The sequence below is a fragment of the Clostridium ganghwense genome, assembly GCF_026735165.1.
Lineage (GTDB): Bacteria > Bacillota > Clostridia > Clostridiales > Clostridiaceae > Clostridium_H > Clostridium_H ganghwense.
This window is the reverse complement of the sequence record NZ_JAPQES010000001.1, coordinates 173,014-230,684: the sequence shown is the minus strand read 5'-3', so window position 1 is coordinate 230,684 and position 57,671 is coordinate 173,014. Positions and strand designations below refer to the sequence as shown.

Genomic DNA, 57,671 nt, shown 5'->3' with positions numbered 1-57,671 from the left:
AATTGATAACAGCCATTAATCCCATGAATAAATCAGCCATATCCCAAACAATTTGAACTTTAGCAACTGCGCCAAACATAACCATTCCTAGTACTAATATTCTATAAATTATTAACCAAGTTTTATTTGCATTAAGAAATCCTATATTTGATTCTCCATAATAATAATTTCCGATTATAGAACTAAAAGCAAAAAGTAAAATACATAAAGCTATAAAGGTATTTCCCCAAGAACCGACTTGAGAACTTAGTGCCGATTGAGTAAGTTGTATTCCTGTTAGCCCTTTACTAATATGTGCTCCAGAAAGTAAAATGATGAATGCAGTAGCACTACAGATTAAAATAGTATCAGTAAATACACCTAGAGTTTGAATGAAACCTTGTTTTACAGGATGGCTTACTTCAGCTGTTGCAGCAGCATTAGGCGCACTTCCCATTCCTGCTTCGTTTGAGAAAAGACCTCTTTTAATTCCATTCATAATAGTTGTTTTTAGAGCTATTCCCACTCCACCTCCAACAACTTGTTCTAATCCAAATGCATTCTTAATGATAAGAGAAAATAGTGATGGAATAGCAGAAATATTCTTAACTATAACAAATAAAGCAACTAGGACATAAGCTACAGCCATAATAGGTACAATTAATTCAACAACTTTTGCTATTCTTTTTACTCCTCCAAAAATAACCACTACTGTAAATGCTGTTATACATAATCCCATTACAACTCTATTGATACCGAAAGCTTGTTCAAATGCAAATGTGATTGTATTTGTTTGTACAGCATTAAATACAAACCCATAAGATAAAGTTATTAAAATAGAGAAAACAATCCCCATCCATTTTTTATTTAGACCCTTTTCCATATAGTATGCAGGGCCACCTCTATAACCATGTTTATCTTTAATCTTATAAATTTGAGCTAAAGTACTTTCAACAAAGCTTGATGCAGCACCAATTAAAGCAATTAACCACATCCAAAATACTGCGCCAGGTCCTCCAAGAGAGATAGCTATTGCCACACCTGCTAGGTTACCAGTTCCAACTCTTGAAGCAGTACTGATACAGAAAGCTTGAAAAGAAGAAACCCCATGTTTCTTTTCTTTTTTGGAAGAAACAGAATTGCTTGCCCCATCTCCCAATAATCTGAACATTTCTCCAAAAAATCTAAATTGAACAAATTTAGATTTAAAAGTAAAATAAAGTCCAAGTAAAATAAGTAATGCAATGAGTACATAGGACCAAAGTAAGGTATTACCCTTAGAAACTATGTTTTGTAAAAAACTTAGCATTAAAATAGCACTCCTTTTTAATAATTATTTATATTCGTTTTTAAACTCAATTGATACAATTGTAACAAAAATTAGTATATATATCAAATTTTTATATATTTCGACTTTTCTGAAAATTAGTCGTGGCTTTCGTTTTGATTATATATAGCTTTTTTTTACGCTATTTCTATGTATTTTAAATTTCCATTGATGGGATTTTTTGAAATTATACAAAAGAGAGTATTCATGTGGGAAAATAAGAAGTGAATTTTAAAAAAATATATACCAAAATGATAAAGAGTAATTTTAAGCAAAATTTTTTCTTTGTGAACTAAACAATAAGAAGGTTATGAAACTGAAAAGGTTGAGAAGTTTAGCATTAAACTGAAAAATTCCTATGTATGGTATGAGACCCAAGGTAAGATAGATAGAACCGTTATTGTTAATAATGTTGATAAATTTGATAAGATAAAAGCTTTAGATACAGAAAAAGGAAACAAAATAAAATCTACTATTAGTGCACCAATTTTTATAGAGAGACAATTATATGGTTTTGTAAACGTTGATAGTATATACAATTATGCTTTTGATCAAACTGATTTAGAAGTAATGGAATATATGAGAAATCAAATTGAAATTGCTATTAGCAAACATAAGCTTTATGAAGAAATTGTTTACTTATCTCGATTTGATAAATTGACTAATGTATATAATAGAAGGTATTTCGAAGAACTATTTGATACATGTGTAAATAAAACTAATGAATTAGAGAAAAAAATTTTATTGGTAGTATTTGATTTAAATGAATTGAAGGTTATCAATGATACTTATGGACATTTAGCAGGAGACGAGTTGATTAAAACGTTTGCTAGTGCTTTAGGTAAATGTGTTCGTTCTTCAGATATTTTAGCAAGAATTGGTGGGGATGAATTTGTAGGAATTTTTTTTGATGTAGATTCACAAACATTGGTTAAAAGATTTGATAAGCTAATTAAGAAATTTGAAAATAATCCAATAACTTTTGAAGAAAACAATATTATTTGTAGCTTTAGCTATGATATTGCTAATTTTCCTCAAGATGGTAATGATGTTAATAAACTAATAAAAATTGCTGATAAATGCATGTATGAATATAAATATATGATAAAAAATATGCATAAGTTATCATAAATTTTACAACAATTGATACTGATTCTATTATGAATAGAAAGCCAATGGATAGTGCAATTGCAATATTCAATTGGCTTTTTTTATATATTAAATATATTTCAAAAAGAAGGGAAATGACTTAAAATGTGGAATACATATAAGTTGGTATAAATAACATTAACAGTTAAAAAGAGGGGGAGAATTATGAGTTTACCTTTAGAAGGAATTAAGATATTAGATCTATCTAGATATCTTCCAGGGCCACTGTGTACACAAATATTAGCTGATTTTGGAGCTGAAGTTATTAAAATAGAGCAGCCCAAAAGTGGAGAACTTGGAAGAAATTTAGCTCCACTAATTAATGGTGAAAGTGCTCGTTTTTATACTGTGAACCGAAATAAAAAGAGTGTAACATTAGATTTAAAAAAAAAGGAAGGTAAAGATATATTTAAAAGATTAGCAGCTAATTGTGATGTGGTATTAGATCAGTTTAGACCAGGTGTTATGGATAAAATGGGAGTAGGTTATGAGGTGTTGAAAGAGATAAATGAGAGGTTGATTTACTGCTGTCTAACTGGTTATGGACTTAATGGTCCTTTGAGGGATACTGCTGGTCACGATCTTAACTATTTAAGTTTAGCTGGAGTTACAGAACAAACAGGAAATAATCAAGGTAAACCATCGATGAGTGGAGTACAGATTGCTGATACTGCTGCAGGATCTTTATATTCTGTTATTGCTATTCTTTTGGCACTAGCTAGTAGAGAAAAAACTGGTAAAGGGCAACTATGTGATGTAGCCATGTTGGATGGATCTATTACTCTTTTAGCTTATACAATAGGAGAATGGTTTGGTTCAGGAAAACTCCCACAGAGAGGTGATGAGGGGTTAACTGGCGGATATGCTTGCTATCATATTTATGAAACTAAAGATAATAAATATGTGAGTCTAGGAGCTGTAGAAGGAAAATTTTGGGTTGAATTTTGTGAGAAAATAGATAGGAAAGAGTATACTACAGTTCAATGGGATAAGGAAAAGCAGGAGGATATTATTAAAGATATTAGTAATATAATACTGCAAAAAACTAGAGATGAATGGGTAACGTTTTTCTCAACCAGTAATATCTGTTTTACACCAGTTTTAAATATGGGAGAGATGTGTCAGCATCCTCAAATTATAGCTAGAAACATGATTACAAAGCTTACTAATTTTAAAGAATCTGGTAAGGACGTTGTTTTAACGGGAGTACCCATAAAATTATCTCAAACTCCAGGAGAAGCAAAATATATTTTTCCAGAGTTAGGTGAGCATACTGATGATATACTTATGAATATTGGATATTCAAAGGAAGAAATAGATACATTACGTAAAAATTCAGTTATATAAATAAAGAACCAATGGATAAATTCATCAAAATCCTATCCATTGGTTCTTTATTTGAAATTACTTGACTATATGATATTTACTAGTTACAATAAGTGCAAATATATTCAATGTGATGAAACAGGAGTGAGAATATGCCTAAAATTATAAAAAATATAGAACAAAACATTTTTAATGCAGCCTTTGATCTTTTTGGAGAGCATGGCTATAGAGAAGTTGATATGAAGATGATTGCTAAAAAAGTAGGGATTGCTGTTGGAACATTATATAATTATTATCCTAATAAAAAACAGCTTTTCATAGATGTTTTTAAAAAGAGTTGGGAAAGCACTTTTTATAGGATTAATAATATTATGGAAGAAGAAGTCAATGCTAAGGAAAAAATAAGAAATTTTATATATGTATTATATGAAGAGATATCAGGAAGAAAAGGTTTGGGCAAAGAATTAATAAAAGATAATGTATTTGGAGAAAATGCTATAGAAATGTTCTCAAATGTTAAAAAGAATTTATTAATAGAAATAGAGCAGTTATTAAAAAAAATAAGAGAAGAAGAGGGACTTAGGATAGAAAATGAAATGGAAAATAGGTTGGGTGAGACAATCTTTATTCTTATAATTGAAATGATAACAGAACATCCTAAGGAAAAAGAAAAGAATATTAAATTTATTACTCAGGTTATAGAGTGTACTTATGGAAACAACAAATAAAGAGAACTAACTCTTAAAGGATGACTTTAGAGTTAGTTCTTTCTTTATTTAGTATATTCTGACTATTCCATAACCAGCTTCATTTAAGCCTACCATTATTTGATTGATATGTTCGTGTCCATTAGTTTCAACTGTTACTTCTAATTGCACTTGCATAAATCTGTCAAAGGTTTTGAATTGATTATGATCAAGTTTTATTACGTTAGCATTTAATTTAGCAAGGATTTTTGAAATTTTTAAAAGTTCTCCTGGTTTATCAGGAAGGTCTACTGTAAAGCAGAATAATCTTCCTTTTGAAACAAGACCTCTATTTATCATAGAAGAAACTGTTACTACATCGATATTTCCACCACTTACAACACAAACTATTTTCTTATTCTTATCATTTAATTTTTTTAATGCAGCTAAAGACAATGCACCAGAAGTTTCGGCAATTAATTTTTGCTTTTCAAGTACAACTAAAAAAGCTTCCATTATATCAAAATCTGATACAGTTATAATTTCATCTACATAATTTTTGATGATTTGAAAGGTAATATCTCCAGGCTTTTTTACAGCTACACCTTCAGCAATTGTTTTTACTGTATCCAAGTTAACAACTGAATTTTTCTCCAAAGATTTTTTCATAGCTTTGGCCCCTTCAGGTTCTACGCCTATAATTTTCACCTTTGGATTTATGGATTTAGCAGCAATAGCAATACCGCTTATAAGTCCACCACCACCTATAGGAACAATGATACAATCAGTATCTTTTAAGTCTTTTAATATTTCTATCGCTATTGTTCCTTGTCCAGCAATAACATCTAAATCATCAAAAGGATGTACAAAAACATAATTATTTTCTTCTTGAAGCTCTTTAGCTTTAGTATATGCCTCATCGTAGCAATCGCCATGTAAAACTACATTTGCCCTATAATTTTTAGTAGCGGCTACTTTAATAAGTGGAGTTGTTCGTGGCATTACTATTGTAGCTTTAATACCAAGCTTTTGAGCGGCATAGGCAACCCCTTGAGCGTGGTTTCCGGCAGAAGAAGCTATAACCCCTCTTTTCATTTCTTCCTCTGATAATTTGCTGATTTTGTTGTAAGCGCCGCGTATTTTAAATGCCCCGGTAACCTGTAAATTTTCAGGTTTTAAATAAATTTCATTTCCTGATTCAATACTAAAAACAGGACTGTACATAAGTTCTGTTTTGGTGGATATTCCTTTAAGATTTTCTGCGGCTCTTTCAACATCTGTAAGGTTTAATAAAGAATTTAAATTTTGCATTAATGTTGCCCCCTTTTAAATTTAAGTAATAAAAAAAAGTCCTTGAAAAAATTTTTCCAAGGGCGAATTAATATCCGCGGTACCACCTTAATTGCATATTAATAATATAAAAAATATGCCGCTATTTTCAGTTCAATAAAACCTAAGCCTTTTATCGGGGCTAGACGGTGTACCTTACTATTGTTCAGATACACAGCTTAGGAGTGATACCTATTTTACCACCCAATATCGATTCTCAGCAAATATCGATTCTCTGTAACTGAGTTTGATAAAATAGCTGTCTCCGTCAAAGCTATTTAAACTATGTAATTTTATTTAATTGATTATATATTCTATAGGGTTTTCTTATAGTTGTCAATATTTTATGAAAATTATCTATTGGTATTTTGTAATAAGCTATGAATTAATTTGGAATACTAGTGATATGTAATAGGAGGTATATGTATATGAATGAATCGCTTACAAATAAGCAGATTGCTTTTATGCTTTTCGGATTAATTGTAGGATATGGTGTAATAGGACTTCCTAAAGGTATTGTTGAAAAGGTAGGTACTGAAGCATGGTTTGCTATATTAATTGGTACTGTTATATCTGTTTTTGGTGTATACATAATTGCATATCTAGGGTATGTTCATAAAAATAAAACACTATATGAATATAGTCAAGACCTAGTAGGAAAAACTATGACAACTATGTTTATCATACCATATTTAATCTTATTCTTTGTACATCTTACATATGTTGTGAGAATGGCTAGTGAATTAATTAAGCTTACTATACTTATAAAAACACCTACATGGATAATAAGTTTACTTTTCTTTTTGATTGTATATTATGCTGTAGTAAAAGGGCTGAGAGTTGTTGCAAGACTTTGCGAATTCTATGGAATTATAGTTATTGTATCTTATTTATTTATACATATGCTTATGTTTACACAAGGAAAATTAGTCAATATAAGACCGTTTTGGGGAACAGCAGATATAAAATCACTTTTACAAACATTACCAACTATGGCTACTCCATTTATAGGAATAGAGATAATATCTTTTATTCCTATAAGTGAAAAAAATGGTAAAAGAGTAATTAGAGATTCAGCTTTAGCTGTAGGTTTAATAGGGCTTTTATATGTTTTGGTAGTAGAAAGTTGTATGTTTGTTATAGGACCAGATGATATTGTTCATTATAAGGATGCAGTAATAGCTACAATAAGAAGAATAGAAATACCTTATCTTGAGTTTTTTAGAAGACTTGATGGTATATTTATAAACACATGGGTTATGAGTGTATTTTGCACAGTCGTTATATATGCTTATGGAACTATTTTTTTTATAAGTAAGTATTTAAAAAAAACTAGCTTTAATACTCTTTCTATTATTGTAATGGTGATTGCTTTTATTGCTTCTCAAATTCCTAAAACTGTTTTTGAAGTGGAACGAATACTTAAATATAATGGTTATTTTTCTATTATTCCCATAATAGTAATACCCCTTATATTATTTGTTATAACGAAGGTGAAAAAATATGATAAAAAAGCGTAATAAATTATGTATAATATGGACAATAATATTACCTATATTATTAACCGGATGTTGGGATTACGCAGATATTGATAAAAGAAGTATAGTGATTACACTTGGAGTAGATCGTATTAATGATAAGATCGAATTTTCAGGAGAAGTGGCTAAACTTGCACCTGAATTCGGAGGTGCCAAAGAAAAAACTACAATAACACATGTATACAAAGATTTATCCTATGGTGCAACTTTTGAAGAGGCTAGGGTAGATTTTAATGTTAGGCGTCCACATCCAACATTTTTAGGGGCAACAAGGGTAGTTGTGCTTGGGGCAAATTATGCCAAAGAAGGTATAGAACCATATCTTAATAGAATTAATCAAATGTATGATTACAGAAAAACACTTCTTGCTGTAGTAAGTCGTGAACCTGCTGCTGAATTGTTTAAGGTAAAAATAGAAAATGATATATCTGTGGGTTTTTTGATAGAACATAGTTTAAATTACTTATCCCAAAAAGGAAGTGCTCTATATACAGATATAGGAGAGATGCTTTCTGATATTGCTTTGGGAGAGGTAGGATATCTTCTGCCTTATGTAGGAATAGAACAGGGGCAAATAAAATATTTAGGTCTTGCTGTTATGAAAGATTCAAAACTAATAGGCGTTATTGATACAATGGATACAGATGGACTATTGTATGTGATGGGGAAAAATCCTAGATTAGTAGAGGTTATGCCTAGTCCTAGAAAAGGTGAAAAAAATTTAGTTTCTTTCAGAACTATTATTAATAAAAGAAAGATTAAGACAGATTATATAGATAATAAGGTTATTATTAATATAGATTTAGAGTTAGATGCAGCAATGCAGTATCAGTATCATATAGAACCGATAACCGATGTGAACAGAAATCAGCTGCAATCTATGATAGAGCAAAAGGTGAAAAATGATATTAAAAACATTATAAAGAGAACACAAGAAGATTATAAATGTGATGTTTTGGAATTTGGAAAATATTTCAGAGCTGATAATTATAAGGTTTACCAAGAAATAAAATGGTCAGAAGAGTATCCTAAAGCAGAGATTAATGTTGATGTTAAAGTAAAAATTATAAATGAAAATATGGCTGAATACAAACCTAAAACAGAAAAAACTAATGGAATAAAAATAATGGAAGAATGATGTGGTGTAAGTGATGGAAGAAAATAAATTTATAGATAAAATAAAAGAAATGAGTAATCAGAATTCAGGAATATCAATAAGAAAAATATATAATATGGATACGGAGATATTTATACTATATATATTGCAACTTACAGACAGAGAATGTATTTCTAATAGTATCATAAAGCCTATATTGGAGTATGATAAAGAAAGAATTAGCATAGATATTATTGCTAGATCAATTATTTATATGGATGATATTTCTATGAATGATGATGAAGAAAAAATATTAGATTACATTCTAAAAGGAAAATCTATTATTCTTATACCCAATGAAGAAAAATATATTGTAGCAAATACTTATGAAGTTGAAAAGAGAAATGTTGAATCACCACGTATACAAAGTGCACTAAAGGGACCTAGAGATTCATTTACAGAAAATTTTGAGACAAATTTATCCTTAATACGTTATAGAATAAAAGATGCTGCTCTTAGAATTGATAATTTTACTATTGGGGAAAGAACAAAGACTAATGTTGCTGTAGTATATATTGAAGATGTTGCAAATCCTGAGTATGTGGATGATGTTAAGAAAAGATTAAAAGATATAAAGGTAGATGGTGTTGTTGAATCAGGATATGTTCAAAAATTTATTAGAAATAATACATTTGATTTATTTCCCCAAATTGGTATTGCTGAGAGGTCAGATACAACTTGTTCAGAGTTGCTGAATGGAAAAATTGCTATTATTGTTGAAGGTAGCAACTTAGCATTATTATTACCCAAAACCTTTATTGAATTTTTAGATGCTGGTGAAGATCATTATGAAAATATATATTTAGGAGTATTTACAAAATTTTTGAGAATACTAGCTTTTCTCATAACGTTAACACTATCTTCCTTATATATTGCAGTGGTGAGTTTTCATCCTGATATTCTTCCACCACAGTACATTTTGGTTTTAGCAACCGCAAGAATAACTGTTCCAGTTAATTCGTTAATAGAAGTTACACTTATGGAATTGGTAGGAGAAATACTTAAAGAAGCCAGCGTAAGACTTCCTCAGGAGATTGGAACTGCTATTGGTATTGTAGGTACAATTGTCATTGGTCAGGCAGCAGTTGTTGCTGGGCTTGTTAGTCCTCTTACGGTAATTATAATATCTTTAGCTACAATGACTTCATTTGCGTTTCGCGATCATACCATTATGGCACCTATTCGTATTTTAAAATTTATGCTGATTTTTATAACAGGTATTTTAGGGATGTTTGGATTTACTATGGGAATTACTTTTATAGTTATCAATTTAATTTCACATTCAAGTTTTGGTGTTCCGTATACTGCGCCTGTGGCTCCTTTAAATGTTAAGGAGTTAAAAAAGTTTATTTTTAGTGATATTACACTAAATAAAAAAAGACCTAGATTTTTAAAACCTAGAGATAAAAAAAGACAATAAGGTTATTGAGGATTAATTTTAATAATTATCATATTTAAAGAATAAATAACAATAAAAGTAATTAGAAAATTATTAAAATGATAATTCAATTATAATTAAAATGCTGTTAAACTAAGTCAATGCAAGGCATAAAGAAGTATTATCAAAATGATAAGCTTTTATCGTTTTGATAATACTTCTTTATGATTATAAATGTTAAAAATTGTATAAAACCAAGGAGAAAGCGGTTTGGCACAAATTATGCTTAATAAATATTCTCAATATAATAAATATTCTTACAAAACAAACTGATATTATATTTTACATTAAATAGTTGATTTAAAACAAGCAAAATTCGATTTGATTTTCATCTTAATTGTTAGCTTAATTGTCATAAATTTTTTGCAAACATATTACAAACTATCCAGTTAAATAAGTTAGCACTGTTTTTTTCAAATTCATCCTAAAACTAAGTAAGATATAGATTGTAAATCATACAATCTATTATATAAATTATATAAAAGGGGTGATTTTAGTGAATAAAAACACTGAAACTATCAAGGTTAATGACAGTTGGCTAGAAAGGACATTCAAACTGAAACAGAGCAATACTACAGTTAAAACTGAAATTATCGCAGGTATTACCACGTTTTTAACAATGGCATATATCATTGCGGTAAATCCAGACTTCTTATCAACTACAGGTATGGATAAAGGAGCACTTTTAACATCAACATGTATAGCAGCAGGTATTACTACAATTTTAATGGGATTTTATGCAAATTTACCATTTGTTTTAGCATCAGGCATGGGACTTAATGCGTTTTTTGCTTTTTCAGTATGTGGTGGAATGAACGTTCCATGGCAGGTTGCATTAGTAGCTGTATTCTGTGAAGGTATTATATTTATTATTCTTTCATTAACAAACGTAAGAGAAATAGTTGTAAATTCAATACCAGTGTGTTTAAAGATAGCTGTAAGTGCAGGGATTGGATTGTTTATAGCTTTTATAGGATTCCAAAATGCTAAAATTGTTGTAAATGATGATGCAACACTAGTTGTTTTAGGAAAATTTAGTGACCCTAGAGCGGTTATTGCTGTTATAGGAATTGCAATTATTGGTATATTAGTGCACAAAAAAGTAAAAGGTGCAATGCTTTGGGGAATTTTAGCTTGTACAGTTATAGCTTGGGGTTATGCTCTTGCAATTGGACCTGAACAAGCTGCAAAATTATATCAAATTTATTTACCAACAGGACTTTTTGGAATACATAGTATGGCACCTATAGCTGGGAAATTAGATTTTTCTATATTTGGAAGTAAAGAAGGTATTATTACACTTGCATCAGTATTACTAACATTTTTATTTGTTGATTTCTTTGATACTGTAGGAACTTTAGTTGGAGTTGCATCAAAAGCTAACATGGTAGATGAGAAGGGAAATGTGTTAAGAGCAAAACAAGCATTATTAGTTGATGCTATTGGAACTACTATGGGATCTTTTATGGGTGTGTCAACTGTTACAACTTATGTTGAAAGTTCAGCAGGTGTTGCAGAAGGAGGAAGAACAGGACTTACAGCTGTAGCGGCAGGTGTTTTATTTTTAATATCAGCATTTTTCGCACCTGTATTTATGGCGATTCCTAGCTGTGCAACTGCACCAGCACTTATCATAGTTGGATTATTTATGATGCAAAATATAACTCAAATTGACTTTTATGATTATACTGAGGCTATACCAGCTTTCTTAACAATAATATTGATGCCTCTAACTTATAGCATAGCTACTGGATTAATGTTTGGTGTTATTGCTTACACATTATTTAATTTCCTTGGAGGAAAGAAAGAGAAAGTTTCTATAACCATATTGATATTAGCAGTAATTTTTGTAATAAGACTTGCTACTCTATAAGAATAAAAAAAGTTTGTATAATATTAATAAAAGTAAAAGAGAGGATATAGGAAATATGATGGAGAAATTAAAAAATAATATTGATACTGCACTAGGTAATAAAAAAGCAGATGTTGTATTGAAGAATGCTTTTATTGTAAACGTATTTAGTCAAAGTATAGAAAAAGATGATATAGCTATTAACGGAGATACAATTGTTGGGATAGGCCAATATAGCGGTAAAAAAGAAATAGATTGTACAGGACATTTTGTATCACCTGGTTTTATAGACTCTCATGTTCATATAGAATCTTCAAAAGTCACTCCAGAAATATTTTCTCATATTTTGATAAAAAAAGGAGTAACTACTTGTGTAGCTGATCCTCATGAAATAGCTAATGTTATGGGCGAAGCTGGTATAAAATTTATGACTGACAATGGTAAGAAAAGTGTAATTGATATATTTTATATGCTTCCATCTTGTGTACCAGCAGTAGAATTTGAAGATAATGGAGCAATATTAAATTCAGAAGAATTAGCTCACTTTATCAATAATGATAGAGTTTTAGGTCTTGGAGAAGTAATGGACGTGCAAGCCGTTGTACGTAGAGATAAGGATATGTTAAGTAAAATATGTTTATTTAAAGACAAGATTATAGATGGACATTGTCCTCAAATCAGCAATTCATGGTTAAATGCATATATGAATTGCGGTATAAGTACAGATCATGAATGTACAACTCCTGATCAAGCACTTGAAAAGATTAAAAAAGGTATGTATGTAATGCTAAGACAAGGATCAGCAGCTAGAAATCTAAAAGATTTGCTTCCAGCGGTAAACAATGATAACTTCCATAGATTTTTATTCTGTACTGATGATAAAGATATAGTTGAGTTAGAAGAGAAAGGTTCTATAGATGATTGTATACGAATTGCAGTTGAACAAGGGCTAGATCCGATAAAAGCAATTACTATAGCAACCTTAAATGCAGCTCAATGTTATGGACTAAAAAGAAAAGGTGCAATTGCTCCGGGATATAAAGCAGATTTAGTTATTTTAGAAAATTTAAAAAATATTAAATCAAAACATGTAATAAAGAGTGGAAAATTATATATAAAAGAAGTTAATAATTATTGTAATGTAACTATTACACCATCAATGAATATAGAATGCATTAAAGAAGATGTTTTTAAAATAAAAGCTAAGTTTAATAAAGTAAATGTAATAAAAGTTATTCCAGATTCTATTGAAACAAAAAAAGAAATAAGGAAAGCATCTATAAAAAATGATTATGTAGAAAAAGTAGCTTCATCAGATGTACTTAAGATCGCTGTTTTTGAAAGACATAAAAGAACGGGAAAATACTCTGTTGGTTTTATTGAGGGCTTAGGAATAAAGGATTGTGCCATAGCTCAAACTATAGCTCATGATTCTCACAATATTATAGTAGTAGGTAGTAATGATAAGGATATGGAGGTAGCAGTTAATAGTATAATAACTATGGGTGGTGGAGTAGCTATAGTTTCAGGTGGTAAACTCATAGAACAATTGAGCTTACCAATAGGAGGTCTTATGACTTTCAAAGAAACGCAGTATGTAATAGATAAAATGAAGAGATTAAATGTCATATGTAAACAGTATGGTATGGAAAAAGATAAGGATATATTTTTAACTTTAGGTTTTATGGCTCTTCCTGTTATACCAGAAATAAGAATTACAGCTAGAGGATTATTTGATTTTAATGAAAATAAAGTTATAGAGTTATTTTGTTAATAAAATCGTTTGATAAAACTCAAAATGTGGTTAAAACTACATTTTGAGTTTTATTTTTACTGCATAACAAGTTTAGTGTATAATATACACATAGTATTAATTATGTAAGAATTTTACTGATATTTTCCGTGTGATTTTTTCAATATTCGCTATTAATATTAATTTCTATTAAGGCTTTGCAGAAGTAAAAAGTAAAAATAAACGTAAGGAGATGAAAAAATGAAGTCAATTTTAGGGGATATTCAACAGGTGGTAATGAAATATGCAAACATAATATCTAAGGTTTTAAAAGTTGAGGTGGAAATAGCAGATGTAAATTTAGTAAGAGTTGCAGGAACTGGAATATATAAAAATGGAATTAATAGGAATATGTCGGGAGAAGGATATGTCTATAAGACTGTATTAAAAATAGGAACTCCTCAAATTATACATAATCCTGGTGAAAATAAGCTATGTAAGCCTTGTCCAAAACTTCATAAATGTAAAGAAAAATTTGAAATGTGTACACCTATAAAACTTGGTAATGAAATTATAGGTGTTATAGGACTGGTTTGTTTTAGTGATGAGCAAAAAGAACATCTTATGAAAGATTTTGATACATACATGGAATTTTTGCAGCAGATATCAGAATTTATAAGCGTAACAGCATATGAAAAGAAAGAAAAATCCCGAAAAAAAACTTTATTAGAATCTCTTAACTTAGTAATAGATAAAATGGATAGAGGAGTTATTATTTTAAATAAATCCAATAGAATTACACACATAAACAAAAGAGCTATAGAGATATTAAATTTTGTAGATAATCATTTTATATATGAAATAGATGTTGAAGAGATTGCAGAAAGTGTTGTAGGAATGCATGAATACAAATTAACAATAGATAATCAGAATTTCCATATAGTTGGGAATCTTTATCCTATGAGCTTAAATGAGAATCAATTTGATAGAATGATTATTTTTCAAGATGATAAAAGGTTAAAGGATATAGTTACTGGGGTTAGTAATACAAGTAAAAATATATGTTGTGATGATATATTAGGTGAATGTGATAGAATGCTTATGCTAAAAAAGAATTTGAAAAAAATAGCATTATCAAGTTCTACTGTATTAATAACGGGAGAAAGTGGTACTGGTAAAGAAATGTTTGCAAGAGCAATACATAATGAAGGAAATAGAAAAAAAGAGCCTTTTATAGCAATTAACTGTGCTGCTATACCAGATGCATTACTAGAAAGTGAATTATTTGGATATGTAAAAGGAGCTTTTACAGGGGCCTCATCTTCAGGTAAAATGGGTAAATTTGAACTAGCAAACAAGGGTACGATTTTTTTAGATGAAATAGGGGACATGCCATTATATTTGCAAACTAAGATTTTAAGAGTTCTTCAAGATAGAAGAATAATAAAAATCGGTTCTAATAAGCTTATTGACATAGATGTTAGAGTAATTGCAGCTACAAATAAAAATCTAATAAAACTTATAGAAGAAAATAAATTTAGGGAAGATTTATATTATAGACTTAATGTTATTCCTTTTACTATTCCTCCTTTGAGAGAAAGAATACTGGATACAAAAGTTTTAGTTGGAAATTTCGTAGATAAATATACTAAATTATTGGATAAACAGTTCTCATCTATACTCATAGATAATGAGGTTTGGGATATTTTTTATAATTACTCTTGGCCAGGGAATATACGTGAGTTAGAGAATACAATAGAATTTATGATAAACATGTTAGGGACAGATGGAAGATTAACATTGGATACTGTACCTAATAGCATTATACATAATGAAAGAAAAATTAGAGAAAGAGATAAAGAAATATGTACATTGAAGGAAATGGAGAAAAATGCAATTGGTAAAGCTTTAGAAATTTATGGAGCTTCCACTCAAGGAAAAAAAGCTGCAGCAAAAAAACTAGGAATTGGAATAGCAACACTTTATAGGAAAATAGAGGAATATAATTTATCAAAATGATAAAAAATAGTATGGACAATCTTATAAAAACTGTTTATAAAAGGAAATAAAAACATAGTTATCAATCTGATAATTTTTATCAGATTGATAAGAGGAATTAAACCTAGCATGTTAAAAAATGTCTAAAATAAAGGAATGAAGAAATTGGCATAAATAATGCTAAATAAATTTATACAGTGGAAAGAAGGAGAGGTGAAAAAATGAAAGCATTGACTAATGCATGTATATTTGATTTTCAGAGTTTTAAGGAAAATTGTTATGTATTATTTGATTCTGAAATCAAAGAAGTTGGAAATATGAGTGAATTTCCAGGAGCTGATGAAATATATGACTGTAGTGAAACAATTGTAATGCCTGGACTAATAAATTGTCATACACATATTTATTCTACTTTTTCAAGAGGAATGAATGTGTCTTTTGATCCTAAAGATTTTCAAGATATATTAGATCAACTTTGGTGGAAATTAGATGGACAACTTGATAAAAAATCAGTTTATTATAGTGGATTAGTATATGGGTGTGAATGTATAAAGACTGGAGTTACGTCTATAATAGATCATCATGCAAGCGGAATAGATATTAAGGGGTCTTTAGAGGAACTAAAAAAGAGTATTTGTGATGATTTAGGAATGAGAGGAATATTCTGTTTCGAAACTAGTGATAGATTTAATATAGAAGAATGCATAGATGAAAATCTTGAGTTTGCTAAAAATAAAAGCGAAAAATATGCAGGGTTATTCGGAATGCATGCATCAATGAGTTTAAGTGATGCTACTTTAAAAAATATATCTTCAGTTATAGGAGATACTCCTATTCATATTCATGTAGCAGAAAGCAAAGATGACGTAAAAGATTGTCATGAAAAATATGATAAGAGTATTGTAAGAAGATTAAATGATTTTGGATTATTAAATAACAACTCAATTATAGCTCATTGTGTCCACATAAATGAAGAAGAAGCAGAGCTTATTGCACAAAATGGATGTAGAATTGCTATGAATCCAACTTCTAATATGAATAATGCAGTTGGACTAGCTGACTACGAAATGTTCAGAAAATTCAAGATTCCTTGTATGGTAGGAAATGATGGACTTGGAGTTAATATAACTAGAGATTTCTTAAATATAGTTTTTGCAATGAAAAATAGATTAAATGGTCCAACAAAATTTAATTTGGATGATTTAATTCATATGATAAATAATGGATATGAATATATTAGCAATATTTTAGGTGTTAATATAGGCAGAATAGAAAAAGGTTATAAAGCAGATATGATAACGATTCCATATAATCCACCAACACCGATGAATAGTGACAATGCATTTGGACATGTATTTTTCGGAGTCTTTGATAACTTTAAGCCAAGAGATACTTGGTGTTCAGGAAAATGCATGATGAAGGATTATAAATTGACTGTAGATGTAGACTCAATGTATTCACAGGCAAGCAAGGAAGCAGAAAAAGTTTGGAAAAGGATTAATGAGGATTAAATAAAATTATGTTAGGGGTGTAGAGAATGAATTTAAGTACTAAAATTGCAGGGATTGAATTAAAAAATCCACTACTACCTGCGTCAGGTCCTTTAGTAGGAGATTATGAAAAAATGATGACACTTGCTGGTTTTGGATTAGGAGGTATGGTTACTAAAACTATTTCGATTGCAGGAGCAGAAGTACCAAGACCTTGTATTATAGCTAATAAGGATAGCATTATGAATGCGGAACTTTGGTCAGAATATCCTTTAGAACAATGGCTAGAAGAAATTTTACCTAGTTTAAAGAAAGACTTAGACATTCCTCTTATAATCAGTGTTGGTTACACAAAAGAGGATATGGAAAAATTAATTCCAGTATTAGATCCATATGCAGATGCTTTTGAAGTATCTACTCACTATGTTGGAAAAGATTTAAGCTTAATAGGTGAAACAGTTAAAACTATAAGAAAGAATACTGAAAAACCTGTATTTATGAAAGTAAGTCCACATATGCCTGATCATGTTGCTTTTGCAAAAGTAGTAAGAGAAAATGGTGCAAGTGGTGTAGCTGCAGTTAACTCTCTTGGACCTAGTATGAAAATTGATATTGCTAACCGTAAAGTATTAGTTGGAAATGATAAAGGTGAAGTTTGGACATCAGGTCCTGCTATTAAGCCAGTTGCATTAGCAATAGTAAATAAAATAAAAAGTGCAATGCCTGATTTTACAGTGATAGGTGTTGGTGGTGTAGCTTCTGCAGATGATGTAGTTGAATTTTTATTAGCGGGTGCAGATGCTGTACAAATGCTTTCAGCAGCAATGCTTCAAGGAAAAGATTTATATGAAAAAATAGTAAATGATCTACCTAAAGCACTTGAAAAATATAATTTCTCAAGTGTAGAAGAAGTTAGAAATACTAAGCTTGAAAAAGGAAATGTTAAATTTGAGCCAGATCATCCTGTAGTAAATGAAGACAAATGTGTAAAATGTGGTCTTTGTGCAAAAGTTTGTCCATACTTTGCTATAAAAATGGAAGAAAAAATCAATGTAAATACTGAAAAATGCTTTGGTTGTGGATTATGCGAATCAAAATGTCCTACAAAAGCTATAAGTGGTGTTTTATAAACAATATTAGAGGGGAGTGATTTGTGTGAAAATAAGAGAATATTTAAAACCTACGACTCTAGAAGAGGCATACAATGCATTGAAAGATAAAAATGCTACTGTAATAGGTGGGGGAGCATATCTTAGATTGGGTGCTAAAGAAGTAGATACAATGTTAGATTTAAGTAATTTAGGATTAGATTTAATAGAAGATAAAGAAGATAGAATAGAAATAGGAGCAATGGTTACTTTAAGACAAATAGAGCAAAGTGAAGTTTTGCAGAAAAATTTTAGTGGTGCAGTTTCAAAAGCTATAGGAGCTATTATGGGAGTGCAAATTAGGAATATAGCTACAGTAGGTGGAAGTGTTGCTGGAAGATATGCTTTTTCAGATGTTATAACTCCCTTGTTAGCACTTGATACATATGTAGAATTACATAATGGTGGAAAGACTTCTTTAAAAGATTTCTTAGGAATTAAAGGAAAAATAAATGATGTAGTAGTTAAAATTGTAATAATGAAGGATAATAGAAAAGCTTCTTTCCAAAGTGTAAGAAATACAAGTACAGATTTTGCTATCTTAAATGCTGCAGTATCTAATGTAGGTGGAGATTTAAAAATATCTGTAGGAGCAAGACCAGGGGTTGCTCAATTAGCAGAAAAAGCTATGGAATTTTTGAAATCTTCAGAGTTAAATGAAGAGACAGCTGTAAAGGCAGGAAAGATTGCTGCTGAAGAATTGAAATTTGGAAATGATATTAGAGGATCATTAGAATATAGAACTGAGTTATGTAAAGCCTTAGTAAAAAGAGCTATTATGGAGGTGATATAAGATGAAAATCGATTTAAAGATTAATGGACTAGATAGAAAAATTGAAATTGAACCAGGTGAAATGTTAGCAGATGTTTTAAATAGAAATGGATATACAGTAAGAAAAGGCTGTGATACAGGTTCTTGTGGACTTTGCACAATATTATTAGATGAAAAACCAATATCATCTTGTTCTTATCTTGCAATTAAAGCAGATGGACATGTTATAACTACTATAGATGGAGTACAACATGAAGCTGAAGAAATAGCAAAATTTTTAGTAGCTGAAGGTGTAGAACAATGTGGATATTGTAGTCCTGGTTTTGTACTAACAGTATTAGGAATGAAAAAAGAACTTAAAAATCCTTCAGAAGAAGAAATTAAACATTATTTAGTAGGAAATTTATGCAGATGTTCAGGATATGTAGGACATTTACGTGCTTTAAAAAAATATTTGGGGGTGTCTGAATGAAGCAGATTATAAAATCTATCCCAAAGGTAGATGGTATAGGATTAATTAAAGGAAAACCAGCATATACAAGAGATTTAATTCCTCAAAATGCTCTTGTAGTTAAAGTATTAAGAAGTCCACATCCTTTTGCAAAGATAAAAAATATAAACACAGAAAAAGCTGAAAGTTTACCAGGTGTTGAATGTGTTTTGACATATAAAAATGTTCCAAGAAATATAGTTACTAGAGCTGGACAAGGTTATCCAGAACCATCTCCACATGATAAGTTTATATTAGACGAGTATGTTAGATATGTTGGAGATGAAGTAGCAGCTGTAGCAGCTGTAACAGAAGATCTTGCAGAGCAAGCTTTAAAATTAATAGAAGTGGAATATGAATTATTAGAACCAGTTTTAGATTTTGAAAAAGCTGTAGATAATCCTTCTGTAATACATCCAGAACCAGAAGCTCATGAGATGTTCCCAATTGGTTTTGATCCAAAACGTAATATTGCAGCAGAATATCATATGGGATTCGGTGAGCTTGAAGAAACATTAAGCAAGTGTGATGTTGTTCTTAAGGATACTTTCTATACACAAGCACAGGCTCATATGGCAACAGAAACTCATTCATCTTTTGCATATGTTGATTTTTATGGAAGACTTACAATTGTAAGTTCTACTCAAGTACCATACCATATTAGACGTATAGTAGCACAGGCATTAGATCTTAAAATTGAAGATGTTCGTGTAATTAAACCAAGAGTTGGCGGCGGATATGGTGGAAAACAACAAATACATGGGGAATTTTTGGTATCTTTAGTTGCTCTTAGAACTGGAAAACCAGCAAGACTTATTTTTACAAGAAAAGAAGTATTTGAATCAAGTTTCTGTAGACATGCTATGAAATTCAATATGACTGTTGGTGCTGATAAAGAAGGAAATCTTAAAGCTGTAAATATGGAATTGTTATCTGATACAGGTGCTTTTGGTGAACATGCATTAACTGTATTTATGCTTGCAGCTGCAAAGACACTTCCTTTATATAATAAAATAGAAGCAGTAAAATTTGGTGGGAAAGTTGTTTATACAAATCACACTCCAGCAGGTGCATACAGAGGGTATGGAGCACTTCAAGGAAACTTTGCTGTTGAATCAATGCTCGATCAAATAGCTCATAAAATTAATATGGATCCTATGGAACTTAGAAAGAAAAATATGATTAAAGAAGGAGAATCATCTCCAATATTTAAGATTATGGGTGAAGGTACTGAAGGAGTTGACATGACAATCGAAAGCTGTAAGCTTGATTATTGTGTTAAGAGAGGGTCAGAGTTGTCTAAATGGAAGGAAAAATTCCCAAGACAACAAGTTAGTAAGAATAAAGTAAGAGGTATAGGTTGTGCTCTAGCAATGCAAGGTTCTGGTATAGCTTATATTGATATGGCATCAGCAGTGTTGAAGTTAAATGATGGTGGTTTCTTTAACTTAACTATAGGTGCAACTGATCTTGGTACTGGTAGTGATACTATACTTGCTCAAATTGCAGCTGAAGCTTTAGGAATATCAAGTGATAAAATTAAAGTTTTCTCTTCAGATACTGACTTAACTCCGTTTGATTGTGGAGCTTATGCATCAAAAACAACTTATGTTTCAGGTAATGCAGTTTTAAGAACTGCTAAAAAAATGAAAGAACGTATAAGAGAAGAAGGAGCAAGAAAATTCAATGTTCCAATAGAACAAGTTGAATTTGATGGAGAATATGTTAAAACAGTTGATGGAAAAGAAAGTATTTCATTAGTAGATTTTTCAACAGAACTTTATTACAATTCAGAACAAAAACAATTATTAGTAAGCGATTCTTTCGTTCCAAAGGTTGCACCACCTCCATATATGGTAGGAATTGCGGAGGTTGAGGTTGATCTTGAAACAGGTAAGTATGAATTGCTTGATTATACAGGGGTAGTAGATTGTGGAACAACTATAAACCCTAACTTGTGCCGTATCCAAGTTGAAGGTGGATTAGTACAAGGTATTGGAATGGCTATGTGTGAAGATGTTAGATATTCACAATCAGGTAAGATGCTTACAAATAATCTTATGCACTATAAAGTGCCAACAAGAAAAGATATCAATAAATTGACAGTTGAATTTGCAGATAGTTATGAACCAACAGGTCCATATGGTGCTAAATCAGTTGGAGAAATGGGAATAGATACCCCACTTGCAGCTATAGCTAATGCTGTTTACAATGCTACCGGTGTAAGAATTACTACATTACCAATAACACCTGAAAAGGTTTTGATGGGATTAAAAAAATTAAATAAATAAGTATAAAATTGATAGGAGGGTATTACATGGCAGTAGAAGGAATAATTTTAGCAGCAGGATTATCCTCAAGAGCTAAAACATATAAAATGACTTTAAAGGTTGGAAACAAAACTGTTATCGAAAGAGTAATAGATAATATGTTGAGTGTATGTTCAAAGATTACAGTTGTGGGAGGCTATAAAATAGAAAAATTAGAGCCTATCATACAGAAGTATGAAAATGTTGAACTAGTTTTCAATGAAAATTTCATGGAAGGTATGTTCAGTTCTGTGAAAAAAGGATTTTCTTGCATTAAAGAAGAAAGATTCTTTTTTACGCCAGGTGATTATCCTCTTATTGATAAAAATGTATATAAACAGTTACTTGATGCTAGAGGGGAAATTGTTATTCCTACTTATAATAAGCGAAGAGGGCATCCAATATTAATAAAAAGCTGTTTAATTAAGGATGTATTAGAAGGAAACAAGTACTCAAATTTAAGAGAATTTGTAACAAGTAAAAGTCCTGTTTTAGTTCCAGTACATAATGAGGGGATATTGTTAGATATAGATACCATAAATGATTATAATAGGATATTAGAAATTAATTCCCAAAAAATTAGGGAGGTGTAAATTAGATTTATGAATAATAATATAAGTAAATCAATTAAAAGATTTGATACAGCAGATAAAATAGCAGGAACTGCTAAATATGTGGCAGATTTTAAATTTGATGACATGCTTTACGCTATGACATTAAGATCTACTGAAGCTAGAGCTAAAATTATATCAAGAGAGTATCCAGAATTACCAGAAGGGTATTTTATAGTTGATAAAGACGATGTTCCAAGAGAAAATATAGTACACGTAGTAATTGATGATCAGCCATGTTTTGCTGATGAGGTAGTAAATTATATAGGAGAACCTATACTTTTAGTAGTAGGTCCAGATAAGGGTAAAATATTAGAGATAATGTCTCAAATAAAAATTGAATATGAAAAAATGGATGCAATCCTTAATATAGAAGATGGTATAAATCCTAAAGAACCAATATTTGAAGAAAAAAATTGTTTTGCAGATTATAAATATTCAAAAGGAAGTCTTGAAGAAATAAAGGACAAAAGTGAATATGTTGTTGAAGGAGAATACGAGACAGGATATCAAGAACATATCTATTTAGAACCTCAAGGAGCAATAGGATTATATAAAAATGGGAAAATGACAGTATACTCTACAATGCAATGTCCTTATTTTGTAAAAGGTGCTGTTCAAAAATGTCTTGGTTTTGAAGAAGACAAAGTACAAATTATTCAGACTGTTACAGGTGGTGGATTTGGAGGAAAAGAAGATTTTCCATCATTACTTGGATGTCATGTAGCATGTGCAGCTTTGAAGGCTAAAAAACCTGTACAACTTGTATTAGATAGAAATGAAGATGTTGCTGTTACACCTAAGAGACACCCTTCTAAAATAAAAATTAAGAGTTATATAGATAAAAATCATAAAATATTAGGTATGGATGTAGATATAAAAGTAGATTGCGGACCATATGCTGGTTTATCTAACATAGTGTTACAAAGAACTATGTTTGCTGCAATAGGTGTATATAATGTTGAAAATGTATTTGTAAAGGGTAAATCAATAGCTACTAATAATGTTATGTGCGGTGGATTTAGAGGTTTTGGTGCACCACAAGCATTTGTAGGATTAGAGCTTCATATGGAACATATAGCTAAAAAATTAGGTATAGATTCTTTAGAATTAAAGATAAAAAATATGGTTAAAAAAGGAGACAAATCTTCAACAGGTGGTATTTTTAGAGAAAATATTTTGTTGCCACAAATAATAGATAGAATTAAAAAAATGTCCTCTTATGATGAAAAACAAAAACAATTTGAACAAGAAAGAAAAGAAGGTAAATTAAAAGGAATTGGAATGTCAATATTCTTCCACGGTGGTGGATTTACTGGAAGTGGTGAAAGAGACCACATAAAAGCTAAAGTAAAATTAGTTAAAAATCTAGATGCAACAGTAGAAATATTAATTGCTAATGTTGAAATGGGTCAAGGTGTTCTAACTTCTATGAGAAAGATAGTTGCTCATGCGCTTGAAATACCAGTAGAAAGAATTATTCATGAAAATCCTGATACAGATAGAGTTCCAGATTCAGGCCCTACTGTTGCATCAAGAACAACTATGGTTATTGGAAAGCTATTATATGATGCAGCTCTTCAATTGAAAGAAAGATGGAATGAAAATGATAGAGTTGAGGTTATGACTCAATATAAGCATCCAGAAGGATTTGAATGGGATGATGATAACTTTGTAGGAGATGCTTACAATTCATATTCTTGGGGGGCTAACGTTGTTGAAATAGAAATTGATCCTATAACTTATGAAGCAACTATGGGTAATGTATATGCTGTATTTGATATAGGAAACCCAATTGATGAGAGAATTGTTAAAGGTCAAATAGATGGAGGAGTACTTCAAGGACTAGGATATGCAGGGTTAGAAGTAATGACTACTAAAAATGGTTGTCTAGAACAAAAAAGTATAACCGATTATATAATACCAACATCTAAAGATACTCCAAAAATAGAAAGTGACTTAGTTAATGAGCCTTACTATAATGGACCTTTTGGAGCTAAGGCACTAGGAGAACTTACTTTTATCGGAGCAGCACCAGCATATGCTGTAGCTGTTGAAAATGCCATAGGTAAGGAAATTAACAGAATACCAATTACACCAGAATACTTAATGGAGGTCATGCAAGATGGAAAATAAAATAAAATTTATACTAAATTTTGAAAATGTGGAAATTGAAGTGAGTCCTGTAAAAAGATTACTTGATGTTTTAAGAGAAGATTTCAACTTGCAAGGGGTAAAAGAAGGTTGTGGAGAAGGTGAATGTGGAGCATGTGCAGTATTAATGGAGGGAGATATTGTACATTCTTGCATGGTAGCTGTAGGACAAGTAGAAGGAAAAGAAATTATTACTATAGAAGGTTTGCAAAAAACTCCAAGATATAAAGTATTAAAAGAAAGTTTTGAAGATGCTGGAGCAGTTCAATGTGGATTCTGTACTCCGGGAATGATAATTGCATCGGATGCATTACTTAGAAAACATCCAGATCCAACTGAAGAGCAAATTAAAGAAGGTATTTCAGGAAATTTATGTAGATGTACAGGCTACAATATGATTATAGAGGCGGTTAAGATCGCAGCTAAAAGAGGTGATGGATTATGGTAGCGGGATACAGACCCAATAATCTAAAGGAAGCTTTAGAGATAATGAATAAAGAAGAGTGTATAGTATTATGTGGTGGAACTGATTTAATGGTAAAAAGAAAAAAAAGTGCTGGTGTGGAACCAGGTTTTGATAAACCAGTAATATTTATTAGAGATTTAGAAGAGCTTAAACAAATTACTTTAGAAAACAATATTTTAACTGTTGGTGCTGCATGTACTTGTAGTAAAATTGCACAAAGTGATTTAGTTCCTGAATATATGAAGAAATCAGTATTATGCATGGCTTCTCCAGGTATAAGAAATATGGCAACTATTGGAGGGAATATCTGCAATTCATCTCCAGTAGGAGATACTTTACCACTATTATATGCTTTAGAAGCAGTTGTTGTATTAGAAGGTATTAATGGTAAAAGAGAGCTTCCAATAAATGAATTTATTACTGGACCTGGACAAAATGTAATCAGAAAAGACGAAATATTAAAAGAAATTAAAATAACAATGAAGGATTTTAATAAAGTGCTTCACAGAAAAGTAGGTACTAGAAAAGCTATAGCATTAGCTAAGTTATCATTTATGGGTCTTACTAAAGTAGAAAATGGCAAAATAAAAGATATAAGACTTGCTTTTGGAGCAGTAGCACCAACAATAGTAAAGAGCAAAGATATAGAAAATGAAATAATTAAAATGGGTACTATTGGAAAAGATAATATAAAAGAAATAAAAGATAAATATGCAGAGATAATAAAACCTATAGATGACCAAAGATCAAAGGCTAACTATAGAAAGGGAACATGCTTGAACCTATTAGGGTATTATCTAGAAGATTTAATGTAAATATTGTAAAAATAGACATAAATTGATATAATTGATTAAATCACAAAAAGCAAAAAAATGTTGCGCTCTGGAATAAAGCTTTTGTGGTTTAATCATTATTTAATTTTTGAGGTATTACAAATATCACAAAAATTAACATAGAAAGGATGAGGGGTATGATAGACATATATGAAGAAATTTATAAAATGAAACAAAATGGACAAGAAGGAGTGAGTGTAACAGTAGTACAGCGAAAAGGACATGGACCAGCAAATGTAGGTAAAAAGCTTTTAGTATATGCTAATGGAGAAAAAAAAGGAACTGTTGGCGGCGGCGAGTTGGAATACTTAGCTATTGAAAAGGCAAAAGAACTTATGAATACAAAAAAACACTATATGCAAAGCTATGATTTTTCAGGAAAAACTCCAACTAAAGATACTGTAAGTATTGATATGATTTGTGGTGGACTTGTTACTTTATATTTTGAATATATACCTGTTAATCCTAGAATATATATATTAGGTGCTGGTCATGTAGGAAAATGTTTAGCAGATGTTTTGATTAATTCAGATTATAAAACTACAGTAATAGATGATAGAGAAGAGATAGCAGAAGCTATTAATAAAAACCATGAAATAGTAGTTGGAGATTATGCAGAAAAAATCGGTAAATTAGATATTCCAGAAGGAAGCTATATCGTTATTACAGGTTACACTCATGAAATAGATTATAAAATTTTAAAGGCAGTATATGAAAAAGACTGTAAACCTAAATATATTGGCATGTTAGCTTCAAAAAATAAGGCGGGTATTATGGTCAATAAATTGAAAGAAGAAGTAGATAAAGAAATAGATTTAAGTATGCTGCATGCGCCTATTGGATTAAATATTGGGGGAGATACTCCAGAGGAAATAGCAATATCTATACTTTCAGAAATACAAGCAGTAAGATACAACAAAGACGGCAATAAGCATATGACAGAAAAATGGTCTATATAATTACAATAAATACTGTAAATGTCTCTAAACTAAAGTTTGGAGACATTTATTTTATCATGAATATACCATCGTTAGTTAATAATATTGTAATATTGTTTATCAAAATGATAATAAAAAGAACAATTAAGTATATAAAGTCTGTTATAAAAAGGATTTGGAAAAACAGTTATCAGTGTGAGAATTTTTATCAAATTGATAACTGTTTTTTCTATATAAAAGGATAAGATATGCATTTTACCCCTATTTTACAAGGATTACAAAGTTGGCATAAATAATGCTAAATATATATGCATAAAGGAAGGGAGGATTTAATATGAAACAAAGTATTAAATGGGTAAAAAATGAAAGAGCTAGGCAAGAAGGTGAAAAAGCTTCAGTAGATTGTCTACATGTTGAAGAACTTCAAAAAGTAAAAAAATTTCATGAGAGTTTTGATGTTTATTCAAAAACACCTCTTGCAAAGTTAGATAACTTAGCAAAACAATTAGGAGTTTCTCAAATTTTTGTAAAGGATGAATCCTATAGATTCGGATTAAATGCATTCAAAGTTTTAGGAGGATCTTATGCTATAGGTAAATTTATAGCAAAAGAACTAGGAGTAGATATAGCCGAAATGAACTTTGAAACACTAAAAAGTGAAGAAACAAGAGAAAAAATTGGTCAAATAACTTTTACTACTGCTACTGATGGAAATCACGGTAGAGGAGTTGCGTGGGCAGCACAACAATTAGGTCAAAAAGCTGTAGTATATATGCCTAAGGGATCATCAGAAATAAGACTTAATAATATTAAAGCAACAGGAGCAGAAGCTTACATAACTGATATGAATTATGATGATGCCGTTAGATTATCTTTGGAAAATGCAAATAAATATGGATGGAAGATAATCCAAGATACTGCATGGGAAGGATATCAAGATGTACCTTTATGGATTATGCAGGGATATGCAACAATGATGCTTGAAGCCGCAGAACAAATGAAAGAAATGGGTGTTGAAAGACCAACTCATGTATTTGTTCAAGCTGGTGTAGGTTCTCTTGCTGGAGCAGTACAAGGATTTGTAGCTTCTTATTATAAAGAAGATAGACCTATTACAACAATTGTTGAACCAAATGAAGCAGATTGTATGTATAGATCAGCATTAAATGGTGAAATCACAAACGTTACAGGTGATATGCCAACGATAATGGCAGGACTTGCTTGTGGAGAACCAAATCCTATTGGATGGGAAATTTTAAAAAGTTATAGTGATATGTTTGTATCATGTCCAGATAATATTGCAGCACAAGGTATGAGAATATTAGGTAATCCACTTACAGGAGACGATAAAGTAATATCTGGAGAATCAGGAGCTGTACCAGCAGGATTCTTACACACTGTGTTAACAGAAGAACGATATAAAGACATAAAAGAAGCATTAAAACTTGATGAAAATTCTAAAATACTTCTAATAAGTACAGAAGGAGATACTGATCCAGAAAACTACAGAAAAGTAGTATGGTATGGAGATCATCCTTATAAATAAAAGTATATTCTGACAAAAAATATAAACATTAAGATTCCTATGGCATCTTTGTGTTACTGTCAAGGGAGAAAGGGGAATTAGATGAGTAACTTTCAGACATTAAATGACGAATTAATAGAAATTACTCACCAGGGGATAGACAGAATAAAACAATATGATAATGTTTACACAGAGGAAACAAAGCCTATAGATTCAAACAAAAGAGATTGGTCAGGATGGAATTTAGGTTCTATATGGATATCCATATTATTTTCAATACCAGGATATATGTTGGTTAGTGGGTTTATAGCTTCTGGTATGAGCTGGAAGCAGGCTCTACTTGTAGTTTTACTAGGACATGGATTGGTAGTTGGTATAACAGTTGTATTAGGACATTTTGGAACTAAATATGGTTTAAGCTATACTTTAGTTTCTAAGATGACCTTTGGACCTAAAGGTAATGTACTTCCAACAATGATAAGAGCACTACTAGGAAGTTTATGGTTTGCACTTCAATGCTGGATTGGTGGTACAGCTTTAAGTTCACTTATAGGAGGAATAATACCTGCTTGGAATAGTGTAGGTCCAAGATATATTATATGTTTCTTCACATTCTTAGGTATGAATATTCTTATAGCAAAAAAAGGATTAAAAGCTATAAAAGTTTTATCAAGCTATGCAATGCCTTTATTGGTTTGTATAGGAGTTGCAACAGTTGTTTGGGCATATAAAATAGCCGGTGGCTTTGGAGCAATCTTTACTCACCAAGCGGCTATGGGAAGCAATATTAATTTTGCAAAATTGTTTATACCAGCTCTAACAGCAGCTATGGCAATTGATGGAACTGTATCGCTTAATATGTGTGATTTTACAAGTCATACAAAATCACAAAAGGAACAAGCACTTGGACAACTTTTACAAATACCTTTTGCAGCATTGAGTGTAGTTTTAATCAGTGTTTGTGGAACAGTTGCTTCTACAATTGCCTTTGGACAGCCAATATGGAGCCCGGCAGATATAGTTGCAAGATTTGATAATCCTATAGTTGTTATTCTTTGTTCACTAGTTATATTGTTCGCTACTACTACAATAAATGTAACAGCTAATTTAGCACCTTCAGGTATAATCGTATCTAACTTATGGCCTAAAAAAGTTAGTTATACAAAAGCTTTAATAGGTATTGCAGCTTTTGCAGTTATACTTCAACCTTGGAAAATGCTTGCTGATCCTAATAGTTATATATTTGAAGTAAATGGAACTCTTGCTACTTTCTTTGGACCTATGCAGGGAATATATTTTGCTTCATACTGGATTGAGCATAAAACAAATATAAATTTAGTTGATGTATATAGAAATGATGGAGGAAGATATTATTACTCCGATGGATGGAATAAGTCAGCTGTAGCTATTTTACTTATAACTACTATGGTAATTATAGCAGGGAAGTTTGTACCAACTTTAAGAATAGTATTCGATAGCTCATACTTATTTGGATTCATAGTAGGTATGGTAGGTTATAGCATATTTAAAAAGTCAACAAATGAAGAGGTTTACAATGAAAGAAAAGCAAGTTAGGGTGATGATATATGACTACAATTATAAAAAATGGAACTATAGTAACTGCTAGTGATACCTATCTTGGAGATATATATATCGAAGATGGGATCATTAAAGAAATTGGTGTTCAATTAAAAAAAGATTGTGAAATTGTAATTGATGCAAAAGGTAAATATGTAATTCCAGGTGGAGTAGATGTACATACTCATCTCAATTTGGATGTAGGAATTGCAGTAGCAAATGATGATTTCTATACAGGAACAGTAGCAGCAGCTTGTGGAGGTACAACATGTGTAGTTGATCATATGGGATTTGGACCTAAAGGCTGTAATTTGCATCATCAAGTTGGTGTATATCATGGATATGCAGAAGGTAAGGCAGTAATAGATTATAGCTTTCATGGAGTTATTCAGCATGTAAATGATAACGTTTTGGATGAGATGAATGAAATTGTAAATGAGGAAGGAATTCCAAGTTTTAAAATTTATTTAACTTATGATTATAAAGTAAGTGATGAAGGAGCTTTAAAAGTTCTTTTACAATTGAAAAAACTTGGAGGAATGACAACAGTTCATCCAGAAAATCATGATGCGGTAAATTATTTTAGAAATTTATTTGTAAAGCAGGGGAAAACATCTCCTATATATCATGCTTTAAGCAGACCTGCTGAATGTGAAGTAGAAGCTATAAGTAGAATGATAAATTTAGCTGCATTAGCGGATAATGCTCCATTATACATTGTTCATTTATCAAATGAGCTTGGACTTAAGTATATAAAAATAGCACAAGATAGAGGACAGGAAGTATATGCAGAAACTTGTCCACAATATTTGCTATTAGATGAAGAAAAGTATAATGAACCAAATAACCAAGGACTGAAATATATAATGAGCCCGCCACTTAGAAAAAAATATAATCAAGATTTTTTATGGAAAGGCATTAAAGATGGAAATATTCAAGTTATAGCAACAGATCATTGTCCATTTGCTTTTAATAAAGATAAGCAAATGGGAAAAGATGATTTTACAAAGTGTCCAAATGGAGTTCCAGGTATTGAAGAAAGAATACCTCTTATGTTCTCCGAGGGAGTAATGAAAGGCAGAATAAGTATCAATCGCTTTGTAGATGTGTGCTGTACAACTCCTGCAAAAATCTTTGGGGTATATCCAAAAAAAGGAGCTATACAAGTAGGTGCAGATGCTGACATAGTCTTGATAGATCCAAATAAAGAAGTAACTTTAACTAAAGATATACTTCATGCAAATGTAGATTATACAGCTTATGAAGGAATTAAGTTAAAAGGATATCCTGTACTTACTATGAGCAGAGGAAAGGTAATAGTTAAAGATAATGTGTTCATAGGAGAAAAAGGATATGGAAAATTTATAAAACGACAAAAAAATATGTATAAAAATAATTTTATATAAAAACAAATTAAAAAATATTAATAATATTAGGGGGAGTTATAAATGTCAAAAGATTATAAAGTACAAGAAATATTAAAATTAGCAGAACAATATAAACCAGAAATGAGCAAATTCTTAAGAGATATGATAGCTATTCCAAGTGAAAGTTGTGATGAAGAAAAGGTAGTATTAAGAATAAAACAAGAAATGGAAAAAGTAGGATTTGATAAAGTAGAAATAGACCCTATGGGAAATATTTTAGGATACATTGGACATGGAAAACACATTATTGCTATGGATGCACACATAGATACAGTTGGTATTGGTGATGCAAACCTATGGAACTACAATCCATATGAAGGTTATGAAGACGAAGAAATCATATTAGGAAGAGGAGCTAGTGACCAAGAAGGCGGAATGGCTTCAATGGTTTATGCTGGAAAAATAATCAAAGACCTTGGAATTGAAGATGATTATACATTAGTAGTAGTAGGATCAGTTCAAGAAGAAGATTGTGATGGATTATGCTGGCAATACATTATTAATGAAGATAAATTAAAACCAGAATTTGTTGTTTCAACTGAACCAACTTCTTGCAATATCTATAGAGGACAAAGAGGAAGAATGGAGATCAAAGTAACAACTCATGGTGTAAGCTGCCACGGTTCTGCTCCAGAAAGAGGAGATAATGCAATATTCAAAATGGCTCCAATTTTAAATGAATTAAAAGCTTTAAATGAAAACTTAATGGATAATGATTTCTTAGGAAAAGGTACTTTAACAGTATCAGAAATATTCTTCTCATCTCCATCAAGATGTGCTGTTGCTGATGGATGTACAATTTCTATAGACAGAAGATTAACAGATGGAGAAACTTGGGAATATGCTCTTCAACAAATAAGAAATCTTCCATCTGTAAAAGCAGCTGAAGCCGATGTTGAAATGTACACTTATGAAAGACCAGCTTATACAGGATTAGTATATCCTACAGAATGCTATTTCCCAACATGGGTTTTACCAGAAGAACATAAAGTATGTGATACATTAGTAGATGGTTATAAACAATTATTTGATCATGAACCACTAGTTGATAAATGGACATTCTCAACTAATGGAGTTTCAATAATGGGTAGATATGGAATTCCAGTTATAGGTTTTGGACCAGGACATGAAGACCAAGCACATGCTCCAAATGAAAAAACATGGAAGAGTGAACTTGTAAAATGTGCAGCAATGTATGCTATTATTCCAAGCTTATATGTAAATGAACATGCAAATAAAGAAGAAAAATAATAAAATTATTAAATAAACTTGAGGGGGAAAAATAATGCAAACAGTATTTAGAGGAAGACACTTTATAACTTTAGAGGATTTTAGTAAAGAAGAAGTAGAAACAATGTTAGAGGTTTCTTCAGACCTTAAAAAGAAAATGGCTATGGGAATTGAAACTCCATATTTACCATATAAAACAATGTTTTTAATGTTCTTTGAACAATCAACAAGAACAAGAAATTCAATGGAAGCAGGTATAGCACAATTAGGAGGACACGGAAACTATCTAGATACAAGTACAATGCAAGTATCACACGGAGAAGTAGCTAAAGATACAGCAGTAATTCTTTCAAGATTTGGTCATGGTATAGCATGCAGAAACTGTTTCTGGGAAGTAGGAAATAAATATTTAAGAGAAATGGCAGAACATTCTTCAGTACCAGTAATGAACCTACAATGTGATTTATATCATCCAATGCAAGGTTTAGCTGACTTAATGACAATAAAAGAAAAATTTGGAGATACAAGACGTAAGAAAGTATCAATAATCTGGGCATATGCAACAACTCATAAAAAACCAATATCAGTGCCATTAACACAAGCATTATTATTCCCAAGATTCGGAATGGATGTAACATTAGCATATCCAGAAGGATATGATCTACCAGATTGGGTAATCGAAAAAGCTAAGAAGAATGCAGAAGAAAATGGTGGAACATTTACAATAACTCACAACATGGAAGAAGCATACAAAAATGCAGATGTAGTTATTCCTAAGAACTGGGGAAGTTGGGTTAACAACCAAAGCGATGATGTTGTAGATGATTTATTAGAATCATATAAAGGATGGAAATGTACAGAAGAAATGATGGCACTTACAAATCCAGGATCAATTTACATGCACGCATTACCAGCAGACAGAAACAACGAAGTTGAGGATTCAGTAATAGATGGACCTCACTCAGTAGTTTATGATGAAGCAGAAAATAGAATTCACACAGCAAAAGCTGTTATGGCTCTTACTATGGGTGGAAAATAAGAATATTTTAAAAATAAAAAACAGATTATGGCATTAGGCTGTAATCTGTTTTTATTTTTTATTATAAATTATTTTGTATAAGTTCAAATTTAGAAAGTAATTAAAATAAGATTTTACATGTATTAAAGCTTAAAATGAATTATCTATAGGTATTTATGCTTTAACTTGTGAATATTAATAGATACGTGTGATTTCTTAGTAAAAGAAAATTACTTTGAAAATATATGTGGTTAAGGGGGAAGGGATAGTGATAGGAAATTATATAGTTATGGGCATAGTTATTATTTATCTTGGAATTATGCTATTTATTGGATGGTATTCTTCTAAAAAAATAGACAATAATGAAGACTTTATGGTAGCTGGTCGTCGTTTAGGACCTATAATGATGGCTGGAACATTGGCTGCCACAGAAATAGGAGGAGGAAGTTCGCTGGGAGTTGTTGAAAAAGCATATGGAGATTGGGGTATGAGTGCTGCATGGTATGTACTAACAATGGTTGTTACATTTATTATTTTAGCATTTCTTGCACCTAAATTACGTAATGCTATGGTGAAGACAGTTCCAGAATTTTTTAGAAGAAGATATGGAAAAGCACCAGGAGTAGTAACAGCAATAATAATGATATTACCACTTATAGGATTAACAGCAATACAATTTACAGCTTCAGCTGTTGTGTTATCTGTTATGACAGGATTATCATACAAAATTTCTGTAATAATTGTATCAACTATAGTAACTATATATTCAGTTTTAGGTGGATTATGGAGTGTTACTTTAACTGATTTTATTCAGATGTTTTTAATAGTAGTAGGAATGTTATTAGCAGTTCCTTTTGCACTTAAAACTGCTGGTGGTTGGTCTAGTGTTACAAGTGTAATACCTCCTGAAAAACTTACACTAACAGGTGGAATAGGGATAAAGACTATAATTTCTTTGATTGTTATGTACACAACATCATTTGCAGTAGGGCAGGAAGCTGTACAGAGATATTATGCAGCAAGAGATGGAAAAGCTGCAGTTCAAGGTTCTCTTATAGCAGGTGGAGTTTATATTATATTTGCATTTATTCCAGCTATATTAGGGTTAGCAGCATTTTCTATGGTTAAGAATGGAACTATTGATGGAGCTGCAATAATGGCTAATGGAGCAAGATATGCACTTCCAACTTTAGCTATTCAAACCATGCCACCTGTATTGGTAGGCTTATTATTTGCAGGGTTAATTTCAGCAACTATGTCAAGTGCAGATTCTGATTTACTTGGAGCTGGTTCAATATTTGCCAATGATATATACAAGGTTTATATTAATAAAAATGCTAAAGATAAACAAACTCTTAAAGTTACACAAATTACTATGATAATTGTAGGTATATTTGGAATGATAGTTGCACTAACAAATACAAAGAGTATTATTACTGTATTAATGTTTTCTTTTGCACTAAGAGCTGGTGGGGGATTTATTCCATATATAGTAGGTCATTATTGGAAAAAAGCAAGTTGTGCTGGAGCTATGGCGTCTGTTATTGTAGGAAGTATAGTAGTACTTTTAGTTCAATATAATGTTGTATCCTTCTTTGGATTAGATCCTATTTTTCCAGCATTAGTATTTAGTTTTTTAGTATTTATGGTATTTAGCAATATGTTTCCAAATAAGAGAAATACTACTCAATTAGTAGCAGAAGGACAAGTACACGAGAATAATGAAATAATGAAGTAATAATATTAAGACTAGGCATATGGTTGTTCAAATATACCTAGTCTTTCATACATAATTATTTACATACTGTATAAATTAACGGTGTTCTCTTTCATATTTAACAATATCACTAGCGATTTTATGAGCTTCTGTTCTAATTTTTTCAGTATTCATTGTAAGTAATATACCATCTTTAACCACAACTTTTCCGTTTACTATGGTCATTTTTACTAAACTAGTGTTTCCACAAGTAACTAATCCTACTAGTGGATCATGGCATCCAGCATAAGCTACATCAGTAAGGTCAAATAGAACAATATCAGCTGCTTTGCCCCTTTCTAATATTCCTATGTCATCTCTGCCAAGAACTTCTGCTCCACCCCTTGTAGCTACTTTTAGCATTTCATAAGCATTTAAACCATCAGTACCATATTTTAAATGATTTAATAAATATGCTCTACGAACTTCTTCCCACATATTAGAACCGTCATTGGAAGCGCTTCCATCTACTGCAATACTAACTTTCACTCCAGCTTTAAGAAGTTCTGTAGTAGGACATATACCACTATTTAATTTCATATTAGAAGACGGACAATGAGCTACTCCAGAACCTTTTAGTGTTTCCATTTCTTTTTCATTTAAGTGGATTACATGAGCAAACCATACATCAGGTCCAATCCATCCTAATTCTTCCATTAATTCTACTGGTCTTCTCCCATATCTTTCAATACAGAAATTTTCTTCATCCTTAGTTTCAGCTAAGTGAGTATGTAACATAACTCCTTTTTTTCTAGCTAAATCTCTTGCTTGTATCATAAGTTCCTTACTTACTGAAAATGGAGAGCAAGGTGCTAAAGCTATTCTTTGCATAGCAAATTTACTATTATCATGATACTTATTTATTAGTCTCTCCGAATCTTCTAATATTGCTTCTTTTTTTTGGACTACACAGTCAGGTGGTAGTCCACCATCGCTTCTACCAAGAGACATTGAACCACGAGTGGCATGAAAACGTATTCCTATTTGAGATGCTGCTCTTAATTGGTCATCTATAAGAGTACCAGGTTTATTTTCTGGAAATACATAATGATGATCCATAGTAGTTGTACATCCAGTTCTTAGCAATTCACTAAATCCTACTAAAGCTCCATAATGTACTGCTTCAGGAGTTAGGTGTTTCCAAAATTCATATAATCCTACTAACCAAGGGAATAGAGGCTTTTCTTGAACTTCTTGAATTCCTCTAAAAAGAGTTTGATAAAGATGATGGTGGGTATTAACAAAGCCAGGTAATGCCATAAGATTTGAACAATCAATGATTTCAACATTTTCATCTACGGAAATATTTTTTCCTATAGATACAATTTCATTATTGTTTACAAGGATGTCTACTCCGTTAAGGATTTCATCTTTGTCGTTAAAGGTAACTACTTGAGAAATGTTTTTTAATAACATAGACATTTTATGTCTCCCCCTTATTTTAAAACTTATTTTGAATAAAATTAATTTCTATTATATGTTAAAAATATGAAAAATTCAATTAATTTAGAAAGGTTTACCAAAATGATAAAAATTATTATTTTGATAAACTTACTTTCAGCATATATATGTGTAGCAATAAAAAATGTATAGGAAAAAAATAATTATCATTTTGATAAAAAAATTTATTTAAGCTGGAAGAAATAAAATGCCTTATGTATTGAAAAATCAGGGATTTATCTTGAATTTAAAATTGGCATGAATAGTGCTTAATTATCAATGAGTAGTAAATACATATAAAAGCTATATGTTATAGGGTTATATTTACTAGGAATTAAAATTTAGAAACTTAATTTTTTACAATAATAACAAAAATCAAAAACAAACTTAAAGGAGGAAAAATAATGCAAACAGTATTTAGAGGAAGACATTTTATAACTTTAGAGGATTTTAGTAAAGAAGAAGTAGAAACAATGTTAGAGGTTTCTTCAGATCTTAAAAAGAAAATGGCTATGGGAATTGAAACTCCATATTTACCATATAAAACAATGTTCTTAATGTTCTTTGAACAATCAACAAGAACAAGAAATTCAATGGAAGCAGGTATAGCACAATTAGGAGGACACGGAAATTATCTAGATACAAGTACAATGCAAGTATCACATGGAGAAGTAGCTAAAGATACAGCAGTAATTCTTTCAAGATTTGGTCATGGCATAGCATGCAGAAATTGTTTCTGGGAAGTAGGAAATAAATATTTAAGAGAAATGGCAGAACATTCATCAGTACCAGTAATGAACCTACAATGTGATTTATATCATCCAATGCAAGGTTTAGCTGACTTAATGACAATAAAAGAAAAATTCGGAGATACAAAACGCAAGAAAGTATCAATAATCTGGGCATATGCAACAACTCATAAAAAACCAATATCAGTACCATTAACACAAGCATTATTATTCCCAAGATTCGGAATGGATGTAACATTAGCATATCCAGAAGGATATGATTTACCAGATTGGGTAATCGAAAAAGCTAAGAAGAATGCAGAAGAAAATGGTGGAACATTCACAATAACTCACAACATGGAAGAAGCATACAAAAATGCAGATGTAGTTATTCCTAAGAACTGGGGAAGCTGGGTTAACAATCAAAGCGATGCAGTTGTAGATGATTTATTAGAATCATATAAAGGATGGAAATGTACAGAAGAAATGATGGCACTTACAAATCCAGGATCAATATACATGCACGCATTACCAGCAGACAGAAACAATGAAGTTGAGGATTCAGTAATAGATGGACCTCACTCAGTAGTTTATGATGAAGCAGAAAATAGAATTCACACAGCAAAAGCTGTTATGGTTCTTACTATGGGTGGAAAATAATATCTAAAATTAAGGGGAGAAATAACTCCTCTTTTTAGATAACAAATAAAAATAGTTAAATATAAAATCTCTTAAAATGTGGAGGAAAAGTTATGGCAAAGGTTGTGGCAGTTAACATAAGTGAAACAAAAGGTGTAGTAAAACGCCCTATTGAAAAAGGTTTTTTTAAGAAAAAGCACGGACTTGAAGGAGATGCCCATGCAGGAGATTGGCATAGACAAGTAAGTCTTCTTGCACAAGAAAGTATAGATAAAATGAAAAAAATGGGAGTAGAGTTATCTGTAGGAGATTTTGCTGAGAATATAACTACAGAAGGTATAGTACTTTACAAACTTCCAGTGGGAACAAAATTAAAAATTGGAGAAACTGAAATGGAGGTAAGTCAAATAGGGAAAAAATGCCATGAAGGTTGTGAAATTAAAAAAAAGGTTGGATATTGTATAATGCCAAAAGAAGGTATATTTACAATAGTACTTAAAGAAGGATATATTAAACCAGGTGATGAAATAGAAATTATTGAATAATAAAATATTTATGAAGTAAATAATTCATTCTATAAGAGTGAATTATTTTTTATAAGAAAAATGGAAACGTTTTCTAAAAGTGAAATTAAAATAGAAAGCCATATAGTAAAAAACAGTATTATTTACCCAATATTGTTTGTAATAAAATTAAATCAATACACAAATTTTTCGAAAATTTTTAATCTTTAAATTATTGGGAGGAAGGACGGGAAAGGTGGAGGGTTAATTAACATTTTGGTATTTAGCATATTTTTTACTATTCAATCTATATTTGTGAGATGTTTTTTTGTTTAGGGTAAAAAGGGGGAGTTAAATGTGTCAATAGAAAACGAAAAAAGCGATTTAATATATCAGCTTGACGAGAAACCACCTTTAAAAATTTCAATATTATTAGCATTTCAAACTATTTTAACAGGATTTGGTGGAATTGTGGCTGTTCCTTTGGTTATTGCAGGAGCTTTGGGACTTCCATTTCAAGAAGTTACTTTTTGGGTGAGTTGTGCTTTATTTGTTGCAGGTATAGTAACTATTGTTCAATCCCGAGGTGTAGGAAAAATTGGTTCGAGGTTGCCTGTTATAATGGGAACATCTTTTGCCTTTGTTGGGGTTTCTATAACAGTTGGAAAAAATTACGGCATAGGTGCAATATTTTGTGCAACTATAGTAGGTGCTTTAGTTGAAGTTATTTTAAGTCAATTCATTAAACCATTAAAAAGATTTTTACCCCCTGTAGTAACTGGTACAGTAGTTACTTTAATAGGATTGACAATTATACCTGTAGCAATAGATTGGTTGGCAGGAGGCTTTGGAACACCTAATTATGGTTCAATAAAGAATATAGTGGTTGGACTTATTGTAATGATAATCATCATTGCATTAAATCAATTTGGAAATGAATTTGTAAGTTCAGCTTCTATAGTTATAGGAATTGTTTGTGGATATATTTTAGCAGCTTTTACTGGAATGTTGGATTTAAGTTCTGTAGGTTCAGCTTCAATATTTTCATTTCCACGTCCATTTAAATATGGAATTAATTTTAGTGTACCTGCAATTCTAGCTTTTATCCCTGTTTATTTAGCTACTACAGTTGAAACTGTAGGAGATACTTTAGCAATTGGTGCAGCCTGTGAACACGAAGTTTCTGGAGAGGAACTGGGAAGAGGAGTTCTTTGTGATGGTGTTGGGAGTATGTTAGCAGGTATATTTAATGCAGGTGCTAATACAACTTTTAGCCAATGTACAGGACTTATAACTGTTACTGGAGTAGCTAGCAGATTTGTAGCAATATTAGCAGGTGCTTTACTAATAGTAGCTGGATTAATACCTAAATTTGGAGCAGTTGTAGCAGCAATGCCTAATCCAGTTTTAGGTGGCGCAGGAATAATAATGTTTGGAATGATAGCTGGTGCTGGAATTAAAATGTTAGGAGAAATTGATTTTAATAAAAGAAATATGTTGGTTGTATCTGTTTCATTGACATTAGGTTTAGGTGTAATATTTAGACCAGATATATTAACTAATTTTCCGACTGCAATTCAAACAATATTTGGTTCGGGTGTAACTACTGGAACTATTTCTGCAATATTATTAAATATAATTTTACCTAAAAATCTTGCAAGAAATAAAAATATAGATGAAAAGCAAAATATTGATGCTTAATTTTAGTTATGCGCAAATAAAATTATAATTTGAATTATTTATAACAATAAAAGTTATCTCACAAATATATGTTTGAATAGTTAGAATATGATAAATTACATATTACTATTTAAAAATATAGTAAATAACTTAATATGGTTTAAAAGATGTAAATTAAGTTTTTCACACACTTTAATTTACATCTTTTTCCATATTAAAGTATGTAAAAAGTATACAAAATGAAATTTACCAAAATGATAAAATTTATTATTTTGATAAATTTATATTTAGCATATATATGTGTAGCAGTAAAAAATATATATGTATGAAAAAATTATCGTTTTGATAATTTTTTTTTTATTTCATAAGAAAAATAAAACGCCTTAATTACTAAAGATTAGAAGAATTTACAGTATTAATAAAGTTGGCATGAATAGTGCTAATGTTATAAGAAGAGTTATAAATAAAAAATTATTGGTTTAAAATGGGTAAGAAAACTATTGGCGAAAATTACAAAACAAATTTAAGGGGGAAAAATAATGCAAACAGTATTTAGAGGAAGACACTTTATAACTTTAGAGGATTTTAGTAAAGAAGAAGTAGAAACAATGTTAGAGGTTTCTTCAGATCTTAAAAAGAAAATGGCTATGGGAATTGAAACTCCATATTTACCATATAAAACAATGTTCTTAATGTTCTTTGAACAATCAACAAGGACAAGAAATTCAATGGAAGCAGGTATAGCACAATTAGGAGGACACGGAAATTATCTAGATACAAGTACAATGCAAGTATCACATGGAGAAGTAGCTAAAGATACAGCAGTAATTCTTTCAAGATTTGGTCATGGCATAGCATGCAGAAATTGTTTCTGGGAAGTAGGAAATAAATATTTAAGAGAAATGGCAGAACATTCATCAGTACCAGTAATGAACCTACAATGTGATTTATATCATCCAATGCAAGGTTTAGCTGACTTAATGACAATAAAAGAAAAATTCGGAGATACAAAACGCAAGAAAGTATCAATAATCTGGGCATATGCAACAACTCATAAAAAACCAATATCAGTACCATTAACACAAGCATTATTATTCCCAAGATTCGGAATGGATGTAACATTAGCATATCCAGAAGGATATGATTTACCAGATTGGGTAATCGAAAAAGCTAAGAAGAATGCAGAAGAAAATGGTGGAACATTCACAATAACTCACAACATGGAAGAAGCATACAAAAATGCAGATGTAGTTATTCCTAAGAACTGGGGAAGCTGGGTTAACAACCAAAGCGATGCAGTTGTAGATGATTTATTAGAATCATACAAAGGATGGAAGTGTACAGAAGAAATGATGGCACTTACAAATCCAGAATCAATATACATGCACGCATTACCAGCAGACAGAAACAACGAAGTTGAGGATTCAGTAATAGACGGACCTCACTCAGTAGTTTATGATGAAGCAGAAAACAGAATTCACACAGCAAAAGCTGTTATGGTTCTTACTATGGGGGGGAAATAGAATGAAAATAGTTTTAGCACTAGGAGGAAATGCACTTCAAGCAAATCCTAAAGATGCGTCTGCAAATAGCCAATTAATTACATGTAAGGAAACAGCTAAATCTATAGTTGATTTAATACAAGAAGGACATACGGTTTCAATTGTACATGGCAATGGACCACAAGTTGGACAAATATTAAGCTCTATAGAAGGCGGACATAAATTTAATCCTAAAGTAAATCAGCTTATGCCTTTTGATGTTTGTGGAGCTTATTCACAAGGATATATAGGATATCATTTGCAAAATTCTATAGAAACAGAATTAAGAAAAAGAAATATTAAAAAATCTGTGGGTACAGTTATAACTCAAGTATTAGTTAATAAAAATGATAATGGTTTCCAAAACCCAACTAAGCCAATAGGATCATTCTATTCAAAAGAAGAATCAGAAAAGCTTGCAGAAGAAAATGGATATGTTATGAAAGAAGATGCAGGACGTGGATATAGAAGAGTTGTAGCATCTCCAAAACCATTAGATATAGTTGAAAAAGATACAATTAAGTCAATGTTAAATGCAGGAATAGTAACAATATCTTGTGGAGGCGGCGGTGTGCCAGTAATAGATCAAGAGGGAGAAATAAAAGGTGTACCAGCAGTTATAGATAAAGATTTTGCAGCAGAAAAATTAGCAGAAATAATTGATGCAGATATGCTTTTAATATTAACTGCTGTAGATAGAGTATGTGTAAACTTCAATAAACCTAATCAAAAAGAATTAGCAGAAATCAATTTAGAAGAAGTAGATAAATATATAGAAGAAGGACAATTTGCACCAGGAAGTATGCTTCCTAAAGTAGAAGCAGCTAAAAAGTTTGTTCAATTTGGTGAAGATAAAATTTCTTTAATAGCTTCACTTGAAAACGCTAAGGATGCTATAAAGGGTTCAACAGGTACAAGAATAGTAAATAGTAAAGCAGCTTCAAAAGAAATAGCAGCATCAGAAGAATAATAAATATAAGAATACTAAAAAATAAAATAATAGGTAGTAACAAAAATTACAATTTGGAAAATTCGATAAATTGGTATTTGATATAAAAATAACTGTTGAATTTCAGCAGTTGTTTTTATATAATTCTTAAAATATTTAATGATAGTAAAAATCATACTGAATAGATGAAGGACAGTAGAGGTGAGTTTATGAAAAAAATAAAGATTACATATGTTGATTTCGTGTTATTATTTGTTGCTCTGTTATGGGGAGTGAATCCTGTTATAGTTAAAGTAGGAATGAAATACATACCACCTCTGTCGTTTAATACTATGAGAATGTTAATTGCAAGCATATTTTGTTGGGTTATTCTATATTTATCTAAAACGTATAAAAAAATGGACAAAAGCGATTTAAAGAAAATGTTTTGCTTGGGTTTCTTTGGATATTTTATATATCAAGTGGGTTTTATTATAGGAATTGATAATACTACAGCAGGTAATACGTCACTAATAGTTGGAATGCTACCTATAAGTATAGCTTTGATAAATAAGATTTTTAAGATTGAAGAGATTACACCTAAAATGGTTTTGGGAATTGTTTTGTCTTTTGTAGGTGTTTTATTAATTATTTTAGGTTCAGGACATCAATTAAGAATTTCGCATGCAGATATAAAAGGAGGAATGTTTCTTTTACTAGGACAGTTTGCACTTGGATATTATACAGTATTTTCAAAACCATTACTAAAAAAATATTCAAATATTCAAATAACAGCTTGTTTTCTATCAATAGCTACTTTTTTCTTTCTTATTGCAAATTTTAAAAATATAACAGGAGTTAATTGGAAAGCAGTACCTGTATCAGGATGGATGAGTAATATTTTTTCAGGAGCAGTTTCTATGTGTATAGGGAATGTATTATGGATTTGGGGTGTTAAACAAGTAGGAAGTATTAGAACTTCTTTATATAACAACATGGCACCTGTATTTACAATAATTGTAGGATACATATTTATTGGAGAATCTTTTGGAATAGTAAAGGGTATAGGGGCGATAATAATATTTATTGGTATGTATTTTACAAAATTTTACATATAACCCATATAATTTTATGAAAAATATTGATGATTTATCAAAAATAGGTTATAATACTATTAAATTGTAATATAGTACAAGCTTGAATGTATCACTAATCGACATATATATGCACCAAATATTTAGAATTGTCTAAAAATATAAAATATTTATAAATTTAAATAAATTATTGTATTAAATGAGGTGATGTTAAAATGAAAAAAATTAGAGTAGAAGATGCAGTAGGAACAGTATTAGTACATGATTTAACTAGAATTGTCCCAGGAGAATTTAAAGGACCTGTTTTTAGAAAGGGACATATTATTAAAGAAGAGGATGTAGAGTTATTAAAAAGCAGTGGAAAAAATCATATCAATGTTATAGAGTTATCAGAAAATCAAGTTCATGAAAATGAAGCTGCTGAGAGAATTGCTAAGTCAGCAGTGGGGGATAGCATTTATCTTAAAGGACCAGCAGAGGGAAAAATACAATTTAAAGCTAAAAGAAGAGGTGTACTGAAAATAAACTTAGAGGCTTTAACTGCTATTAATGATATTGGTTCTCTAACTTTAGCAACACTTCATAATAACACATTAGTTGAAGAAAATCAGGCTGTTGCGGCAACAAGAGCAATACCTTTAGTTATAGAAAATGAAAAAATAAAAAAAGTAGAAAATATATGTAAAACAATGGGACAAGTTGTTAGCATAAAAGAAATCAAGAATTTAAAGGTTGGAGTTATTATAACAGGTACAGAAGTGTATGAAGGCAGAATAGAAGATAAATTTGCTCCTGTTTTAAAAGAAAAGATTAAGTACTATGGATGTACGCTTGTAAAGATAGTTTATGCTCCAGATAATAGAGAAAAGATAGAAGAAGGAATAAAAGAGCTTATAGAAGATGGAGCGGAAGTAGTTTTAGCAACTGGAGGTATGTCAGTAGATGCAGATGATGTAACACCAATTGCTATAGAAAATGTTGCCGATGAAGTAGTATCATATGGAGCACCTGCATTACCAGGAAATATGCTAATGCTTGCGTATCGTGGAAATACTGCTATATTTGGAATACCAGGAGCAGGAATGTATTTTAAAACAACATCTTTTGATTTAGTATTCCCAAGAGTATTAGCACGTGAGAGATTAACAAAGAAAGATATAACCTCTCTAGCTCATGGAGGATTATGTTTAATGTGTAAAAAATGTATATATCCAGCCTGTCCGTTTGGTAAGTAAACGATTTAGAAACGTATAAAAGTAACATATTAATAATTAGAAGGAAGGCGCATTTGGGTGTTTAGATTAAAAAAATATTTAGTTGTTTTATTAGCTGTTATGTTTGGAGCTATTTCTTTAGCAGGATGTAGTAATGAAAAGCAAACTAGTAAACAGGCTCAAAAACAATCGTTACTTATTTATTGTGGTGCTGCCCTAAGAAAACCTATGGATGAAGTAGGGAAGCTATTTGAGAAAAAATATGGAGTAGAAATAAAATATACGTATGGTGCCTGTGCACAAAATTTAAATCAGATTCAAGTTAGTAAAGAAGGGGATGTCTACATTCCAGGATCACTTTACTATTATAAAGTTACAAAGGAGAAAAAATTATCTGATTATAAAAAAGATGTAGCATATCATAGACCAGTTATAGCTGTTCCTAAAGAAAATCCTAAAGGAATAAAGAATTTAGAAGATTTATCAAAAGCAGAAGTGAAGATAATATTAGGAGATAAATCAACAGCTGTAGGAAAAGTTTCAAAGAAAATATTAGATAAGAATAAATTATACGATAAAGTTATGAAAAATGTAACTGCTACAACAGCAACAGCAAATGAAATAGTAGTGGATTTAAAAATGAAACAGGGAGATGCCGCTATTTTATGGGAAGAGAATGCAATTGATACAGAAGATATAAAAGCTATTCAAATTCCAGAAGATAAAAATATGATAAATACCATACCAGTATGTGTTCTTAATAGTTCAAAGGATAAAGAGTTATCCAAGAAATTTGTTGATTTTGTTGTATCTAGTGAAGGAAAGGATATTTTTAAGAAGTACGGATTTAAAACTATAGAATAAAAAACGAGAGGATTGTTAAACATGAGAGGAAAACTGAATAATTCTCGTAATATTATATTTGTGGGAATTATTTCTGTATTTACAGCTTTTTTATTAGGATTAATAATTTTAGCTATCTCTATGGTTTTAATAAAAGGTTTACCAAATTTAAAGACAAGCTTTCAAACGCCGGAAATAAAATTTGCATTAAAATTAAGTCTTTATACTTCTATAATTTCAACCTTGTTGTGTATAGTATTTGCAGTTCCAATAGCTTATGGTTTAGTTCGGTTTAACTTTTGGGGAAAGAGAATAGTAAATACTATAATAGATATACCTATAGCACTTCCTCAAAATGTTGCTGGTATTGCTTTACTTATTCTTTTTGGCAATACTGGATTTGGGCAATATCTTGAAGCGTTAGGTTTGAAATTTGTATTTACATCAAAAGGAATAATAATTGCTCAGTTTTTTGTAAATGTTCCTTATATGATAAGAATTTTAAAGTCTACAATAGCGGATATTGATCCTAGAATGGAGTTTATATCTAGAACACTAGGATGTTCTAGAGCACAATCTTTTTTAAAAGTAACTCTTCCATTAGCACAAAACGGATTTGTAGCAAGTATAGTTATAACATGGGCAAGGGCTTTAGGAGCATTTGGTGCCGTTTTGATGATTGCAGGTGCTACTAGAATGAAAACAGAAACTCTTCCAGTATCCTTATATTTAAATTTATCTTGTGGAGACCTAGAAGCAGCATTAGCTGTTGCAACTATACTTATAATAATTTCTATATTGTCATTAGTTATTTTTGAATTCTTGGGGAATGAAAAAGTATGCTGAATTCTTTCTAAAGTGGTATAAGGAGGAATAAGATGTTAAGGATTGAGAATCTATATAAAAGATTAGGAAATTTTCAACTTAAAGATATAAACCTTAATATAAATGAAGGAGAATACTTTGTAATATTAGGACCAACTGGAACTGGTAAAAGTGTTGTTTTAGAAGTTATAGCAGGATTGTATAAACCTGATGAAGGACATTTCTATTTCCAGGGAAAAGATTTGAGTAGGGAGTATCCTGAAAATAGAGAACTAGGTTTTGTATATCAAGACTATCTATTATTTCCACACTTATCTGTTAAAGAAAATATAATTTTTGGGTTAAAGCAAAAGAAAATTCCTAAAAATCAAATTGAATATAAATTAGATGAGATAGTTTCAATGTTTAAAATAGAGCATTTACTGAATAGGCGTCCAACCACTCTTAGTGGAGGAGAACAACAAAGAGTTGCTATAGCAAGGGCTCTCATTACATCACCTAAAATACTTTTAATGGATGAACCATTAAGTTCATTAGATCCTTCAACAAAGGGTGAATTTCTTAATATGTTAAGAGGAATACATGAAAAGAGACAGAATACAGTGATACATGTTACTCATGATTTTAATGTAGCCTTATATCTAGCAGATAGAATAGCTATAATGAAGGACGGAGAAATAGTACAGGTGGGAACACCTAAAGAGATATTTAAAAAGCCTAACTCTACTTTTGTTGCTAAATTTATAGGTATAGAAAATACTTTTAATTCAGCAAAGTACGCACTTTAAAGGAGGGATAATATGCATAAATGTATTTTTTATGAAAATCTATTAGAAAAATTTAAAAAGATTGTAGAAGAGAACGAACTTCTAAATGAACAAATAAGTGTTAAAGGAAGAACTCTTAATACTCAAGAGGCTATAGGAAATCCTGTAAGAAAAGATTATCCTATTATAAAAGGAAAAGAAAAGCTTATGCAAGCTGAATTTAGAGGAGAAAGAGGACAAGCGTTTACAGATATGCCTGGAGAATTCACAGGTACAATTGAAGAGATAATAAACAGACCTATACAAACAAATTTTGATAGAGCGGTTTTTATATCAACATTAAATGCGGTTTGTAAATATTTAAATATAGCAGATAGAAGCATTCACTGCAAAGATGAAGAACCAGAAGAGTGTGCTAAAAAGCTTGTAGAGCATATAGAAGAAAAGTATGGCTTACCTAAAATAGCTCTTATAGGTCTTCAACCAGCGATGCTTCAAAGACTTTCAGAAAACTTTCATGTTAGAGTTGTTGATCTTGACAAGGAAAAAATAGGTGAGGAGAAATTTGGAGTTAAAATTGAAAATGCTGAAGAGAAAACAGAGGATGTATTAAATTGGTGTGAACTTATTGTGGCTACAGGAAGTACTTGTGCAAATGATACTATTACAAAGTTTTTAACTGAAAAGCCAGTTATATTCTTTGGAACAACTATATCAGGATCAGCTGCATTGATGAACTTAAATAGATTTTGTCCATGCAGCAAGTAAATTCCTATAATCAAACTATAAAAGTTAGCAGGTGAAATAAATGATAAAAACAGCAATTTTAACAATTAGTGATAAAGGATCGAGAGGGGAAAGAGTAGATGGTACAGGTGCAGCTTTAAGAAACTTGCTAGAAGAAGAAGGATATAAAATAGAATATTATAATATGATTCCTGATGAAATAAATGAAATTGTAGAAGAACTTATGAAAGCAAGTGATAAGTTAAAAGTAGACTTAATTCTGACAAACGGAGGAACGGGTTTTTCAAAAAGAGATATTACACCAGAGGCAACTCTTAAGGTAATTCAAAAACAAGTACCGGGAATACCAGAGGCTATGAGGACGAAATCTTTACAAATTACTTCTAAAGCTATGTTATCAAGGGCTATAGCTGGAATAAGAAATGAAACTCTCATTATAAATTTACCAGGAAGTCCTAAAGGAGCAGTAGAAAATCTTCAAGTGGTTATGCCTGCTCTTAAGCATGGTATTGATATATTAAAGAATAAAGCTTCTGAATGTGCGAGATAGTATTTAAAGTTAAAAAAGTGGTATGACTATTTTAAAGGAAGGAGCTTAAGTATGTTAGATAACTATGGAAGAAAAATAGAGTACTTGAGAATTTCATTGACTGATAAATGTAATTTAAGATGTATATATTGTATGCCTGAAAAGGGTGTGGAGAAAAAATGTCACAATGAAGTAATGAAATGTGAAGAAATAACTAAAATTGTAAAGGCAGCAGCAAATTTAGGAATTAAGAAAATAAGGTATACTGGAGGAGAACCTCTCATATTTAAAGGAATAGAAGAACTTGTATATAATACAGCACAAACACCAGGCATTAGAGATATAGGGATAACTACAAATGGAATACTTCTTAACGATTTAATCCACGATCTTAAACAGGCAGGACTTAAAAGATTGAATATCAGTCTTGATACCTTGAAAGAGGATAAATTTAAGAAAATAACAAGATATGGAGACCTTAATAAAGTATTACGTGGTATTGAAAAATGTTTAAGCCTTGGATTAACTCCTTTGAAAATAAATACAGTACTTTTAAAAGGAATAAATGATGATGAGATAGGGGATTTTATAAATCTTACAAAGGAACTTCCTATTCATGTAAGATTCATTGAACTTATGCCTATTGGAGAAGGAGTTAAGTTCTATAAAAAGTCAGCAATGACTTCTGATGAAGTGTTAGAGAGATTTCCGAATCTTATTCCAATTAAAAGTTTAGAGACTAGCACAGCAGAATTATATAGATTAAAAGATGCAAAAGGAAAAGTTGGTTTTATAAGTCCTTTAAGCTGTAAATTCTGTCGTGATTGTAATAAAATAAGGATTACTTCAGAAGGAATGATAAAACCTTGTCTACATTCACAAGAAGAAGTAGATATTAAAGAATATATAGATAATGAAGTTCTGCTTATTTCAAAGCTAAAGAAAGCTATATTGAGTAAACCACAAGAACATAAAATTGAAGTTAACAAAAGAAGTGAAACTAAAAGAATGATGTTTCAAATAGGAGGTTAGTACGCATATGGAGACAAAAGAACTTACTCATATAAATGAACAGGGAAGAGCAAAAATGGTTGATGTAAGTGAAAAGGATGAAACTAAAAGAATAGCAGTAGCTTATGGAAGTATATACATGAAGAAAGAAACTTTAGAAAGAGTTAAAGAAGGAACTATAAAAAAAGGAGATGTTCTTTCTGTGGCTCAAGTAGGAGGAATAATGGGAGCTAAAAGTACTCCTAGTATAATTCCAATGTGTCACCCTATAATGCTTTCAGGGTGTGATATTAGTTTTAATTTCGACGAAGAAAATTGTAAGATAGATATTACTGGAGAATCAAGAACTACTGGACAAACTGGAGTTGAAATGGAAGCGCTCACTGCTGTTTCAGTAGCTGCATTGACTATATATGATATGTGTAAAGCTATAGATAGGGAAATGATAATTTCAGATATAAAACTTTTGAAAAAAACTGGTGGAAAATCAGGAGAATTTATAAGAAAATAAGTTGAAAATTATTTATTGGTTACCTTCCGAATAAATATAAAAAGGCAAGTAGTTATTTGTAACTACTGCCTTTTATTCTTTTATATGTTTCATTTTTCATTTAAGTACAGACCTATACAGATTCCACGCATAAAACTGCATCCAATTATAGTTGCAAGGCACATCTTTTCGTATCTATTCAAACAGTTTATGTGATGATGTTTCATCATTTTATATTTTCTCATTAAGAACACCTCCTATATTAGTATTAAATTTTTTAAGCTTTTTTATTTAAAATATTTAAGAAAATTTGTGAAAACAAAATACATAGTATATTTTCTATTTAAAGTTGATTATTTGAAAGATTCTGTTGATTTTATTATTTATTTGATAGAATATATATACAATTGGAAAAATAATAAAAAGTAAATTTAAGAAAGGAATTTGAAAGTATGTTTGATATGAATATGATGGCAAAAATTAAAGAAAGAGTAGTGTATAAAAATATAGACAGTCCAGTAGGTACTATAACATTGATTGCATCAGATAAAGCATTAAAGGCACTTTTATGGAAAACTCAAAGGAAACTTTGTGAAAAGGCTTTTGAAAGTTTAGAATTGGTCTCAGAACATCCTATTATTAATAAAACAGAAAGACAATTAGAGGAATATTTTTGTGGTAAGAGAATAAAATTTGATATTCCATTATCTGCGGATGGAACTGAATTCCAAAAGCAAGCATGGGAAATTCTAAAAAATATACCTTATGGAGAAGTCATTACTTATGGAGAACAAGCAAAAAAAATGGGAGATATAAAAAAAGCACGAGCAGTGGGTTTAGCAAATTCAATGAATCCTATTTCAATTATTGTACCTTGCCATCGTGTAATAGGTAAAAATGGTAAATTAACAGGTTTTGCTGGAGGCTTAGACATAAAATCTTTTCTTTTAGATTTAGAGAAAAATATAGGATAAATATCAAAAATGACAGGTAGAGGCTATCTGTCATTTTTAACTTAAAAATTCTATTATTGCTATTTATATTATAGTAAGCTAATATTATATTTATTCAAAAATATTTATATTATTTTACAAAATGTAGAAGAAATGCATATAATACTTAAGAAAGTTATAAATTTATGGATACGTAAATATTTGTGATATATGAAAGGTAAAAAGTAAGTTTGCTACAGCAGTATAAGGGGAGAAAGAAATGTTTATATTTAGTGCAATTATTACACTTCTCCTAACAGGAGTGGTAGGGTATTTAGGAAATTCAAGAGTTAAAACATCTAAAGACTTTATTGTGGGAGGAAATAAATTAGGAGCAGTAGGAGTTACAAGTATGCTTATGGGCTCAATAATAGGAGGGGCATCTACAGTGGGTACAACTCAAATGGCATATAACCACGGAGTTGTTGCTATTTGGTTTATTACTGGATTATGTATAGCTAGTATAATATTGGGAATATTTTATTCTAAGCAAGTAGATAAAAAAGATTGGGAAACTATACCTCAAATTATAGGAGATACTTATGGAAAAAATGCTAGAACTAGTTCAAGTATATTATTGTCTATAGGTATGTTTATACATGTAAATGGACAAATTATTGCTTGTATTGCACTATTTACAGCAATCTTTGGAATGAGTGTTATAAAAGCAGCTTTTATTGTAGTAATGTTACTCGTTATTTATGTTGTTTTTGGAGGCTTTTGGGGAAGCACTCTGGTAGGAGGACTTAAGACCATACTTTTATATAGTACAACACTAATATGTGGTGGAATATTACTAGTTAAATTGAATGGCTTTAAAGAAATAATGACTATACTGCCAAAAGAACCTTGGTTTAATTTATTCAGTGGAAGTGTATCAGAAGATTTAGCTTCTGTTTTATCAACTGTTGTAGGTGTATTATCTACTCAGACTTATTTTCAAGCTATAATGTCAGGAAGAGATAGCGGAACATCTAAGAAGAGTGCTTTTCTAGTAGCTTTTTTAGTATTCCCTATAGGAATAGTATGTACTGCTATAGGAATGTATATGAGAATACATTATCCAAGTATTTCTGCAAGAGAAGCATTTCCTTTATTTTTAATAAATTATCTAAACCCCGGTATAGCTGGTATAGCTATAGCTACAGTTTTGATTTCATCTACAGCTACTGGAGCAGGATTGACTCTCGGAATATCAACTATGCTTACTCGTGATGTGTATAAACAAATTTTGAATCCGAAATGTGATGATAGAAAAGAATTATTGGTATTAAGAATTATTATAGTGATAATTGGCATTATGACTTTCTTTGTTGTAATTAATAATAAAGAAACTATGATTTTAAATTGGGGATTTCTTTCAATGGTATTTAGGGCTACACCTATATTTATTCCAACGGTTATGGCTATAGTATTTAAAGATAAGATTCATCCAAAGGCTGGATTGTATGCTATTGTTTCGGCACCTGCTGTAAGCACTATGTGGATTTTTTCAGGATTACCTCAAATAAGTTCCATATATATAGGTTTAATAACAAGCATAATTGCAATTTTATTTATGAGTAAATATTTAAAGTATAAAGGTATAGAGAACTATACAAAGATGTAAAGTGAAAACAGGTATGTGGATACCTGTTTTTTGTATTTATTTTATAAATTTCAATATTTAATAAAAATAAGTGGACAATATCTGTCTATGTAGCTTGCTATAATTAATCTATATATACATTATTTGGAGGTAGGGATGTAGGATGCAGTACGAAAAATTTGATAAAGAACAGCTTATAAAGATTTTATATGAAAAAGATAAATACATTAATCATTTAAAAAAGAAAAATAAACAACTTAAATATTATGCAACAATGGATTCCATGACTTCAGTAGCGAATAGAGCAAGAGGTATAAAATTACTAAATAAAAAGATGGTTTCTAAGTCAAGGAGAGTCGGTAGAGGTTTTAGAACCAAAAGAATTTAGAGAAGACATAAAAAAGACTGTTGAAAAAATGAAACAATTATATGAAAAACCAGTTACATGATAAGATGCAACTGGTTTTTACTTTTATAAATCTAATTTCATATCTCCAAATTTAATCCAACCTTTTTTTCTCATAAATTCAGAAATAGATATGGAAATAAGTGCAGGAACAATGAACTGTAGTACTATAATTTGTAAAATTAATATGCTGTTTGGTTTTATACCCTGCATTGCAGTGAAAGTTCCTATTGGTCCAACTAATCCACTTGTTCCCATTCCAGCACCGATAGATATATTTTCTATTTTAAATACAGTAGTAGCTATTGGACCAAGAATTGCTCCAGTAATAGTTGGAGGAAACAATATTAATGGATTTTTTAATATATTTGAAACTTGAAGCATTGAAGTTCCTATTCCTTGAGAAATTAATCCAGATATTTTATTTTCCCTATAGCTTGATACAGCAAATCCTACCATTTGAGCGCAGCAGCCCATTGTTGCGGCTCCAGCTGCAAGTCCGGTCATATTTAGTGATATTGCAATAGCAGCACTGCTTATGGGAGTTGTAAGAGCAATTCCCATAAGAGTTGAAACAGCGATACCCATAGGAATAGGATGAAGAGTTGTGGCTATATTTATAACACTGCCTATATCTGTCATAAAAGTAGAAATATATGGTCCTACAAACTTACCAGCTAAACCACCTGTAATTATTGTTATAGAAGGAACTAAAATAATATCTATTTTAGTTTTTCCAGCCACTAATTCACCTACTTCAACACCTAATACTGATGCTATATATGCCCCAACTGGTCCGCCAAGAGTATAACCAAAAGCACCAGTTGCAACAGAAGAAAAGATAGTAAGTTGGGAACTTTTTAGCCCATAAGCTATAGCAGCACCTATTGCAGAACCTACCACAGGTGATTTGGCAGAAACAATATTTGCAAATTCTTTTATAAAAGTAAGATCAGGGATTTAGATAGTTGAGATAGAATAAGACCTATTATTAAAGAAGAAAATAGTCCAAGAGCCATTGCACTAAGTGCATCTAGCGCATAACGTTTAAATCCTCTTTTTAGAGCAAGTTTAAATTTTTCCATTTTTAATTCCTCTTTCGTTTAAAAATTTGTTGTACATTTAGAATATGTAAAATAAGTTTTTTTATTGGCTGAGTTTAAGGGTGAAGCTAATTTCTATAGTAAATACTATTTTAACTTTTGACAGTAAGTTAGTAAATAGTTGTTTTTAGTTAAATGAATTAAATATAAAAACTGCAAAATCATTTTGATAAGAGTTAAAATATATTTATATGGTGTTAATGGGGATGTATGAGTTATAATACCAAAGGATACTGTACCAATTACTATGGAGGGAGAACAATGCTAGATAATAAATTAGTTCAAATTAATCCTATGGGAGATTCAGCAATTATTATAAAATTCAACAAAGAAATAAATATAAATACTCATTTAAAGATAAAGAGTTTATCAAAATATCTTGATAGAAATCCTTTTAAAGGTATGATTGAATATGTGCCTTCCTTTGTTACAATGACTATATTTTATAATCCATTAGAAGTAATTAAGGAAGCAAAAAATAAACAACCTTTACAGAATAAAACTCCTTATGAAATAGTGTTTTTAATTGTAGAAGATATTTTATCTAAAGTTAAAGATAATATTAAAGACAATCCTAGAATAGTTGAGATACCAGTATGCTATGGAGAAGAATTTGGACCAGATTTGAAATTTGTAGCAGAACATAATAAACTTTCGATAGAAGAAGTCATAGAAATTCATTCAAGTTGTGAAAATAGAGTTTATATGATAGGATTTGCTCCAGGTTTTCCTTATCTTGCAGGGATGGCAGAAAAAATTTCAGCACCTAGAAGAAAAACACCAAGATTATCTATACCAGCAGGCTCAGTAGGAATTGCAGGAAAGCAAACAGGAGTATATCCTATTTCTACCCCAGGAGGATGGCAGCTTATTGGAAAAACTCCACTGAAACTTTTCAGACCCGAAAGGGAAATTCCAAGTCTCCTGCAAGCAGGAGATTTAATTAAATTTAAACCTATTTCAAAAGAAGAATATCATAAACTTAAATATGAAGATGAAGGAGAACTAAAGTGGACATAGAAATAAAGAATCCAGGACTTTTAACAACTATTCAGGACCTTGGAAGATATGGATTCAGAAAATATGGAGTAATCGTAAGTGGAGCTATGGATTCATTTGCTCACCGTATGGCAAATATAATGGTGGGAAATGAAGAGGGAGAAGGAACCTTAGAAATAACGCTGATGGGACCGGAGATTTTAATCAATAAAGATACTTTAATTTCTATCTGTGGAGCTGATTTGTCGCCTAAAATAAATGATATTTCAATATCTATGTGGAGACCTATTTATGTAAAAAAAGGAAGCATATTGAGTTTTGGTAAAAGTAATCATGGGACAAGAACCTATGTAGCTTTTGCAGGTTTTTTTAATATAGAAAAAATAATGGGGAGTAAAAGTACCTATCTTCGTGCAGAAATAGGTGGATATGAAGGAAGACAGCTTAAAAGAGGGGATATTTTAGAGTTAAAAGAGCTTTCTAATAGAGCTCTAGAGATTATAAATAATATTGCAGGCAATATAAATGAATATGGTTTTGCGTATCCTAATTGGTTTATATCACCAAAAATTCTTCCGTCTTACAGCAATAGTCCTACTGTAAGGATAATAAGAGGAGGAGAATTTAATTATTTTAATGAGCAAAGTAAAGAAAGTTTATTCCAAAATAAATTTTTAATTACTCCTCAATCAGATAGAATGGGATATAGAATTAAAGGTGAAAGTATAGAGCTAAAAGAATCTTTAGAAATGATATCAGAAGCTGTTGCACTTGGAACGATACAAGTACCTGCAGATGGAAACCCAATAATTCTTCTAGCAGATAGACAAACTACTGGTGGATATCCTAAAATTGGTCAGGTAATTTCCGTAGATATTCCAGTTGTGGCTCAATTAAAGCCAGGAGACAGTATTTCATTTTGTGAAGTTTCTTTAGAGGAAGCGCAAAAACTATACATAGAAAGAGAAAAAGATATAGATGATATTAAAAAGGCATTAAAAATTAAAACTATATAGGGGGATTATATGTATAAGGTAGATTTAAATTGTGACATGGGAGAGAGCTTTGGAGCTTATAAAATAGGCAATGATGAAGAAATATTACAATTTATAACTTCAGCCAATATTGCTTGTGGATTTCATGGGGGAGATCCTTCAGTTATGAATAAAACAGTAAAACTTGCCTTAGAGAAAAATGTTGCAGTAGGAGCACATGTTGGATTTCAAGATTTAGTTGGATTTGGAAGAAGAAATATGCACATTTCACCTAGAGAGGTTTATGATATAACTGTTTATCAAATTGGAGCACTATATGGCTTTGTAAAAGCTTATGGTGGAAGGATGAACCATGTAAAACCTCATGGATCCCTTTATAATATGGCTGCTAGAAGTGAAGAACTATCACGGGCTATTGTAGAGGCTGTTTATAAAGTTAATCCAGAACTTATTTTGTTTGGACTTTCAGGAAGCAAGCTAGTAAAAGAAGGACAGAAAGTAGGGATTAAAGTTGCAAATGAAGTTTTTGCAGATAGAACTTATACTGATAAAGGAACGCTTACTCCTAGAAAAGAGGAGAATGCTTTGATAGATGACAGAAATGAAGCTAGTAAGCAGGTAATTAGAATGATTAAAGATAGAAAAGTCATTTCTGCTAGTGGAAATGAAATAGATATAAAAGCTGATACTATATGTATTCATGGAGATGGCGAACATGCTTTGGCATTTGCAAGAAGGATAAGAGATGAACTCAAAAATAATGACATTATAATTAAGAGTATATAAAAATAACAAAAATCCAATGGAGATTTTCAATCAAAATCTTCATTGGACTTTTATGATGAAAAATTTATTTTTTCAAATTTAAAGCATTATAATCTTTAAGTGCATGAGTTAGCACAATCATAGAATTTTCAATATCTTCGATACTCGTACAAAATGATAATCGTACTTCTTTCTTTCCAAGTCCATCTGTTCCATAAAACCCTGAACCAGGAGCAATCATCACTGTTTTATTTTCATAGTTATAATCAGTTAAAAGCCACTCAGCAAATTTTTCAGTATCATCTACTGGAAGTTCAGCTAATATATAAAATGCTCCAGAAGGCTTATTGAAAACAACACCAGGAATTTTACTTAAATATTCACACATTAAATTTCTTCTTGCTTTATACTTTGTTTTTACATCTTCTAGATAGCTACCTAATGTATTTATTAGATTTGAAGCAGCACATTGCTCAATTGTTGATACACAAAGTCTAGATTGACATAATTTTAGCATTTGATTTATCAAGGTTTTGTTTTTTGAAGCAACTAAACCAATTCTTGCCCCACAAGCACTATAATGCTTAGA

51 protein-coding genes and 1 other annotated feature (2 of these 52 only partly in view) are annotated in these 57,671 nt (G+C 30.7%); of the genes, 45 read left to right on the top strand and 6 right to left on the bottom strand.

Annotated elements, in window-relative coordinates; all coding sequences use genetic code 11:
- Positions 1–1,288: the 5' portion of an alanine/glycine:cation symporter family protein gene (locus OXH55_RS01090; protein WP_268047555.1), read on the bottom strand. Its footprint begins 164 nt before the window's first position; 1,288 of the gene's 1,452 nt are visible here — the first part of the coding sequence; its start codon is at positions 1,286–1,288; its stop codon lies off the left edge, out of view.
- Positions 1,289–1,645: 357 nt separating this feature from the next.
- Here OXH55_RS01090 and OXH55_RS01085 point away from each other — a divergent pair, with 357 nt between their 5' ends.
- From OXH55_RS01085 to OXH55_RS01075, 3 genes are all read left to right on the top strand, one after another.
- Entirely contained in the window at positions 1,646–2,437 is a 792-nt protein-coding gene (locus tag OXH55_RS01085; protein WP_336296760.1) for a sensor domain-containing diguanylate cyclase, read from the top strand.
- Positions 2,438–2,620: 183 nt separating this feature from the next.
- Complete coding sequence (locus OXH55_RS01080; protein WP_268047554.1) at positions 2,621–3,802, top strand: CaiB/BaiF CoA transferase family protein; 1,182 nt, start codon at positions 2,621–2,623, stop codon at positions 3,800–3,802.
- A 131-nt stretch (positions 3,803–3,933) separates the two neighbouring features.
- Positions 3,934–4,509 (top strand): TetR/AcrR family transcriptional regulator, encoded by a 576-nt coding sequence (locus tag OXH55_RS01075; protein ID WP_268047553.1) that lies wholly within the window; start codon positions 3,934–3,936, stop codon positions 4,507–4,509.
- A 48-nt stretch (positions 4,510–4,557) separates the two neighbouring features.
- Here OXH55_RS01075 and ilvA read toward each other — a convergent pair whose 3' ends face one another.
- Complete coding sequence (gene ilvA, locus OXH55_RS01070) at positions 4,558–5,778, bottom strand: threonine ammonia-lyase (protein ID WP_268047552.1); 1,221 nt, start codon at positions 5,776–5,778, stop codon at positions 4,558–4,560.
- 55 nt (positions 5,779–5,833) lie between these two features.
- Positions 5,834–6,077: a binding site (T-box leader), on the bottom strand.
- Between the two features lie 147 nt (positions 6,078–6,224).
- Here ilvA and OXH55_RS01065 point away from each other — a divergent pair.
- The 22 genes from OXH55_RS01065 (at position 6,225) to OXH55_RS00960 (ending at position 35,237) form a co-directional block, all read left to right on the top strand.
- On the top strand, positions 6,225–7,316 hold the full coding sequence (locus OXH55_RS01065; protein WP_268047551.1) for a GerAB/ArcD/ProY family transporter: 1,092 nt from the start codon (positions 6,225–6,227) through the stop codon (positions 7,314–7,316).
- Positions 7,300–8,472 carry a Ger(x)C family spore germination protein gene (locus OXH55_RS01060; protein WP_268047550.1) on the top strand — a complete coding sequence of 391 codons (1,173 nt, stop codon included), beginning with the start codon at positions 7,300–7,302 and terminating at the stop codon, positions 8,470–8,472. The genes OXH55_RS01065 and OXH55_RS01060 overlap by 17 nt, the downstream gene beginning before the upstream one ends.
- A 13-nt stretch (positions 8,473–8,485) precedes the next feature.
- Complete coding sequence (locus OXH55_RS01055; protein WP_268047549.1) at positions 8,486–9,910, top strand: spore germination protein; 1,425 nt, start codon at positions 8,486–8,488, stop codon at positions 9,908–9,910.
- A gap of 514 nt (positions 9,911–10,424) precedes the next feature.
- Complete coding sequence (locus OXH55_RS01050) at positions 10,425–11,801, top strand: NCS2 family permease (RefSeq protein WP_418921816.1); 1,377 nt, start codon at positions 10,425–10,427, stop codon at positions 11,799–11,801.
- Between the two features lie 55 nt (positions 11,802–11,856).
- Positions 11,857–13,554 (top strand): adenine deaminase, encoded by a 1,698-nt coding sequence (gene ade, locus OXH55_RS01045; protein WP_268047548.1) that lies wholly within the window; start codon positions 11,857–11,859, stop codon positions 13,552–13,554.
- 219 nt (positions 13,555–13,773) lie between these two features.
- Complete coding sequence (locus tag OXH55_RS01040) at positions 13,774–15,531, top strand: sigma-54-dependent Fis family transcriptional regulator (protein WP_268047547.1); 1,758 nt, start codon at positions 13,774–13,776, stop codon at positions 15,529–15,531.
- A gap of 200 nt (positions 15,532–15,731) precedes the next feature.
- Positions 15,732–17,021, top strand: coding sequence for an amidohydrolase family protein (locus OXH55_RS01035; protein ID WP_268047546.1), 1,290 nt, complete (start codon positions 15,732–15,734; stop codon positions 17,019–17,021).
- Between the two features lie 26 nt (positions 17,022–17,047).
- Complete coding sequence (locus OXH55_RS01030) at positions 17,048–18,130, top strand: 4Fe-4S binding protein (protein WP_268047545.1); 1,083 nt, start codon at positions 17,048–17,050, stop codon at positions 18,128–18,130.
- Between the two features lie 25 nt (positions 18,131–18,155).
- The gene (locus tag OXH55_RS20080; protein WP_268047544.1) at positions 18,156–18,941 is read left to right on the top strand and encodes an FAD binding domain-containing protein; all 786 of its coding nucleotides are present in this window, start codon (positions 18,156–18,158) and stop codon (positions 18,939–18,941) included.
- A 1-nt stretch (position 18,942) separates the two neighbouring features.
- Positions 18,943–19,392 carry a (2Fe-2S)-binding protein gene (locus tag OXH55_RS01020; protein WP_268047543.1) on the top strand — a complete coding sequence of 150 codons (450 nt, stop codon included), beginning with the start codon at positions 18,943–18,945 and terminating at the stop codon, positions 19,390–19,392.
- Positions 19,389–21,701 carry a xanthine dehydrogenase family protein molybdopterin-binding subunit gene (locus OXH55_RS01015; protein WP_268047542.1) on the top strand — a complete coding sequence of 771 codons (2,313 nt, stop codon included), beginning with the start codon at positions 19,389–19,391 and terminating at the stop codon, positions 21,699–21,701. The genes OXH55_RS01020 and OXH55_RS01015 overlap by 4 nt, the downstream gene beginning before the upstream one ends.
- Before the next feature lie 26 nt (positions 21,702–21,727).
- Entirely contained in the window at positions 21,728–22,312 is a 585-nt protein-coding gene (locus tag OXH55_RS01010) for a nucleotidyltransferase family protein (RefSeq protein WP_268047541.1), read from the top strand.
- A gap of 9 nt (positions 22,313–22,321) precedes the next feature.
- Positions 22,322–24,466: a xanthine dehydrogenase family protein molybdopterin-binding subunit gene (locus tag OXH55_RS01005; protein WP_268047540.1), complete on the top strand. Its 2,145-nt coding sequence runs from the start codon at positions 22,322–22,324 to the stop codon at positions 24,464–24,466.
- Positions 24,456–24,932 (top strand): (2Fe-2S)-binding protein, encoded by a 477-nt coding sequence (locus tag OXH55_RS01000; RefSeq protein WP_268047539.1) that lies wholly within the window; start codon positions 24,456–24,458, stop codon positions 24,930–24,932. Before OXH55_RS01005 ends, OXH55_RS01000 begins: the two co-directional genes overlap by 11 nt.
- A complete protein-coding gene (locus tag OXH55_RS00995) occupies positions 24,926–25,765 on the top strand; it encodes an FAD binding domain-containing protein (protein WP_268047538.1) in 840 nt (279 codons plus the stop codon). Before OXH55_RS01000 ends, OXH55_RS00995 begins: the two co-directional genes overlap by 7 nt.
- Before the next feature lie 155 nt (positions 25,766–25,920).
- Positions 25,921–26,742, top strand: coding sequence for an XdhC family protein (locus OXH55_RS00990; protein ID WP_268047537.1), 822 nt, complete (start codon positions 25,921–25,923; stop codon positions 26,740–26,742).
- A 313-nt stretch (positions 26,743–27,055) separates the two neighbouring features.
- Positions 27,056–28,267 carry a diaminopropionate ammonia-lyase gene (dpaL, locus tag OXH55_RS00985; protein WP_268047536.1) on the top strand — a complete coding sequence of 404 codons (1,212 nt, stop codon included), beginning with the start codon at positions 27,056–27,058 and terminating at the stop codon, positions 28,265–28,267.
- Between the two features lie 81 nt (positions 28,268–28,348).
- Positions 28,349–29,821, top strand: a complete 1,473-nt coding sequence (locus OXH55_RS00980; RefSeq protein WP_268047535.1) for a cytosine permease — start codon at positions 28,349–28,351, stop codon at positions 29,819–29,821.
- A gap of 11 nt (positions 29,822–29,832) precedes the next feature.
- Positions 29,833–31,230 carry a dihydropyrimidinase gene (gene hydA, locus OXH55_RS00975; protein WP_268047534.1) on the top strand — a complete coding sequence of 466 codons (1,398 nt, stop codon included), beginning with the start codon at positions 29,833–29,835 and terminating at the stop codon, positions 31,228–31,230.
- 42 nt (positions 31,231–31,272) lie between these two features.
- Positions 31,273–32,502 carry a YgeY family selenium metabolism-linked hydrolase gene (locus tag OXH55_RS00970; RefSeq protein WP_268047533.1) on the top strand — a complete coding sequence of 410 codons (1,230 nt, stop codon included), beginning with the start codon at positions 31,273–31,275 and terminating at the stop codon, positions 32,500–32,502.
- A gap of 34 nt (positions 32,503–32,536) precedes the next feature.
- Positions 32,537–33,520, top strand: a complete 984-nt coding sequence (locus OXH55_RS00965; RefSeq protein ID WP_268047532.1) for an ornithine carbamoyltransferase — start codon at positions 32,537–32,539, stop codon at positions 33,518–33,520.
- Between the two features lie 247 nt (positions 33,521–33,767).
- Positions 33,768–35,237 (top strand): sodium:solute symporter family protein, encoded by a 1,470-nt coding sequence (locus OXH55_RS00960; RefSeq protein ID WP_268047531.1) that lies wholly within the window; start codon positions 33,768–33,770, stop codon positions 35,235–35,237.
- A 75-nt stretch (positions 35,238–35,312) separates the two neighbouring features.
- On the opposite strand, the gene OXH55_RS00955 is transcribed toward OXH55_RS00960, so the two are convergent.
- Positions 35,313–36,677, bottom strand: a complete 1,365-nt coding sequence (locus OXH55_RS00955) for an 8-oxoguanine deaminase (RefSeq protein ID WP_268047530.1) — start codon at positions 36,675–36,677, stop codon at positions 35,313–35,315.
- 422 nt (positions 36,678–37,099) lie between these two features.
- Here OXH55_RS00955 and OXH55_RS00950 point away from each other — a divergent pair, with 422 nt between their 5' ends.
- From OXH55_RS00950 to OXH55_RS20185, 17 genes are all read left to right on the top strand, one after another.
- The gene (locus tag OXH55_RS00950) at positions 37,100–38,083 is read left to right on the top strand and encodes an ornithine carbamoyltransferase (protein ID WP_268047529.1); all 984 of its coding nucleotides are present in this window, start codon (positions 37,100–37,102) and stop codon (positions 38,081–38,083) included.
- Between the two features lie 92 nt (positions 38,084–38,175).
- Positions 38,176–38,607 carry an MOSC domain-containing protein gene (locus tag OXH55_RS00945; protein WP_268047528.1) on the top strand — a complete coding sequence of 144 codons (432 nt, stop codon included), beginning with the start codon at positions 38,176–38,178 and terminating at the stop codon, positions 38,605–38,607.
- A 315-nt stretch (positions 38,608–38,922) separates the two neighbouring features.
- Complete coding sequence (locus tag OXH55_RS00940; protein WP_268047527.1) at positions 38,923–40,266, top strand: uracil-xanthine permease family protein; 1,344 nt, start codon at positions 38,923–38,925, stop codon at positions 40,264–40,266.
- A 518-nt stretch (positions 40,267–40,784) separates the two neighbouring features.
- Entirely contained in the window at positions 40,785–41,768 is a 984-nt protein-coding gene (locus OXH55_RS00935) for an ornithine carbamoyltransferase (RefSeq protein WP_268047526.1), read from the top strand.
- 1 nt (position 41,769) lies between these two features.
- Positions 41,770–42,756, top strand: coding sequence for a carbamate kinase (gene arcC / locus OXH55_RS00930; protein ID WP_268047525.1), 987 nt, complete (start codon positions 41,770–41,772; stop codon positions 42,754–42,756).
- A 188-nt stretch (positions 42,757–42,944) separates the two neighbouring features.
- Positions 42,945–43,832: a DMT family transporter gene (locus tag OXH55_RS00925; protein WP_268047524.1), complete on the top strand. Its 888-nt coding sequence runs from the start codon at positions 42,945–42,947 to the stop codon at positions 43,830–43,832.
- A gap of 191 nt (positions 43,833–44,023) precedes the next feature.
- Positions 44,024–45,043 carry a molybdopterin-binding protein gene (locus tag OXH55_RS00920; RefSeq protein ID WP_268047523.1) on the top strand — a complete coding sequence of 340 codons (1,020 nt, stop codon included), beginning with the start codon at positions 44,024–44,026 and terminating at the stop codon, positions 45,041–45,043.
- 57 nt (positions 45,044–45,100) lie between these two features.
- Positions 45,101–45,886 (top strand): molybdate ABC transporter substrate-binding protein, encoded by a 786-nt coding sequence (gene modA / locus OXH55_RS00915; RefSeq protein WP_268047522.1) that lies wholly within the window; start codon positions 45,101–45,103, stop codon positions 45,884–45,886.
- A 21-nt stretch (positions 45,887–45,907) separates the two neighbouring features.
- The gene (locus tag OXH55_RS00910; protein ID WP_268047521.1) at positions 45,908–46,711 is read left to right on the top strand and encodes an ABC transporter permease; all 804 of its coding nucleotides are present in this window, start codon (positions 45,908–45,910) and stop codon (positions 46,709–46,711) included.
- Positions 46,712–46,743: 32 nt separating this feature from the next.
- Positions 46,744–47,478, top strand: coding sequence for an ABC transporter ATP-binding protein (locus tag OXH55_RS00905; RefSeq protein ID WP_268047520.1), 735 nt, complete (start codon positions 46,744–46,746; stop codon positions 47,476–47,478).
- Positions 47,479–47,490: 12 nt separating this feature from the next.
- Positions 47,491–48,225 carry a Rossmann-like domain-containing protein gene (locus OXH55_RS00900; protein WP_268047519.1) on the top strand — a complete coding sequence of 245 codons (735 nt, stop codon included), beginning with the start codon at positions 47,491–47,493 and terminating at the stop codon, positions 48,223–48,225.
- 40 nt (positions 48,226–48,265) lie between these two features.
- Positions 48,266–48,754: a MogA/MoaB family molybdenum cofactor biosynthesis protein gene (locus OXH55_RS00895; protein WP_268047518.1), complete on the top strand. Its 489-nt coding sequence runs from the start codon at positions 48,266–48,268 to the stop codon at positions 48,752–48,754.
- A 51-nt stretch (positions 48,755–48,805) separates the two neighbouring features.
- Complete coding sequence (moaA, locus tag OXH55_RS00890) at positions 48,806–49,765, top strand: GTP 3',8-cyclase MoaA (RefSeq protein ID WP_268047517.1); 960 nt, start codon at positions 48,806–48,808, stop codon at positions 49,763–49,765.
- A 7-nt stretch (positions 49,766–49,772) separates the two neighbouring features.
- Positions 49,773–50,255, top strand: a complete 483-nt coding sequence (moaC, locus tag OXH55_RS00885; RefSeq protein ID WP_268047516.1) for a cyclic pyranopterin monophosphate synthase MoaC — start codon at positions 49,773–49,775, stop codon at positions 50,253–50,255.
- A gap of 431 nt (positions 50,256–50,686) precedes the next feature.
- A complete protein-coding gene (locus OXH55_RS00880) occupies positions 50,687–51,208 on the top strand; it encodes a methylated-DNA--[protein]-cysteine S-methyltransferase (protein WP_268047515.1) in 522 nt (173 codons plus the stop codon).
- A gap of 238 nt (positions 51,209–51,446) precedes the next feature.
- Complete coding sequence (locus OXH55_RS00875) at positions 51,447–52,835, top strand: sodium:solute symporter family protein (RefSeq protein ID WP_268047514.1); 1,389 nt, start codon at positions 51,447–51,449, stop codon at positions 52,833–52,835.
- Between the two features lie 305 nt (positions 52,836–53,140).
- The gene (locus OXH55_RS20185) at positions 53,141–53,263 is read left to right on the top strand and encodes a WCX domain-containing protein (protein ID WP_418921822.1); all 123 of its coding nucleotides are present in this window, start codon (positions 53,141–53,143) and stop codon (positions 53,261–53,263) included.
- Between the two features lie 23 nt (positions 53,264–53,286).
- Here the strand turns inward: OXH55_RS20185 and OXH55_RS00865 are convergent, their stop codons facing one another.
- Entirely contained in the window at positions 53,287–54,123 is an 837-nt protein-coding gene (locus OXH55_RS00865) for a PTS sugar transporter subunit IIC (protein WP_268047512.1), read from the bottom strand.
- Positions 54,124–54,158: 35 nt separating this feature from the next.
- Positions 54,159–54,305 (bottom strand): hypothetical protein, encoded by a 147-nt coding sequence (locus OXH55_RS00860; protein ID WP_268047511.1) that lies wholly within the window; start codon positions 54,303–54,305, stop codon positions 54,159–54,161.
- A 279-nt stretch (positions 54,306–54,584) separates the two neighbouring features.
- On the opposite strand from OXH55_RS00860, the gene pxpB reads away from it, so the two are divergent.
- The 3 genes from pxpB to OXH55_RS00845 are packed head-to-tail and all read left to right on the top strand — an operon-like array spanning position 54,585 to position 57,103.
- Positions 54,585–55,343: a 5-oxoprolinase subunit PxpB gene (pxpB, locus tag OXH55_RS00855; RefSeq protein WP_268047510.1), complete on the top strand. Its 759-nt coding sequence runs from the start codon at positions 54,585–54,587 to the stop codon at positions 55,341–55,343.
- Complete coding sequence (locus tag OXH55_RS00850) at positions 55,334–56,338, top strand: 5-oxoprolinase subunit C family protein (RefSeq protein ID WP_268047509.1); 1,005 nt, start codon at positions 55,334–55,336, stop codon at positions 56,336–56,338. The genes pxpB and OXH55_RS00850 overlap by 10 nt, the downstream gene beginning before the upstream one ends.
- Before the next feature lie 9 nt (positions 56,339–56,347).
- The gene (locus OXH55_RS00845; protein ID WP_268047508.1) at positions 56,348–57,103 is read left to right on the top strand and encodes a LamB/YcsF family protein; all 756 of its coding nucleotides are present in this window, start codon (positions 56,348–56,350) and stop codon (positions 57,101–57,103) included.
- A 64-nt stretch (positions 57,104–57,167) separates the two neighbouring features.
- Here the strand turns inward: OXH55_RS00845 and OXH55_RS00840 are convergent, their stop codons facing one another.
- On the bottom strand, positions 57,168–57,671 hold the end of the coding sequence (locus OXH55_RS00840) for a pyridoxal phosphate-dependent aminotransferase (RefSeq protein WP_268047507.1). It continues 699 nt past the right edge of the window; the window shows 504 of its 1,203 coding nt (coding positions 700–1,203); its start codon lies beyond the right edge, outside the window — the gene reads right to left on this strand; it ends in the stop codon at positions 57,168–57,170.

What these genes read in the sequence shown, in the direction of transcription:
- ilvA (WP_268047552.1), bottom strand. Translation starts at nt 5,778, where the DNA reads ATGCAAAATTTAAATTCTTTATTAAACCTTACAGATGTTGAAAGAGCC.
- OXH55_RS00845 (WP_268047508.1), top strand. Translation starts at nt 56,348, where the DNA reads ATGTATAAGGTAGATTTAAATTGTGACATGGGAGAGAGCTTTGGAGCT.
- OXH55_RS01075 (WP_268047553.1), top strand. Translation starts at nt 3,934, where the DNA reads ATGCCTAAAATTATAAAAAATATAGAACAAAACATTTTTAATGCAGCC.
- OXH55_RS00965 (WP_268047532.1), top strand. Translation starts at nt 32,537, where the DNA reads ATGCAAACAGTATTTAGAGGAAGACACTTTATAACTTTAGAGGATTTT.
- OXH55_RS00920 (WP_268047523.1), top strand. Translation starts at nt 44,024, where the DNA reads ATGAAAAAAATTAGAGTAGAAGATGCAGTAGGAACAGTATTAGTACAT.
- OXH55_RS01010 (WP_268047541.1), top strand. Translation starts at nt 21,728, where the DNA reads ATGGCAGTAGAAGGAATAATTTTAGCAGCAGGATTATCCTCAAGAGCT.
- OXH55_RS01080 (WP_268047554.1), top strand. Translation starts at nt 2,621, where the DNA reads ATGAGTTTACCTTTAGAAGGAATTAAGATATTAGATCTATCTAGATAT.
- OXH55_RS01005 (WP_268047540.1), top strand. Translation starts at nt 22,322, where the DNA reads ATGAATAATAATATAAGTAAATCAATTAAAAGATTTGATACAGCAGAT.
- hydA (WP_268047534.1), top strand. Translation starts at nt 29,833, where the DNA reads ATGACTACAATTATAAAAAATGGAACTATAGTAACTGCTAGTGATACC.
- moaC (WP_268047516.1), top strand. Translation starts at nt 49,773, where the DNA reads ATGGAGACAAAAGAACTTACTCATATAAATGAACAGGGAAGAGCAAAA.
- OXH55_RS01060 (WP_268047550.1), top strand. Translation starts at nt 7,300, where the DNA reads ATGATAAAAAAGCGTAATAAATTATGTATAATATGGACAATAATATTA.
- OXH55_RS00945 (WP_268047528.1), top strand. Translation starts at nt 38,176, where the DNA reads ATGGCAAAGGTTGTGGCAGTTAACATAAGTGAAACAAAAGGTGTAGTA.
- dpaL (WP_268047536.1), top strand. Translation starts at nt 27,056, where the DNA reads ATGAAACAAAGTATTAAATGGGTAAAAAATGAAAGAGCTAGGCAAGAA.
- OXH55_RS00955 (WP_268047530.1), bottom strand. Translation starts at nt 36,677, where the DNA reads ATGTCTATGTTATTAAAAAACATTTCTCAAGTAGTTACCTTTAACGAC.
- OXH55_RS00910 (WP_268047521.1), top strand. Translation starts at nt 45,908, where the DNA reads ATGAGAGGAAAACTGAATAATTCTCGTAATATTATATTTGTGGGAATT.
- OXH55_RS01020 (WP_268047543.1), top strand. Translation starts at nt 18,943, where the DNA reads ATGAAAATCGATTTAAAGATTAATGGACTAGATAGAAAAATTGAAATT.
- OXH55_RS00935 (WP_268047526.1), top strand. Translation starts at nt 40,785, where the DNA reads ATGCAAACAGTATTTAGAGGAAGACACTTTATAACTTTAGAGGATTTT.
- moaA (WP_268047517.1), top strand. Translation starts at nt 48,806, where the DNA reads ATGTTAGATAACTATGGAAGAAAAATAGAGTACTTGAGAATTTCATTG.
- OXH55_RS00895 (WP_268047518.1), top strand. Translation starts at nt 48,266, where the DNA reads ATGATAAAAACAGCAATTTTAACAATTAGTGATAAAGGATCGAGAGGG.
- OXH55_RS00970 (WP_268047533.1), top strand. Translation starts at nt 31,273, where the DNA reads ATGTCAAAAGATTATAAAGTACAAGAAATATTAAAATTAGCAGAACAA.
- OXH55_RS01015 (WP_268047542.1), top strand. Translation starts at nt 19,389, where the DNA reads ATGAAGCAGATTATAAAATCTATCCCAAAGGTAGATGGTATAGGATTA.
- OXH55_RS00900 (WP_268047519.1), top strand. Translation starts at nt 47,491, where the DNA reads ATGCATAAATGTATTTTTTATGAAAATCTATTAGAAAAATTTAAAAAG.
- OXH55_RS01000 (WP_268047539.1), top strand. Translation starts at nt 24,456, where the DNA reads ATGGAAAATAAAATAAAATTTATACTAAATTTTGAAAATGTGGAAATT.
- OXH55_RS01030 (WP_268047545.1), top strand. Translation starts at nt 17,048, where the DNA reads ATGAATTTAAGTACTAAAATTGCAGGGATTGAATTAAAAAATCCACTA.
- pxpB (WP_268047510.1), top strand. Translation starts at nt 54,585, where the DNA reads ATGCTAGATAATAAATTAGTTCAAATTAATCCTATGGGAGATTCAGCA.
- OXH55_RS01035 (WP_268047546.1), top strand. Translation starts at nt 15,732, where the DNA reads ATGAAAGCATTGACTAATGCATGTATATTTGATTTTCAGAGTTTTAAG.
- ade (WP_268047548.1), top strand. Translation starts at nt 11,857, where the DNA reads ATGATGGAGAAATTAAAAAATAATATTGATACTGCACTAGGTAATAAA.
- OXH55_RS00925 (WP_268047524.1), top strand. Translation starts at nt 42,945, where the DNA reads ATGAAAAAAATAAAGATTACATATGTTGATTTCGTGTTATTATTTGTT.
- OXH55_RS00875 (WP_268047514.1), top strand. Translation starts at nt 51,447, where the DNA reads ATGTTTATATTTAGTGCAATTATTACACTTCTCCTAACAGGAGTGGTA.
- OXH55_RS00990 (WP_268047537.1), top strand. Translation starts at nt 25,921, where the DNA reads ATGATAGACATATATGAAGAAATTTATAAAATGAAACAAAATGGACAA.
- OXH55_RS00980 (WP_268047535.1), top strand. Translation starts at nt 28,349, where the DNA reads ATGAGTAACTTTCAGACATTAAATGACGAATTAATAGAAATTACTCAC.
- OXH55_RS01055 (WP_268047549.1), top strand. Translation starts at nt 8,486, where the DNA reads ATGGAAGAAAATAAATTTATAGATAAAATAAAAGAAATGAGTAATCAG.
- OXH55_RS00860 (WP_268047511.1), bottom strand. Translation starts at nt 54,305, where the DNA reads ATGGAAAAATTTAAACTTGCTCTAAAAAGAGGATTTAAACGTTATGCG.
- OXH55_RS01040 (WP_268047547.1), top strand. Translation starts at nt 13,774, where the DNA reads ATGAAGTCAATTTTAGGGGATATTCAACAGGTGGTAATGAAATATGCA.
- OXH55_RS00905 (WP_268047520.1), top strand. Translation starts at nt 46,744, where the DNA reads ATGTTAAGGATTGAGAATCTATATAAAAGATTAGGAAATTTTCAACTT.
- OXH55_RS00880 (WP_268047515.1), top strand. Translation starts at nt 50,687, where the DNA reads ATGTTTGATATGAATATGATGGCAAAAATTAAAGAAAGAGTAGTGTAT.
- arcC (WP_268047525.1), top strand. Translation starts at nt 41,770, where the DNA reads ATGAAAATAGTTTTAGCACTAGGAGGAAATGCACTTCAAGCAAATCCT.
- OXH55_RS00995 (WP_268047538.1), top strand. Translation starts at nt 24,926, where the DNA reads ATGGTAGCGGGATACAGACCCAATAATCTAAAGGAAGCTTTAGAGATA.
- OXH55_RS01065 (WP_268047551.1), top strand. Translation starts at nt 6,225, where the DNA reads ATGAATGAATCGCTTACAAATAAGCAGATTGCTTTTATGCTTTTCGGA.
- OXH55_RS00950 (WP_268047529.1), top strand. Translation starts at nt 37,100, where the DNA reads ATGCAAACAGTATTTAGAGGAAGACATTTTATAACTTTAGAGGATTTT.